We start from the raw sequence: 56,392 nt of genomic DNA on the forward strand, positions 1-56,392 counted from the left end.
ATCTGGTACACGCCGTCCTCCGGCATCTGGCAGACGGTGTGGATGGAGCCGGTCGCCGCCGACCACGTCGACTCGCTCAAGCTCACCCCCGACGTCGACGCGTCCACCGTCACCGTCGAGCCGCAGGGTATCCGCGACGGCGTACGGGTCACGGCCACCGCCTACGAGGGCCGGCGCAAGGTCGCCACGGTCACCGGCCGCACCGGCGGGCCCCTCACCCTGAAGATCGAGAACCCGCGGCTGTGGTCCCCGGACGACCCGTTCCTCTACGACCTGGAGGTCACCGTCGGCAAGGACCGCGTCGGCAGCTACTTCGGCATGCGCTCGGTCTCCGTCGAGAAGGTGGACGGCACCCCGCGCACCCTGCTCAACGGCGAACCGGTCTTCCTGATGGCCACCCTCGACCAGGGTTTCTGGCCCGACGGCCTGCACACCGCGCCCACCGACGAGGCCCTCGCGTACGACCTGAAGGCGCACAAGGAGATGGGCTTCAACTCGGTCCGCAAGCACATCAAGGTGGAGCCGGACCGCTGGTTCTACTGGGCGGACAGACTGGGCCTGCTGGTCTGGCAGGACATGCCGGCCATGACGGCGGGCGTCGACCCGTCCACCGCCGCCCGCGCCGAGTACGAACGCGAGATGAAGGAGATCATCGACGAGCACATCAGCAGCCCGTCAGTGATCATGTGGGTCACCTTCAACGAGGGCTGGGGCCAGTACGACGTCGGCCGGATCGCCGAGCAGGCCAAGGCCTGGGACCCAACCCGGCTGGTCAACAACCAGTCCGGCCTGAACCTCGGCGCCGACGGCGGCGCCGGCGACATCATGGACGAGCACGGCTATCCGAGCCCGGCCCTGCCGCCGTCCCCGGACGGTGAACGGGCCCTGGTCAGCGGCGAGTACGGCGGCCTCGGTCTCGCGGTGCCCGGACACGCCTGGTCCGTGCAGCAGTCGTACGTCGACGTCGACCCGGCCACGTACACCGACGACTACCTCGCCAAGCTCGCCGAGGTGCGCGCCCTGGCCTGCAAGGGCGGCAACGGCGCGGTGTACACGCAGATCACCGACGTCGAAGGGGAGCTGAACGGGCTGCTGACGTACGACCGCAAGGTCGTCAAGCCCGATGTGCCGCGGCTGAGGGCGGCGCACCAGCAGCTGATCGCGGACATCTCGCGGGCGACGCCGGTGGGCTGCGCCTGACCGGTGAGGGCCCGCCCGTCCCGTGGTGGGGCGGGCGGGCCCGTGCGCCGGGCGCGGGCCCGTCGTGGCCGGCCCGGCAGCAATCCCCCCGCCCCCGAGGGGGCGCCGTGCCCGGCACGGAGATGGTGACAACGTTGTCGTACGTTACGTATGGAGGCAAGTTCTCATGAAAGGGATCCATCGGCTGCGGGGTGTGGCGGCCGGCGCGGCGGCCGCACTGCTCGCCTGCGCGCTCGCCGCGCCGTCCGCGCAGGCGGCCACGGGCCACGACGGCCCGCTGACCGGCCTCGTCAACCCGTTCATCGGCACCGAGAACGAGGGCAACACCTACCCCGGTGCCGCCGTGCCCTTCGGCATGGTTCAGCTCTCCCCGGACACCGGCCACAACGTCGGCTACGACTACTCGAACGACCGGGTCCGGGGCTTCTCCCTGGTCCACCTCTCCGGCGTGGGCTGCGGCCTCGGCGGCGACCTGCCGGTGCTGCCCACCACCGGTGACGTCACCGAGACGGACTACGCGAAGTACGCCGCCGGTTTCAGCCACGACGACGAGGCAGCGAGCCCCGGCTACTACCGCGTCGGCCTGGACTCCGGCATCGAGGCCGAGCTGACCGCGACCGAGCGCACCGGCGTGCAGCGCTACACCTTCCCGGCCACCGACAAGGCCAACGTGCTGCTCAACGCGGGCCAGTCGCTGCACCGGACGGTCGCCACGGAGGTGGAGGTCCTGGACAGCCGTACCGTGCGCACCACCATCACCGGCAGCGGCTTCTGCCAGGACACCGAGCCGTACACCCTCCACACGGTCACCCGCTTCGACCGCCCCTTCACCGCCTACGGCACCTGGGAGGGCGCCACCGTCACCGCCGGGGCGAAAACCGGCCGCGACGGCGCCTACCTGCGCTTCGACACGACGAAGGACCGCACCGTCGAGGCGACCACCGCCCTGTCCTACGTCGACGCGCGCGGCGCCGCCCTCAACCTCCGCGCCGAGGGCGGCCGTTCCTTCGACGCCGTACGCGAAGCGGCCGACCGCACCTGGGAGGACCGGCTCGACGACGTGCGGGTCCAAGGCGGTGACGACACCCTGCGCCGCACCTTCTACTCGTCCCTGTACCGCTCCTTCCTCGCCCCGAACATCGGCAGCGACGTCGACGGCCGCTACACCGGCTGGGACCAGAACAAGCACCGGGCGAAGGGCTTCACGTACTACCAGAACTGGTCACTGTGGGACACCTACCGCACCCAGTCCCAGCTGCTGTCCCTGCTGGCGCCGCGCCAGGCGCGGGACATGGCGGTCTCCGTGCTCAAGATCGACGAGCAGAGCGGCTGGCTGCCCAAGTGGGGCTACGGCACGGTCGAGACCAACATCATGACCGGCGACCCGGTCACCCCGTTCCTCACCAACGCCTACCAGCAGGGCCTGCTCAAGGGGTACGAGGAGCAGGCGTACCGGGCGCTGAAGAAGAACGCCGACGGGGTGCCGCCCGCCGAGTCCCCGGCCGTGGGCCGGGAGGCCAACCGGGAGTACCTCGCCCACGGCTACGCGCCCTACGTCAAGGGCCGCCCGCACGCCAAGCCCGGTGACTCCGACTACGACCACGGCGCCTCCGCCACCCTGGAGTACGCCCTGTCCGACGCGATGCTGGCGCGGATGGCCGGCGACCTCGGCCACGAGGAGGACGCCGCCCGGTACGCCGCCCGCGCCCAGAACTACCGCACCGTCTTCGACCCCTCGACCGGCTTCTTCCGCGCCCGCGACGCGGCCGGCGCCTTCACCGGCCCGGCCGACCCGGCGCGGAGCGAGGGCTTCCACGAGGGGACCAGCTGGCAGTACCAGTGGCTGGTGCCGCAGGACCTGCCCGGCATGATCGACCTGATCGGCGGCACCGACGCCGCCAACGAGCGGCTGGACTCCTTCTTCGCCTACGAGCGGCTCCTCGCGGACCCGGCGGGCACCGCCCGCGAGGTCTGGGTCAACGGGCCCTACGACTACTACAACGCCGACAAGTACAACCCGCAGAACGAGCCCGACCTCATCGCCCCGTACACCTACCTGTCCACCGGGCAGCCCTGGAAGACCACCGACGTGGTCCACGCCGCGCTGACCCTCTTCACGGACACCCCGACCGGCATGACCGGGAACGACGACCTCGGCACGATGTCCGCCTGGAACGTGCTGTCCTCGATCGGGATCTTCCCGATCCAGCCCGGTCACGACACCTGGGGCCTGTCCACACCGGTCTTCGACCGGGTCGACCTGGCCCTGGACCGCCGCTACTACCCGCGCGGCGCCCTGACGATCACCGCGCCCGGCACCTCGGACACCGACCGCTACGTCCAGTCGGCCCGGACGGACGGGAAGGGCTACGACCGGACCTATCTGACCACCGACGCGCTGCGCTCGACGCGGTCGCTCGCGTTCACGGTCGGCCCGCAGCCGTCCGGGTGGGGAACGTCACCCCAGGCGGCGCCACCTGCGCTGACGTGACCTCAGACGCCCCATGAGTCCCGCCCCTTTCCGAGGGGCGGGACCCAATCCGTTGTTAACTGTGGGTAACTAGATCGTACTTGACCGTAATCGGTGAGGAGAGTTTGACTGTTTGTCTTCACCCTCATCGATGCGAGGCAAGCCATTGACTTCCGACCTGCTCGCTCCCCTCGATCTGGCGTTCTGGAACATCGAGTCCGCCGAGCACCCCATGCACCTGGGGGCGCTCGGCGTCTTCTCGGCCCACTCGCCCACCGCGGGGGCCCACGCGGCGGACCTGCTCGCCCTGCGCGCGGCGGGCGTGCCCGGGCTGCGGATGCGCATCCGGGACGTGTGGCAGCCGCCGCTCGCCCTGCGGCAGCCGTTCTCGTTCGGCGGCGCCGCCCGGGAGCCGGACCCGGACTTCGACCCCCTCGACCACGTCCGGCTGCACGCCCCGGCCGATGACTTCCACACCGTGGCGGGCCGCCTCATGCAGCGCCCGCTGGTCCGGGACCGGCCGCCGTGGGAGGCGCACGTCCTGCCGGGCGAGGACGGGGCCTGCTTCGCCGTGCTGTTCAAGTTCCACCACGCCCTGGCCGACGGACTCAGGGCGCTGGGGCTGGCCGCGGCCGTCCTCGACCCGATGGACCTGCCCGCGCCCCGGCCCCGGCCCGCGCCGTCGCGCCGCGGCCTGCTGCCGGACGTGCGCGGACTGCCCGATCTGGTGCGCGCGGCCCTCTCCGACGCCGGACGGGCCCTGGACATCGGCGCCTCCGTCGCCCTGTCCACCCTCGACGTGCGCTCGTCGCCGGCGCTCACCGCCGAGTCCTCCGGCACCCGCCGCACCGCCGGCGTCAGCCTGGACCTCGACGACGTGCACCGCGTCCGCAAGGCCGAGGGCGGCACCGTCAACGACGTGCTGATCGCGGTCGTCGCGGGCGCGCTGCGCCGCTGGCTGGACCAGCGCGGCGACGGCACCGAGGGCGTGGCGCCCCGCGCCCTGATCCCCGTCTCCCAGCGCCGCCCGCGCACCGCCCACCCCCAGGGCAACCGGCTCTCCGGCTACCTGATACGGCTCCCGGTCTGCGACCCCGACCCGCTCTCCCGCCTCGGCGCCGTCCGCGCCGCCATGGACCGCAACAAGGACGCCGGGCCCGCCCGCGGCGCCGGCGCGGTCGCGCTGCTCGCCGACCACGTCCCGGCCCTCGGCCACCGGCTCAGCGGCCCCCTGGTCGGCCAGGCCGCCCGGCTCTGGTTCGACATCCTGGTCACCAGCGTCCCCCTGCCCAGCCTCGGCCTGAAGCTCGGCGGGCACCCGCTCACCGAGATCTGCCCCTTCGCGCCGCTGGCCCGGGGGCACTCGCTGGCCGTCGCCGTCTCGACGTACCGGGGGCGGGTCCACTACGGGCTGGTCGCGGACGCCGAGGCCGTGCCGGACCTCGACCGCCTCGCCCACGCGGTGACCGAGGAGGCGACGGCCCTGCTGAGGGCCTGCGACTCCTGAGCCGGAGACGGTGGCGGCCCGGCCGGTTGCCCGCGCCCTTCGTGCGGGGGCGCCGGTGGCCCCGGCCGGTCGCCCGCTCTCTTCGTGCCGCGGGGCCGGCGTCCCGCCCCGTCGCCCGCGGTGCCGGGGCGGACGGTTTGGCGGCCGGGCCCGTCGCTCGCGTAAAATCCGGCGTTCGACAGCGGACGCGAGACGGAGCGCCGCGCGGGTGACCAGGGAAACGGCAGCGGCGATGACGGTGACACAGGACGGTTCGGCGGCCACGGACGAGGTGGGCGCGTCCGGGTACGGCCCCGGCATCGACCCCGAACGGCTCGCCGTCTGCCTCAGCGTGCTCAAGGAACTCGACGGCATCGAGGTCGACCACCCCGACGCGATCGCGGTCCGCCGGGCCACCTCGCACATCTACCGCACGGTCAAGCAGCGCCGCCGCCAGGAGCGCCGGGCCGCCAAGACCGCCCACGACAAGGCGGTCACCGAGGCCACCGCCACGGGCTCGGCGGAGCGCATCGACGACGAGACCGAGGGCATCCTGCCCTCCTCCCGCACGGAGGAGGGCACCATCGCGGGGATACTCCAGCGCCCCCGCTCCTGCTACGTCTGCAAGCAGCGCTACGTCGAGGTCGACTACTTCTACCACCAGCTCTGCCCGCCGTGCGCGGCCGAGAACCGGATGCGGCGCGACGCCCGCGCCGACCTCACCGGCAAGCGGGCGCTGCTCACCGGCGGCCGGGCCAAGATCGGCATGTACATCGCGCTCAGGCTGCTGCGCGACGGCGCGCACACCACCATCACCACCCGCTTCCCCAAGGACGCCGTCCGCCGCTTCAAGGCCATGGACGACTCCGCCGACTGGATCCACCGCCTGGAGGTCGTCGGCATCGACCTGCGCGACCCCGCCCAGGCGGTCGCCCTGGCCGACCGGGTGGCCGAGCAGGGCCCGCTCGACATCCTGATCAACAACGCCACGCAGACCGTACGCCGCCTGCCCTCCGCGTACGCCGCCCTGGTCGAGGGCGAGAGCGCGCCGCTGCCCGCCGGCGAGCTGCCCGCCCAGCACGTCATCGGCGCCTTCGGCTCGGGCTCGGTCGACGGACTGGCCGCGCTGCCCGCAGGCGTCAGCGGCCTCGACGCGCAGCAGGTCGCCGACCTCGCCCTGGTGGCCGGCAACGCCAGCGTGGTCCGGCACCGCGACGGCACCGCCATCGACGCCGGCGGCCTGGTCCCCGACGTCGTCGACAGCAACACCTGGGTGCAGAGCATCGAGCAGATCTCCCCGGTGGAGCTGCTGGAGACACAGCTGTGCAACTACACGGCGCCGTTCATCCTCATCAGCAAACTCCGGTCGGTGATGGCCGACGCCGCCCGCAAGGCGCCGTCCGGGCGGGCCTACGTCGTCAACGTCTCGGCGATGGAAGGCGTGTTCGCCCGCGGCTACAAGGGCGCGGGCCACCCGAACACCAACGCCGCCAAGGCCGCGATGAACATGGTGACGCGGACCAGCGCCCAGGAGATGTTCGAGAGCGACGGCATCCTGATGACCTCGGTGGACACCGGCTGGATCACCGACGAACGCCCCCACTACGACAAACTGCGCCTGGCCGAGGAGGGCTTCCACGCCCCGCTCGACCTGGTCGACGGCGCGGCCCGCGTGTACGACCCGATCGTGCGCGGCGAGGCGGGCGAGGACCTGTACGGCGTCTTCCTGAAGGACTACGCGCCCGGCAAGTGGTGAGGAGCCGGCCACCCGGCACGCGGTGAGCGGTCAGCCGCCCGCGCCGAGCCGCGAGGTGCGCGCCGCCACCAGCTCCAGCACCGTGCGCCAGTCCTCCAGGACCCCGGCGTCGAAGACGGCGGCGCGGCCCTCCTCCTGCGCCTCGCGCAGCCGGCGCAGATCGTCGTCGGCCACGGCGTCCGGGCCGGGGCGGCCCGCGACGAGACGGGCGACGCGCTCGCCGAGCAGTCCGCGGACCGCGTCGGCGGTGCGCCCGGCGCGGCCGGCCGGGTCACCGGGCCACAGCAGCCCGCCCACGCCGAGCACCAGACCGGCGATCTGCAACTCCTTGTCGGCGGGGCGCCCGCGGCGCAGCAGCGCGGCGGTCCGCAGCGCGTGGCCGTGCGCGTCGGCCGGAGCGCCGCCGGCAGCGGTGGTCTCCCGGCAGGCGTACAGCAGGTCCATCAGCTCCTCGACGCTGCGCAGCTCCACGCGTCCGTCCTCCCGCGATCTCCCGCGACACGGCTCCTTGCGCACCGCAGCAGACCATGACGACCTTGCGGCCCGGCCAACGCCGTCTGAACTGCCCCGAGCCCCTGGACCGCGTAGACCGAACGGGTGACTCACATCAGTGGACGAAACGTGACGGAACGGAGTGCGGCGGACCCAACTGTGCGCGGGGTGAAGCATGATGATTACCAGGAGTTTACGGCCCCATAGAGCGGACCCCCGCTCATTTGGTTAATGTGGAGCGGACGGACCGCAGTACGGGCCCCACCCACACCCATCGTCCGTCCGAGTGACCGGCGCCACCGCGTCCGAACTGCTCTAGACCGACACCCGAGCGGGCGTCAGGCACCGGACAGCAGACTGACCGGCGAGGCCCGAGGGTGACCCGACACATAAGGAGTGCGCGGTGACACCGGAGAAGACGAAGACCGACGAAGGCCCCGAGGAACGCATCCGGTCCGCGGGCCGCCGGCCAGGAGAGCTGGGAAGCCTGGACGTGTGGGCCCGGTCCGCCCCGATCCGCCTGGCGGGCTACGAGGACGACCTCGCCGAGCCGCACATCCTGCCCAGCGTGGACTGAACCCGGATGATCACGATCGGCGTGGGCGTGCGAGACTCGCGTCCATGCCGATCAGGGAAGCAACCACGGACGACTGGCCGCGCGTCTGGCCGTTCTGGCACCGCATCGTCGCCGCCGGCGAGACCTACACCTGGGACCCGGCCACCTCCGAACAGGAGGCGCGGCGTCTGTGGATGGACCCCGCCAAGCGCGTGTACGTGGCCGAGGACGGGACCGGCGCCGTCGTCGCCTCCGCCTACCTCACCCCCAACTACGGCGGCCCGGCCGCCCGCATCGCCAACGCGGGCTTCATGGTCGACCCCGACCACGCGGGCCGGGGCACGGGCCGGGCCCTCGCCGAGCACGTGCTGGCCGAGGCGAAGGCCCACGGCTACCGGGGCATGGTGTTCAACGCGGTCGTGGAGACCAACCCGGCGGTGAAGCTGTGGACTTCCCTCGGCTTCACCGTCCTGGGCACCGTGCCGGAGGCCTTCGAACACCCCCGGCACGGCCTGGTGGGCCTGCACGTCATGTACCGCGCACTCTAGGCGGGCGTCTTCTGCGCCGTGGCCGCGGCTGCCGCCGCCTGCCGGGCGGCCCGGGTGCGCGGCCCGAAGACCGCGAGCACGATCGCGCCCAGCAGCCAGGAACCGGCGATGAAGTAGAACACGCTCTGGTAGCCCTGGCTGTTGTAGAGCGCCGCGACGACCAGGGGGCCGGCGGCGTTGGACAGCCGGCCCAGCCCGTAGGAGACGCCCGTGCCCAGCGAGCGGCTGCGGGTGTCGAACAGCTCGGGCGAGTAGGCGTAGCCGAGGGCGGTGTAGCCGCGCTCGAAGAGGTTCACCAGGAAACCGAAGACGATGATGAGCACCGGGTTGAAGGTGAGCCCGTAGAACAGGCCGCAGACCGCGATCACCGTGCCGAAGGCGACCAGGCACCACTTGCGCTCGAACCGGTCGGTGACCAGCGCCGCCAGATACGAGCCGAGCGGGGCGCCGACCGTGGTGAGGGCGACGTAGAAGACCGAGTCCTCGACGCTGAAGCCCTCCTTGGCCAGCAGGGTCGGGGCCCAGCTGGAGTAGCCGAAGAAGCCGATGGTCTGGGTGACCCACACGACCGTGAGCAGCAGGGTCGGCAGCAGGTACTTCCGCTGCAGCAGCAGCTTGAGCGGGGCCTTGGTGACCGGGGCCTCCTGCACCGGCGGGGCCGGCTCGGGCAGCGGGCCCTTCTCGGCGGAGACCATGGCCTCGATCTCGCCCAGCACCCGCTCCGCCTCCTCGTGCCTGCCCCGGCTCTCCAGCCAGCGCGGCGACTCCTTGAGGTGGCGGGTGAACAGGACCAGCAGCATGCCCAGCGAGCCCCACAGGAACACCAGGCGCCAGGACCAGTCGCTGAGCGGGACGACGAAACTGGCGAGCAGGCTGGTGACGGGGGTGCCGCAGATGCCGATGACGATGGCGTACGCCTGGTACCGGCCGCGGACGGCCGCCGGGTACATCTCGCTGACGTAGATGACCGCCACCACGGTCATCGCGGACAGGCCCGCCGAGGTCAGGACGCGGAAGGCACCGAGGGAGAGCAGGTCCCAGGAGAAGACCGAGAGGAAGGAGAAGAAGCCGAAGAAGACCGTCGTCTGCATCAGGGCGCGTTTGCGGCCGAAGCGGTCGGCGAGGTTGGAGGCGACGATCGAGCCTATGAACATGCCGACGAACGACAGGGAGGTCACGTAGGCGACCTGGTCGACCGTGACGCCCCACAGCTTGATCAGCTTGGGCGCGGTGACGGAGAAGCTGTTGATGTCGGCGAACTCGAAGAAGTACGCGAACGACACCGCCAGCAGGGTCATCTTGTGGAACCGGGAGACCGGCAGTCTGTCCAGCCGGTTGAGAGCGTTGACGCGATGCATGCGATGTGCCCTTGCGGTAAGAGGGAAGGGGTGCTCAGACGGCCTCTCCGGGCCAGTACAGACCCATGGGGTTGGCGACCAGGAGCTTGTGCTGCTGCTCGGCGGTGGGGGCGATGTGCGGGATGTGGTCGACCAGCAGCCCGTCGTCGGGCATGTGGTCCTTGAGGTTGGGGTGCGGCCAGTCGGTGCCCCACAGGACGCGGTCCGGGAACTCCTCGACCGTGCGCCGGCCGAACGGCACGACGTCGGTGTAGGCGTGGCGCTCGCCGTTCAGGGCGGCCGGGCCGGTGACGGTCAGGCGCTCCGGGCAGCTCACCTTGACCCAGACGTCGTTGCGGTCCACGAAGCGCAGGAAGCGGGAGAACTCCGGACCGTCCACCGGCCGGGTCACGTCCGGGCGGCCCATGTGGTCGATGACCAGCGGCGTGGGCAGGGAGGAGAAGAAGTCCTCCAGGTCGGGCAGGTCGGCGGCCTCGAAGTAGAGCACGATGTGCCAGCCCAGCGGGGCGATCTTCGCCGCGATGGCGCGCAGGTCCTCCTCGGGCGAGGTGTCGACCAGGCGGCGCACGAAGTTGAAGCGCACACCCCGCACCCCGGCCTCGTCCAGCTCCCGCAGCTCGGCGTCGGTGACGTCCGGGCGGACGGTGGCGATGCCGCGGGCCCGGCCGCCGGCGGCGCGCACGGCGTCCACCATGGCCGAGTTGTCCGCGCCGTGGCAGGTGGCCTGCACGATGACGTTGCGGGACAGGCCCAGGTGGTCGCGGAGCGCGAACAGGTCCTCCTTGCCGCCGTCGCAGGGCGTGTACTTCCGCTCCGGCGCGAAGGGGAACTCGGCCTGCGGCCCGAAGACGTGGCAGTGCGCGTCGACGGCCCCCTCCGGGAGCCGGAACGCCGGTTCGGACGGGTCGGCGTACCAGTCGAGCCAGCCGGGGGTCTTGGGAGCGAGATCGGGCATTTCGGTCGTTCCTTTCACGAGCGGTCCCGGCGCCTGGGCCGGTGCGGGTGCTCGGTGCGCGGCTTCCGGGCCGGTGCGCGGGTCCCGGAGGGCGTTCGGGCGGGCGGGGCCGGTTCGCGGGGGGGGGGGGGCGGGGAGTCGCGGGGGCGGGGGGGGGGGCCGGTGGCCCCGCCCCCGGCGGCGCGCGGCGGGGGGGGGGGGGGGGGCCCGCCGGCGCGGGGGGGGGGGCGGGGCGGGGGGCGCGGGCGCGCGGGCCCGGGGTGGGGCGCGGGGGGGGGGGGGTGGTGGGCGGGGGGGGGGGGGCCCCCCCCCGCCGCCCGGGGGTCAGCGGCCCTGGCTCTTCAGCAGGGCGTCCAGTCGAGGGTAGACGGTGCGCGCGTTGTGCTCCTGGATCGCCGAGCGGTGTTCCGCGGGCAGCTTCGCCGCCTCGACGTAGCGCCGCGTGTCGTCGAAGTGGAAGCCGGTGCACGGGTCGATGTCGCGGACCGCGCCGATCATCTCGGAGGCGAAGAGGATGTTCTTCGGCGGTACGACCTCCAGGAGCAGGTCGATGCCCGGCTGGTGGTACACGCAGGTGTCGAAGAAGACGTTGCCCAGGACGTGCTCCTCCAGCTCCGGCTTGCCCAGCGCCATCGCCAGGCCGCGGAACCGGCCCCAGTGGTAGGGCACCGCGCCGCCGCCGTGCGGGATGATCAGCTTCAGGGTGGGGAAGTCCTTGAACAGGTCGCCCTGGACGAGCTGCATGAACGCCGTGGTGTCGGCGTTGAGGTAGTGCGCCCCGGTGGTGTGGAAGGCGGGGTTCACGCTGGTGCTGACGTGCACCATGGCCGGGATGTCGTACTCGGCCATCTTCTCGTAGACCGGGTACCACGAGCGGTCGGTGAGCGGGGGAGCGGTCCAGTGCCCGCCGGAGGGGTCGGGGTTCAGGTTGAGCGCGACCGCGCCGTACTCCTCGACGCAGCGGGTCAGCTCGGGCACGCAGGTGGCGGGGTCGACGCCCGGGGACTGCGGGAGCATGGCCGCCATGGCGAACCGCTCCGGGTAGAGGCGGCTGACCCGGAAGCACAGCTCGTTGCAGATCGACGCCCACTCGGCCGAGGTCTTGAAGTCGCCGACGTGGTGTGCCATGAAGGACGCCCGGGGGGAGAAGACCGTCAGGTCGATGCCGCGCTCGTCCATGAGGCGGAGCTGGTTCGACTCGATGCTCTCGCGCAGCTCGTCGTCACCGATCTCCAGGTCGGCGCGCGAGGGCGCGGACGCGGGGTCGTCGAGTCCGGCGATCTGCCGGTCGCGCCAGGCCGCCAGCGCCCCGGGAGCGGTGGTGTAGTGGCCGTGGCAATCGATGATCATGGCTGTTCCTGACTGCTGTGAGAAGTCGCCCCGGCGTCTGTGGGGGGCGCGGACCAGGTTCAACGTAACGGCCGACGAAATTGTTGACAATATGTTCCGGCAAAGTTTCCGTCCAGGGGCCGCGGGCCGGACGCCGGGACACGCGGGCCGCGCGGTTCGGACCGGGCGCGGTGGGGGAGCTCAACCCCCGTCCGCCCGTCGCCGTGACCCGCTTCCCGGCAACCGCCCGCTCCCGAACCACGGAGACCCGCATGCATGATGACCGCAGCCTGGTCGAAGCCCGCCTCCAGCGCGTCCTCGGCGAACGCGTCCGCCCCGCCCTGTACCCCGAATCCGTACCGCTGGACGTGACCGTCTGGCACGCCCCCGGCGAGCCCGTCCCGGTCGCCGAGGGGCTGGCCGCCGAGGGGGAACCCGTCGCGCCGGGCGCCCGCTGGGGCGCCCCCTGGGGGACGAGCTGGTTCCGCGTCACCGGCACCGTCCCCCAGCACTGGGCCGGGAGGACCGTCGAGGCCCTGCTCGACCTCGGCTTCGACGAGAACATGCCCGGCTTCCAGTGCGAGGGGCTCGTGTACCGGCCCGACGGCACCCCGGTCAAGGGTCTCAACCCCCGAAACCAGTGGGTCCGGATCGGTGCCCCCGCCGAGGGCGGCGAGCGGGTCCGCCTGCACGTCGAGGCCGCCTCCAACCCCGTGATCCTCGGCCCCCGCGGCTTCCTGCCGACCCCGCTGGGCGAGAAGGAGACCGCCGGTACCGAACCGCTGTACACCCTGGCCCGCATGGACCTCGCCGTCCTCGACGAGACGGTCTGGAACCTCGTGCTCGACCTGGAGGTGCTGGGCGAGCTGATGGCCGAGCTGCCCGCCGACTCCCAGCGCCGCTACGAGATCCTGCACGCGGTCGGCCGGTCCCTGGACCTCCTCGACCTCCAGGACGTGAACGGCACCGCCGCCCGCGCCCGCGAGCCGCTCGCCGGCGCCCTCGCCGCCCCCGCCGTCCCCTCCGCCCACCGGATCAGCGCGGTCGGCCACGCCCACATCGACTCCGCGTGGCTGTGGCCGCTGCGCGAGACCGTCCGCAAGGTCGCCCGCACCACCGCCGGCATGACCGCGCTGCTGGAGGACGAGCCGGACTTCGTCTTCGCCATGTCGCAGGCCCAGCAGTGGGCGTGGGTGCGCGACCACCGGCCCGAGGTGTGGGCGCGGGTGAAGAAGGCGGTGGCGGACGGCCGGTTCGTGCCGGCCGGCGGCATGTGGGTGGAGTCGGACACCAACATGCCCGGCTCGGAGGCGATGGCCCGGCAGTTCGTGCACGGCAAGCGGTTCTTCCTGGACGAGTTCGGCATCGAGAACGACGAGGTGTGGCTGCCGGACACCTTCGGCTTCGCCGCCGGACTGCCGCAGATCATCAAGGCGGCCGGCTCGAAGTACCTGCTGACGCAGAAGATCTCCTGGTCCCAGACCAACCGGTTCCCGCACCACACCTTCCGCTGGGAGGGCATCGACGGCACCCGGATCTTCACCCACTTCCCGCCCGTCGACACCTACAACTGCGCCCTGACGGGTGCCGAACTCGCCCACGCCGCGCGCAACTTCAAGGACAAGGGCATCGCCCGCCACTCCCTCGCGCCGACCGGTTTCGGCGACGGGGGCGGCGGCACCACCCGCGAGATGGTCGCCCGCGCCGCCCGCCTGCGCGACCTGGAAGGCTCCGCCGCGGTCACCTGGGACACCCCGCGCGCCTTCTTCGAGAAGGCCGCCGCCGAGTACCCCGAACCACCCGTGTGGGTGGGCGAGCTGTACCTCGAACTGCACCGCGCCACCCTCACCAGCCAGGCGAAGACCAAGCAGGGCAACCGCCGCGGCGAACACCTGCTGCGCGAGGCCGAGCTGTGGGCGGCGACGGCTGCCGTACGCACCGGCCTCCCCTACCCGTACGAGGACCTGGACCGCCTGTGGAAGACGGTCCTGCTGCACCAGTTCCACGACATCCTGCCCGGCTCCTCCATCGCCTGGGTGCACCGCGAGGCCCGCGCCACCTACGACCGCGTCGCCGGTGAGCTGAACGGCATCATCGACGCCGCCCAGCGCGCCCTGGCCGGCGAGGGCGGCACCCCCCTCGTCTTCAACTCCGCCCCGCACGCCCGCCACGGCGTCCCGGCCGGCGGCGCGGGCACCCCCGTCACCGAGGGGAGCACCCGCCTCACCCCGCGCCCCGGCGGCGGTCACGTCCTGGACAACGGGCTGCTCCGGGCCGAGATCGACGACCGGGGCCTGCTCGTCTCCGTGTACGACGTAGAGGCCGACCGCGAGACCGTCGCCCCCGGCGCGGCGGGCAACCTCCTCCAGCTCCACCCCGACCTCCCGAACAAGTGGGACGCCTGGGACGTGGACGCCTTCTACCGCAACACGGTCACCGACCTGACCGGCGCCGACTCGGTGACGGCCGGCGAGGACGGTACCTCGGTGCGGGTGGCGCGGTCCTTCGGGTCGTCGACGGTCACCCAGGTGCTGGCGCTCCCGCCGGGGCAGCGGCGGCTGGAGGTGGACACGGAGGTCGACTGGCACGAGACGGAGAAGTTCCTGAAGCTGGCCTTCCCGCTCGACCTGCACGCGGAACGGTACGCCTCCGAGACCCAGTTCGGGCACGTCCACCGCCCCACCCACACCAACACATCCTGGGAGGCGGCCAGGTTCGAGGCGTGCAACCACCGCTTCGTCCACCTGGAGGAACCCGGGTGGGGCGTCGCACTGGTCAACGACTCCACCTACGGCCACGACGTCACCCGCGCCGTCCGCGCCGACGGCGACGCGGCCGACGGGGGCACGACCACCACGGTCCGGGTCTCGCTGCTGCGCGCCCCGCGCTTTCCCGACCCCGAGACCGACCAGGGCACCCACCGCTTCCGGCACGCCCTGGTGCCGGGCGCGGCCGTCGGCGACGCGGTGCGCGAGGGCTGGTGGATCAACCTGCCCGAGCGGCACCTCACCGGCGCCGGTGAGGTGCCGCCGCTGGTGACGGTCGACCGGGACGCGGTGGTGATCACCGCCGTCAAGCTCGCCGACGACGGCAGCGGGGACGTGGTGGTCCGCTTCCACGAGGCGCACGGCGGCCGGGCCCGGGCCACGCTGACGGCCTCCTTCGCGGTCGCCGGCGCCACGGTGACCGACCTGCTGGAGCGGCCGCTCGCCGGGCGGCCCGCGCCGGACAGGGACGGCGACCGGATCACCGTACGGCTGCGCCCGTTCCAGCTCGTGACGCTGCGGCTGCGACGGGCGTAGCGGCCGCGGCGGGCGCAGCGCGCGTGCCACTGGCCCGGCTCGTTCGGTGAGCCGGGCCAGTGATCGGATGACTTTGCCGTCCGATCAGGGAGATAGCGGGCGTTTCAGCGGCACGAGGGGTGTTCGTCGGATCAATACGTCTGATAAATATGCGGCACCTGGTCGCTCACCCCGAGGAGCCGTGTGCCCGCCACCGACGCCCGCATCACCGCCGTCGACACCTACGACATCCGGTTCCCCACCTCCCGCGAGCTCGACGGATCCGACGCGATGAACCCGGACCCCGACTACTCGGCCGCCTACGTCGTCCTGCGGACCGACGGGGCGGACGAGGAGCAGGGGCACGGTTTCGCGTTCACCATCGGGCGGGGCAACGACGTCCAGGTGGCCGCGATCCACGCCCTGCGCCACCACGTGGTGGGCCGGTCCGTCGCCGGGCTGTGCGCCGACCCCGGCGCGCTCTACCGCGACCTGACCTCGGACAGCCAGCTGCGCTGGCTGGGACCGGAGAAGGGTGTGATGCACATGGCGACCGGCGCGGTCGTCAACGCCGTCTGGGACCTGGCCTCCAGACGGGCCGGCAAACCCCTGTGGCAACTGCTCGCCGACGCCGACCCCGAGTGGCTGACCGGCCAGATCGACTTCCGCTATCTCACCGACGCGCTCACCCCCGACGAGGCCCTGGACCTCCTGCGCCGGGGCCGCAAGGGCGCCGCCGAGCGCACCGGACACCTGCTGGCCACCGGCTACCCCGCCTACACCACCTCCCCGGGCTGGCTCGGCTACGACGACGCCAAGCTCACCCGGCTCGCGGCCCGGGCCGTCTCCGACGGCTTCCGGCAGATCAAGCTCAAGGTCGGCGCCGACCTCGACGACGACATCCGGCGCTGCCGGGTCGCCCGCGCGGCCGTCGGACCGCGGGTGCGCCTGGCCCTCGACGCCAACCAGCGCTGGGACGTCCCCGAGGCCGTCCGCTGGACCAGGGCGCTCGCCGAGTTCGACCCCTACTGGATCGAGGAACCCACCAGCCCCGACGACGTGCTGGGCCACGCCGCCGTCCGCCGGTCCGTCGCCCCGGTGAAGGTGGCCACCGGCGAGCACGCGCAGAACAGGGTGGTGTTCAAACAGCTCCTCCAGGCCGGCGCCGTCGACATCGTGCAGATCGACGCCGCCCGGGTGGCCGGCGTCAACGAGAACCTCGCGATCCTGCTGCTCGCCGCGAAGTACGGCGTCCCGGTCTGCCCGCACGCCGGCGGCGTGGGCCTGTGCGAACTCGTCCAGCACCTGGCGATGTTCGACTACGTGGCGCTGTCCGGCACCACCGAGGACCGGGTCGTCGAGTACGTCGACCACCTGCACGACCACTTCCTCGACCCGGTGGTGATCCGCGAGGGCCACTACGCGGCACCCACCGCGCCGGGCTTCTCGGCCGCCCTGCGGCCCGAGTCGATCGCCCGGTACACCTACCCCGGCGGCGCCTTCTGGGCCGCCGACGCCGAGCGGACCGGAGGGCGGACGGCATGAACGACTTCCAGGGGCTACGGGCCCTGGTGACGGGCGGGGCCTCCGGCATCGGCCGGGCCACCGCCGAGCTCCTCGCCCGGCGCGGCGCCACCGTCGCCGTCCTCGACATCGACATATCGACGGTGGACGAGCCGTTCCTCGCCCACCGGGCCGACGTCACCGACGACGCCTCCGTACGCGCCGCGGTCACCGCCGCCGCCGGCGCGCTCGGCGGCCTGGACGTCCTCGTCAACAACGCGGGCGTCGGCGCGCAGGGCACCGTCGCGGACAACGACGACGCCGAGTGGCACCGCGTCCTGGACGTCAACGTGATCGGCATGGTCCGGGTCGCCCGCGCCGCGCTGCCGTACCTGCGCCGGTCGGCGCACGCGGCGATCGTCAACACGTCGTCCATCGCGGCCACCGCGGGCCTGCCGCAGCGGGTGCTGTACAGCGCCACCAAGGGCGCGGTCCTCTCCCTCACCCTCGCCATGGCCGCCGACCACGTCCGCGAGGGCATCCGCGTCAACTGCGTCAACCCCGGCACGGCCGACACCCCGTGGATCGGCCGCCTGCTGGAGAAGGCTCCCGACCCGGCCGCCGAGCGGGCCGCGCTGGAGGCCCGCCAGCCCCTCGGCCGCCTGGTCGGCGCGGACGAGGTGGCCGGTGCCATCGCCTACCTGGCGAGCCCGCTGTCCGGCGCCACCACCGGCACCGCCCTCGCCGTGGACGGCGGCATGCAGGGCCTGCGGCCGCGCCCGGCGGGCTCGTGAACACCCTGGGCGCCAGCGGCGTCGCCGTCAGCCCCCTCGCCCTCGGCTGCGCCGCCCTCGGCAACCTCTACACCGAGGTCGGCGAGGAGCAGGCTCGGGAGACCGTCCGGGCCGCCTGGCAGCGGGGCGTCCGCCACTTCGACACCGCCCCGCACTACGGCCTGGGCCTGTCCGAACGGCGCCTGGGCGCGGCCCTGCGCGAGTTCCCCCGCCCCGCGTACACCGTCTCCACCAAGGTGGGCCGCAGACTGGAGGCGATCAAGGCGGACGGTGACGACCTGGCCCACGGTTTCGCCGTGCCCGCCACCCACCGCAGGGTGTGGGACTTCACCGCCGACGGCGTACGCCGCAGCCTGGAGGCCAGCCTGGAACGGCTCGGCCTGGACCGGGTGGACGTCGTCTACCTGCACGACCCCGACGACCACGCCGAGCAGGCGTTCCGGGAGGGGTACCCGGCCCTGGAGCGGATGCGTGCCGAGGGGACGGTCGGGGCGATCGGCGCGGGCATGAACCACACCGCGCCGCTGACCCGGTTCGTCCGCGACACCGACGTCGACGTGGTGCTGTGCGCCGGCCGCTACACGCTGCTCGACCAGAGCGCGCTGGACGACCTCCTCCCGGCCGCCGCGGCACGCGGCACCTCCGTCGTCGTCGGCGGGGTCTTCAACTCCGGCCTGCTGGCCGACCCGAGGCCCGGGGCGTCGTACGACTACGCCCGGGCACCGGCCGACGTGCTGGAGCGCGCGCTGCGCCTGAAGTCGCTCGCCGAACGGCACGGCACCACCCTGCGGGCCGCGGCCCTCGCCTTCGGCGCCGCCCACCCGGCCGTCGCGAGCGTCCTGGCGGGCGCCCGCTCGGCCGCCGAGGTCCACGACTGCGCCGACCGGTTCGCCGAGCCCGTACCCGCCGCGTTCTGGCGGGAGCTGAAGCGGACCGGACTCATCGCCGAGGCCGTCCCCGTGCCGGGCTAGGGCCGCCGGGCCGTCCCCGTCAGCCGGGTCGGCGGCAGGTACTCGCGCACGTACGTCCGCTCCCAGCAGGCACCCGTGGCCCGCAGCTCCCGCCAGGTCGTGTACCGGTAGCGGAAGAGGCGGGCGCGGACGTGGCGCGGCGGCGCGTCCGGCGGGAAGGGGGAGCGGCGCAGCAGTCGCAGGGTGTCCCGGTCGTTCTCCAGCAGCCGCTCCACCAGCGCGGCGAACCACGTCCCGGCGTACGCGGGCGACAGCGCGGCGAACCACATCATCCAGTCCAGGCGCAGGTGGTAGGGGGCGAACTGGCGCGGCCAGCGCCGCGGGTCGCCGGGCTTGCCCCTGAACTCGTACTCCCGCCAGTCCCCGTCCTCGCGCGGCACCTCGTCGGCGGTGCCCTCGATCACCACCTCGTAGCGCACCCGGCTGACGCTGCCGAACGCGCCGTAGGTGTTGACCAGGTGCAACGGGTCGAAGGAGCGGTTCATCACCTGGCGCCGCGAGAGCATGTTGGCGACCGGCCGGTAGCTGAGCGCCAGCAGCAGCGCGGCCACCGCCAGGACCACCGCCTCGTACCACAGCGGTGTCGCGGGCAGGGACGGGGGAGCGGACGGGAAGCGGACCGCCGACAGGGCGAGCACGATCGTGATCCAGTTCAGCCAGGAGAAGTTGCCCGAGAGCACCAGCCACAGCTGGGTGACGATCATCAGCGCGGCGGCGACCGTGGCCACCGGCTGCGGGGTGAACAGCAGGAAGGGGAGGACGAGCTGGGTGACGTGGTTGGCGGCCACCTCGACGCGGTGCAGCGGGCGGGGGAGGTGGTGGAAGAACCAGCTCAGCGGGCCCGGCATCGGCTGGGTCTCGTGGTGGTGGTCCAGACAGGTCAGCTTGCGCCAGCACTCGTCGCCGCGCATCTTGATCAGCCCCGCCCCGAACTCGACCCGGAACAGCAGCCAGCGCAGCAGGAACAGCACGACGACCGGCGGGGCCACTTCGTCGTTGCCGAGGAACACCGCGACGAAACCGGTCTCCAGCAGCAGCGACTCCCAGCCGAAGCCGTACCAGGTCTGCCCGACGTTCACGATCGACAGGTACAGCGCCCAGGGCACCAGCCACAGCAGCATCGCCGCCCACAGCGGCACCAGCCCGTCCGCCCCCGCCAGCAGCGCCACCGCCACCGCGCACCCCGTCCAGGCGCAGCCGGCGAAGAGCCGGTCCGAGTACCGCCACTGGAACAGGCTCGGCGCCCGCTTGAACGGCACCCGCTCGACGAACCGGGGCACCGGCAGCATGCCGCGCTCGCCGATCAGCGCCCGGAACTGGAGGGCGGCCGTCAGGAACGCCACCAGGTACACGGCGGCCAGTGCCTTCTGGAAGACCAGTCGGCTGACCCAGTAGTCGGGTGCGGTGAACCATTCCACGGCTGTGCGCTCCTTCTCCGATCCGCGCGGGGGCACGGTCACCCTTCCCCGGGTCCCCGTCCCTCGGGTCCCCGTTCCTCGGGTCCCTGTCCCCCGGGTCCCCGCCCCCAGGCCCCCGCCCCCCCCAGGTCTCCGCCCTCCGGGTCACCCTCCCCGGGCGGACCGAACGAGTCGAGGAATCGGGCACATGCTGGCAAGGTGGGCTCATGGCTGAACGGGGAGCGAGCGAGCTGTCCCTCCCAGAGGACTGGCCCGCCCACCCGGACCCGATCCTGGCGCTCAACCGGATGGGCAGCTTCGACTGGGACCTGGTCAGCGGCACGTTCCACATGGACGCCCAGGCCCACGAGGTCTTCGACCTGCGCCCGGAGGAGTACGACGGACGCCCGGAGTCCCTGTCCGTGCGCGTCCCCCGCCCGGAGAGCACCCGCCTGGACGCCCTGGTCGCCCAGGCCATCAAGGACGGCAGCGAGAACTACGGCACCTATTTCCGGCTGCGCCTGCGCGACGGCCGGCTGCGCTGGACCCACACCCAGGGCTACATCCGGCGCGACGAGACCGGCCGGCCCTGCCGGGTCATCGGCATCGTGCGGGACGCCACCCAGGAGCTGAGCGAGATCGAGTCGCACCGCGAACGGGCGGTGCGGGACGAGGCACGCCGCCGCCAGACCGACGTCGTGGAGACCGCCACCGCCGCCCTCGCCCACGCCCGCACCGTGGACGACGTCATCGAGGTCCTCAGGGACACCGACGGCCTCACCCGGCTGGGCGCCACCAGCCTGGTCATGGGCCTGGTGGAGGCGGGCCGCATCCGGCTGGTCGCCGACGGCCCCGACAACAGCTTCGCCCCCGGCACCCGTGTCACCCGGATCGACGAGCCCTACCCGATGAGCGAGGTGGTGCGGACCCTGGGGCCGCGGTTCATCGAGTCACCGGAGGAGTTCGCCGAGCGCTACCCCGTGCTGTGGCCGCACCTCGCCCACCTGGGCATCACCTCGGCCGCCTATCTGCCGCTGATCGCGCAGGCCCGGCCGGTCGGCGCCATCGGCCTGCTCTACAACGACCGGTACGGCTTCTCGCCCGAGGAACGCAATGTCCTGATCGCCCTGGGCAGCAGCATCGCCCAGAGCCTGCAGCGGGCCATGCTCTACGAGCAGGAGATGGACCTCGCCGCCGGACTCCAGCAGGCCATGCTGCCGCGCACCATCCCCTCCGTCCCCGGCTGCGACGTCGCCGTCCGCTACCGCGCCGCCACCATCGGCGGGACGCCCGGCCGCGACATCGGCGGCGACTGGTACGACCTGATCCCGCTGCCCGGGGGCCGGGTCGGCGCCGTCATCGGCGACGTCCAGGGCCACGACACGCACGCCGCCGCCGTCATGGGCCAGCTGCGGATCGTGCTGCGCGCCTACGCCGCCGAGGGGCACACCCCCGCCACGGTGATGGCCCGGGCCTCCGTCTTCCTCCACGAACTGGACACCGACCGCTTCGCCACCTGCCTGTACGCCGAGGCCGACCTGACCACCGGCGTCGTCCAGGTGGTGCGCGCCGGGCACATCGACCCGCTGGTGCGGGACCCGGACGGCACCTGCCGCCGGGTCCCCGTCGCCGGCGGGCTGCCGCTCGGCCTGTCCGCCGAGTTCGGACGGCTCGACTGTCCCGTCTCCACCCTGGAACTCGACCCCGGCGCCACCCTGGTGCTGTGCACCGACGGCCTGGTCGAGCGGCCCGGCACCGACCTCGGCCACGGTGTGCGGGCGCTCGCCGCGACGGTCGCCTCGGGGCCGTCCGACGTCCGGGAGCTGGCCGACCTGCTCATCCGGGAGGCCGAGGAGCGCGGCGGCGAGGACGACGTGGCCCTGCTCCTGCTGCGCCGCCGCGGCCTTCAGGCCCCGCGCTCCCACGGCCGGCTCCAGCAGCAGGTCGCCCCCGGCGACCCCGAGGCGCTCACCGAGGCCCGCCATCTGGTCCGGGCGGCGGTCCGGGCCTGGGGCGCGGACGAACACGGCGACGAGATCGAACTGGTCGCCGACGAGCTGATCACCAACGCGCTGACGCACACCGAGGGCGCCGCGGTCCTCACCCTGCGCTTGCTCACCGGCGCCGGCCGGCGGCTGCGGATCGAGGTCGAGGACTCCTCCAGCGCCCTGCCGCGCCGCCGGGACGCGGACGGGGCCGGCCTCTGCGGACGGGGACTGCTGCTGGTGGAGGCGCTGGCCGAGGGGTGGGGCGTGGAGGCGCGGGGCGGCGGCAAGTGCGTGTGGGCGGAGTTCCCGGTGCGGCGCCGGGAGCGGTGAGCCCGCCGCTCACGCGGCGACGCCGGTCCGCGGCGGCACCCCGGGTCCATGTCCGGACCGCCCGGGGCCGAGGCGCTCGGACGGTTCCTGACCGGGCACGTCACCGGCCGCGGGACCGTCCGCGCCAACCTCGCGCGGTGTCCTGGCCGCACGGCTCCCGGCCGCCGGCCACACGCGCGTCCGGGCGCCGGCAGGCGTCCGGAGCGGCCCCGGGGTCATCCGGCGGGCAGGGTGACCAGCCGCTCCCCGCCGGACGTCCGCACCTCGTACCGGACGATCTCGTCCGGATGCAGCGCGGCGCCACCGCGCACGGTGGTGGCCCGGGCGCCGTGCCCGGGTGCGCTCCAGCCCGCCACGGTCGTCTCGGACCCGTCCCGGCCGACGGCGACGAGCCGGCAGGAGCGGGGGCCCGCCCCGTCCTTGACCTCGACCTCGACGCCGCTGCCCCAGGGCCGGTCCTCGGCGGTCACCCGGGCCCACACCCCCGACCGCTGGTCGGTGGCGGCCACCCGCACCGCTGCCTCGCCGCGCACCGCGAGCACCGCGGCGCCGGACGCGGCCACCGCGCACACCAGCGCGGCGGCCGTGGCGTACCACAGCCTGCGGCGGGCGGCCCGGTGGCGCGCGGCCACCTCGGACAGCAGCCGCTCCAGGAGCCGGGGGCCGGGCCCGGCGAAGGGGTGGACGGCGCGCGGGGTGGCCCTGCGGTACAGCAGCAACTGCCGGGTCACCGGCCGCAGCCCGGTCACCGTCGCGGTGCAGCGGGGGCACCCCATGAGGTGGTCCTCGAAGCGGAACGCGTCCCGCTCGTCGAGGACACCGAGCGCGTAGGCGCCCGCGTCGCGATGCCTCTCCAGGGACCTCATGCCGCATTCCTCGTGCCGTCGGGTGGGGGTGGCTTCCTGCTCCCTCCCGTACGCGGCCCACCGCCGAATCGCTCAAGCCGGCCGGCGCCGTGCTGACGGCCGGCCGGCCGAGCGGGTCCGCCAGACCCCGCGACAGGCGCCGGGGCCTAGAACAGGTGGATGGCGAGGTGGCCGAGGGGCAGCCCCAGCTGCCACGCCGGTGTCCACACCTTCGGCCCCTCGTCCTCGCCGGTGGCGGGGGCGCCGCCCGGCACCGCGTTCAGGTCCGGCGCGAGCAGTTCGGTGTCCTGGAGCCAGCGCCAGGCCGCCCGCGCCAGGACCAGGTCGCCGTCCGGACCGCCGCCGGCCGCGGTCTCGGCCAGCCGCTCGCGCACCCACTCCCGCCACGGCTGGTCGTACGCGGTCAGCGAGAGCCAGGTCTCCAGGCGGGAGACGACCTCGGCGCCGCACAGCTCGCCGTCGGTGTCGGACAGGAAGACGGTCAGCGCCAGCGCGTAGCGCCCGGCGCGGAACTCGAAGGACGCGGGCGGCATCAGATCGCCGCCGCGCAGCAGCTGGTCGGCGACGTACTCGGCGTACAACCACGCCATGGGGACGGTCAGTCCGTCCCCGTCGCCGTCGCCGCCGTCCGTGCTCTCGTGACCTCTGTGCAGCATCCCTTCCTGCCCTTCCTCCGGTGCGTGTGCGTCGCCCCACCCGGACCCCGCCGAGGGTCCCGTCCGGAACACGGATGAGGACAGCCGATTACCCGACCGGGGTCCACGGCAAGGCGCTTTACGAAGGCTTGACCCAGCGTCCGGTTTCAGCGCAGGTCGGTGGCGTATCCCGGCAGCACCCGGCGCAGGGCGCGCAGTGCGTAGAACGCCCGGGACTTCACGGTACCCGCCGGTATGCCCAGGGCCGTCGCCGCTTCCGCCACACTCGCCCCCTGGAAATACACCAGCACCAGGACTTCACGGTGTTCCGGAGTGAGGGTCTTCACAGCCTCGCGCACATCGAGGGCGGCGGCGGCCCGCTCGGCGTGGTCCGCGCAGACGGGCGTGTTCTCCAGGGCCGCGTCGCCGACCTCGGGCGGCCGGGCCTGCCGGGCCCGCCGCGCGTCGATCGCGAGGCGCCGGGCGACGGTGAGCAGCCAGGGCCGTACGGAGGCGAAGTCGTGGGCGCGCAGCGCCTCGGGGTGCTGCCAGGCACGGACGAGGGTCTCCTGGAGGAGGTCCTCGGCGCGCTGCCGGTCGCCGTCGCACAGCCGCAGCAGCAGCCCGAACAGCGGCCGGCCGTGCTCGCGCTGGAGCGCGGCGAGCTCGTGCTCGGCGGTCGTCGTCCCGTGGGTGAGGGTGGTTCCGGCCGTCATGGCCGTATGGCACCGCAGGGGGTGGCCGGGGGGACAGTCCGGGCGCACGGGTGTGCGGCGGACGGTCGATCGCGTCGACGAACGGTTCGACGAACGGTCGGTGGCCCTCGTACCCGTACGCCGGACGGGCTAATGGGCGTGTCGGAGTCGCCCGAGAAGAGCCGGAACTTCTTATCTGTTCGTGCGTAAATCTGATTTTTATTCGCACGTGACCACACCGGGGTGAGCGGATGATCACACGCAGCCGACAGGTCGCCCTGGCCCTGACGGCCGTCCTCGCGGCGGGCGCGGCCTGCCAGGCCCGCGACCACCAGCCACCGCCGGGCCGGCCGGCCCCGTCCCCCTCCGGGACCTCCGCGGCCTCCGGGGCTTCCGAGGCATCTGGGTCCTCCGGGTCCTCCGGGTCCTCCGGGGCCTCCGAGGCATCTGGGCCCTCCGCGGCCTCGCCGGCCGGGAGCGCCGGAGCCTTCGCCGGCCGTGTACGGGACGTGGTGCCGGGGCGCGGCGCGGCGGAGGACGGGCTGGTGACGGGCGAGTAACCCGACGGACCCCTGACGCGGGGACCGCGGAGAGCGAACGCCGGGCGGTGTCCCGGCGGCAGCGTCACGGAACCACCGTCACCGGCCAGTGGCCCGCCTTCACCAGCCGGATCGCGACGGAGCCGACGATGCGGTGGCCGGCCTGCTCCGAGGCGCCCACCACCACGGCGTCCGCCTTCAGGTCGTCGGCCGCCTTCCGCAGGCCGGTGAAGGGATCGCCGCGGAAGGTGTGGAACTCCCAGCGGACCTCGAAGATCCCCTTCACCCGCTCGGTCGCCTCCCGGATCTGGGCTACCAGGTCCTCCGCGATCTCGTCGGTCGTCTCCGCGACCGGCGCCCCGAGCACCGCCCCCGCCGCCAGCGTCGGCTGCACGTACACCACGGCGAGCAGCGCGTGCTGCCGCCGGGCCAGCCCGCCGGCGTAGGCCGCCGCACGCAGCGAGGAGTCCGATCCGTCCACGCCGACCACGATGACCTTGGGACCGTCCGTGCCCCGCTCGAACTGATGGGAATGCTGCTGCTCCGGTTCCGTCACGCGGCGAGGTTATCGGAAGGGGGTGCTGGTCCGGGCGGGTGGATTCGTGCCGCCGCCCCGGTGCCGCGCTGGTGCGCCGGTCCGTGGCCGGGCGACTGATGAGTCATGAAGACGGATCAGTTGCTCACCCGGCGCGGGGCGTTGCTCGCCGGCGTCGCCGCTGTGGGGGCGGCCGGAACCGCCGGCGTGCTCGGGGCCCTGACCGGGAAGGAACCGGTCCCGCCCCGCCCGGCCGTCCCCGGCCCACCGGCCCGCCGCGCGCTCAAGCCCTCCGCCTACCGCCTGCGGCCCCTGACCGGGCACGGCCCGCCGCACGCCGTCCACGCCCCCGTCCCGGTCCGGCGCGAGCCGCTCCTGCACATCGCCGGACGCGGCCGCGTGATGGTGCTGACCTTCGACGACGGCCCCGACCCCCGCTACACCCCCGACATCCTGGACACCCTGGCCCAGTACGAGGTCCGCGCGATGTTCTTCGTGTGCGGCGAGATGGCCGCGGACAACAAGGACCTGCTGGCCCGGATGGCCGACGACGGGCACGTCGTCGGCAACCACACCTGGTCCCACCCGCTGCTCACCCGGCTCGGCCGCGGGGAGATCCGCTCCGAGATGGAGCGCACCGCCGAGGTCATCGACGGGGCCTGCGGCGAGCCGCCCCGCTGGTTCCGGGCGCCGTACGGGGCGTGGAACCGCGCCGCCTTCCAGCTCGGCGCCGAACTCGGCATGGAACCGCTCGCCTGGACCGTCGACACCCTGGACTGGACCACCCCCGGCACCCGCACCATCGTCGACCGGGTCGAGGACGGCGCCGCCCCCGGCGTCGTGGTGCTCTCGCACGACGCCGGGGGCGACCGTTCGCAGAGCGTGCGCGCCCTGCGCTCCTACCTTCCGAGCCTGCTGGACTCCGGCTACCACCTCACCGTCCCCCGGCGGCAGTACGTCTGAGACCAGCGCGCCCGCCCGGCCGGTACGCGGCTCAGCGGATTCCGGTCAGGCGGGCGAAGGCGACCACGTTCCCGGCGTATCCGTTCTGCTTGGAGAATCCACCGCCGCAGGTGATGACGCGCAGTTCGGGACCTCCCTTGGAGGCGTACACCCGGTCGCCGGGGAAGTCGTCCTTCTCGAAGACCTCGATGCCGTAGATCTCGAACTCGGCGGTCTTCCCGTCCGCGCGGCCGATCTCGACCCGGTTCCCCTTTTCCAGGGCGCCGAGTCCGTAGAAGACGGCAGGGCCCTGCTTGTTGTCGACATGACCGACCACGACCGCCGTGCCCTTCTCCCCGGGCGAGACCGCGCCCGTGAACCAGCCGGCCAGGTTCGGGTCCTCCGGCGGCGGCGCGCCGACCCAGCCGTCCGCGTCCAGTCCCACCGGCATCATCGGCGCGTCCACCTGGATGGCGGGGATCCGCACCCGGTCGGGCACCGAGTACGGCAGCGGCGCCAGGCCCTTGGGAGCGGTGCCGACCTCCGCGCGGCGGGTCTCGGCGGCCGCGGCCGACGCGGGCTGCGGCGGACCCGCGTCGAATTCCCCCGAACCGTTGCGAATGAGCGCGAGGCCGGTCAGCAGGACAAGAGCTATGACGCCCCACGGAGCGCGCTTCCCGCGCCGCTCCTCCTCTTCGGCCAGCTCGGACGCAGACATTCGACATCCCCTCTCGGCACAGCCGTCGCCGTGTCGGTCGCGCATACGGGAAACGCTAAGTGCCGTCCGGCGCGACGGCGACGGGGGCGGGTGCGAACGGGTGGCCCGGCATTCGTCCGGTGCGCCATCCGAGGCGCCGGGCGCGGGAATGTTCTGACAGTCCGTGACCTGCGGTGATATCCACTGCCGCGGTTCCGCCGCGGCACGGCCGCTCACCAGGACGGACCAGCGCCGAAATGCGGCTGCCGCCACACCAACTGAGGGTTTTTCCGGGAGGCGCTTTCTCGCCGATCGACCGGGGACGGGTCCCGGGGCGTCTTCCGCGGAGGATCACATGCGTAACTCCCGTGTCCTGGCGGCCGCAGGCGCCGCCGTCGTCGTCTCCGGGGTTCTCGGGCTCGCCGCTCCCACGGCCGTCGCGTGGGACACGCCGAGCAACATCGTGGCCCTGCCCAGCGTCATCGCCCGCGGCGGCCAGATGACGGTCACGGTCGACGGCTGCCCGCGCGGCGGCACGATGACCTCGCGCGCCTTCCCGACCACCCACCTGACGCCGGTCAAGGGCGCCAACGAGACCTCCAAGGGGGTCGCCACGATCAACGCCAACGCCCGTCCCGGCTCGTACGACATCACCGTCAACTGCTCGGGCCGCAGGCTGACCCGGCCGGCCGCCTTCACCGTCATCGGCGGGGTCCGCGGCGGCATCGGCGGCAGCAACTCCAGCGGCGCCACGCCGGCCGACATGGCGATCGGCGGCGGGCTCGTCGCCGCGGCGGTGGCGGGCGGCGGGCTGTTCTGGATGCGCCGCCGGGCCGAACGGCGTGCCTGACCGGTGTGCCCGGCGCCCGGCCGGGCCCCGCCTTCGGAGGGCGGGCTCTCGGGCGCCGTACGGAGCCGTAGGGGACCGTGCGCGGGGCGACGCCCCGCGCACGGGCGCGAGGACGGCCCGGTCAGCCGCCGTCCTCGCCGGCGCGGCGGCGGGAGAGGCGGTACGCCGTGCCCACCGCGCCGGTGACGAGCACGGCGCCGAGCCCGATGTTCCTCAGGTCGAAGCCCGCCACGGTGCCGCCCTCGCCGGCGTGCACGCCCTTGTCGGGGTGCGCGTGATGCCCGTGCCCGGGGTGTTCCGGCGGCGGCGGTGGGGTGACGGTGGGAGGGGGTGGCGACGTGGGCGTGGGGCTCGGCCCGCCGGCGATGGTCAGGCCGGTCGTCCCGGTCGCCCCGTCGCAGCGGAACACCACCTGGTGGACCGAGCCCGGTCCGGCGTCCCGGTCGACCACCGCGGTGGCCGATGTGTGCCGCGGCGGAATGGTCACCGGGTCGAACACCGGGGCGGAGACCGTCGCGGGGCCCTTGCAGCGGCCGTCGGCGCGGTCGACGATCAGGGTCACCTCGCCGCCCGCCGCGACGGTGGAGGGCTGGACACGGAAACCGAACGGGGTGACGGTGCCCGCGCCGGCCGCGCCGGCGACCGGGACGCAGGACGTGAGGGCGCAGGCGCCCAGCAGCGCGGCCGCAGCGACGGATATCGCGCGCATGAAGGATCCTCCGGATCCCGAGGAGCAGTTGCGGACCTGTTCCGCTCGCGACGGACATGCACCTCGATGCCCGAAACGCTAGGAAGGCGCGCGGGCGGGCGCGATCGCAGTCGCGCGAATGGGGCAAAGGCGTGGGCCGCCCGGGGGAAGCAGGGCACGCCCCCGCGCCCGGGCGGCCGCCCTCAGCCCGTGACGCCCGGGAAGAGCCCCAGGTACGGCCCGGTCGAGGCGCCGAAGCCCCGGCCGTAGGGGTCGTCGAAGTCCCAGATGAGGAAGAGGAGGAAGGCGATCAGCGCCGAGAACAGCCCGGCCAGCACCAGTTCGCGCGCGGTGCGCCGGATCTGCAGGGCGAAGACCATGCCGATGGTGACGACACCCCCGGTGATGAGCCCGAACCACACCACGCCCGGCATGGTCGACCCGGTCGACTCCGCCCGCGAGGTACGGGCCTGGTCGGCGGCGCTCACCTGGTCCAGGAGCGGCTGGTAGGCCTGCGCCTCGAAGTCGGACCGGGGCTCGTAGTCCGTCACGTCCGCGCGGATCCGGTCGAGGAGCGCGCCGCCGCGCTCGGTGACCTCCCCGGTGTCGGCCATGGCCGGCCACTCGACGCTGACGACGTGTCCGACATAGGCATTGACATCGTCCCGGATCCGGTCGCGGACCTCGGGCGGGTAGACCCGGACCCGCTCCGAGACCTCGTGCAGCGCCACCGCCTCCGCCTGGACGTGGTCCTGGGCGGCGCTGCGTGCCTCCCAGACGCCCGCGATGGCCAGACCCAGGACGATGGCGTACACCACGCCGATCCACATGGTCATGTACTCGATGACGTCCGGGGTCTCGGTGATGTCCTCGTCGTCCGCGGCCCTGCGGTGCCGTACGAGGGTGATGACGACCACGACCGCGCAGGCGGCCAGCATCGCGAGGATGAGAACAAGCCATTCGGGCAAGAGAAGCCTCCAGGGATCAGCGCGGGCGCAGGGCGACGACGGCGGCCAGCGCGGGGATCAGGATGAGCAGGACGAAGACGAGCGGGGAGACGGCACCGTGCGTGGAGCGCGGCCGTCGCGGGGCGGAGTGGTAGCTCGGGTAGTGCACCGGGGTAAGGGACGGCGTGGGCGTGGGTGCGGCAGAGGCCGGCGGAGGCGACGGGGACGGGGGCGGTGGCGCGGGCGCCGGGGTGGCGCTGGGCGCCGGGACCGGTGACCGGGCGGGCGGCGGGGGCGTGTGTGGCGGCGCGGGCGGTTCGGGCTCGGGCGTGGGACGGGCCGGCGGAGACGGTGCCCGAGGAGGAGGGGCGGGCGGCTTGGGGGGCGGTGGTTTCGGGGACGGCGGCTTGGGAGGCGGTGGTTTCGGGGACGGCGGCTTGGGCGGGGCGGGCGGCGGGGGCGTGGGGCTCGGCGCGGGCGGCGGGCAGGGCGGGAACGTGGGCCAGGCGCCGCCGCTCCCGGCGACGGCCCGGTTGTCCCCCCGGCCGTTCGACACGTACGCGCACGCGTCCGCCGCCGCGGGCCCCACCGGGGCGCCGACGAGCGCGAACGCCAGCGTCACCAGGGCCAACGTCCGTCCGGCAGGGGCGGATCGGATCGGTTCGGGTCCATGCACGTGGCGAATCATCGAGTGTGCGGCGACGGGGCGCGCCGGGGTGTCACCGAATTACCCCGAAGGGGTGGAGGGCGGCCGATCAGGTGTCCGTCGGCTCGTACGCGCGTATGGCCGGGTGTCCCGGAGTGACGGGCCGTCGAAGAAACTCGTGCCCGCGTTGAACACCGGCGGGCGGTCCGTCCGTACCCCCTGCCGTGCGGAGGAGCGGCAGTTCTCCGCACCATCCATGACAAGGAGGGGGAGTTGACGATGAGGACCTCGTGGCGGAACGCCTCACTCGTGGCGAGCGCCGCGGTGGTGCTGGCACTGACGACGGCGTGCGGTCAGGACGGCGGCACCACCGGCGCCGGCCAGAACGTGGGCGCCTCGGCCCAGCCCGGCGAGATCGGCGACGTCGGCGCCGGCCAGGGGCTGGAAGCGGACGCGGGCGCCGGGGACGCGCGGTCGGCGAGCCCGGCCGCCGCCGGCAAGCTGTCCGTCACCACCGACGAAGAACTCGGCGAGCTGGTGACCGACGGCGCCGGCCGCACCCTGTACCGCTTCGACGCGGACACCGCCGAGCCGCCCAGGACCACCTGCGAGGCGGACTGCGCCACCGCCTGGCCGCCGGTGGCGGCCGACGACGCGATCGCCGGCGAGGGCATCGACGAGTCCCTGCTCGGCGAGGTCACCCGTGCCGACGGGAGCAAACAGCTCACCATCGGCGGCTGGCCGGCGTACCGCTACGCCAAGGACACGGCCGCCGGGGACGTCAAGGGGCAGGGCGTGAACGGCAAGTGGTTCGCGCTCGCCGCCGACGGCACGAAGGCGGCCCGGCCCGGCCTGTCCACCCGTGAGGACCCGGAACTGGGCGAGATCGTCGTCGACAAGGACGGGATGACCGTCTACCGCTTCCTGAAGGACGAGGCCTGGCCCGATCCGGTGTCCGCCTGCACCGGCGACTGCCTGAAGAAGTGGCCGGTCGTCGCACCCGTCGAGACCGACGACACCGAGGGCGTGGAGAAGAAGGGCCTGATGAGCTTCACCCGGCCCGACGGGGCGGCCCAGCAGACCCTCGACTGCTGGCCCCTGTACACCTTCGCCGGCGACGAGGAGCCCGGCGACGTCAACGGCCAGGGCGTCGGCGGCACCTGGTACGCCGTCGCCCCCGACGGAAAGGCGGTCGGCGCGCCGCGGAAGTAGCCCTTCCCGGGACCGGGCCGCCCCCTCCGCACCGGACGGAGGGGGCGGCCCGTCGTGCGCTCCGCCGCCGTGCCGCCCGCGTGCGGCACATGCCGCAGGCAGACCGGGAACGGATGGTCAATTTCCGTTTGGGCTCGCTCCTTTGGCGGACGATCAGTAGCCTCTGCTCGAACACCGGATCGCCTTCAGCCTTGGAGAGCCAGATGGAGCGTCCCGCCTGGGCCCCGCGGAGCATCGACATCACGGTGCCCAGTGTGTCCCGGATCTACGACTTCTACCTGGGCGGTTCGCACAATTTCGAGGTCGACCGGGAAGCGGCCCGCAGAGCCATGGAGTTCATCCCGGGACTGCCCAAGGTCATGCAGGCCAACCGGGCGTTCATGCGCCGTGCCGTGGACTTCGCCGCGGGTGAGGGCATCACCCAGTTCCTGGACATCGGCTCCGGCATCCCCACCTTCGGCAACGTCCACGAGGTGGCCCGGCGGGCCTGCCCCGGCGCCCGCGTCGTCTACGTCGACCACGACCCGGTGGCGGTCGCGCACAGCCAGGCGGTCCTGGCGGGCGACGCGGACGCGGACGTCGTCGCCGCCGACCTGCTCAAACCGGACGAGATCCTCACCAGCGAGCAGGTGGAGCGGCTGATCGACCTGAATCGTCCGGTGGCCCTGCTCCTCGTTGCCATACTGCACTTCGTGGCGGACGAGGAGGACCCGTACGCGGCGGTGGCCGAGTTGAGCTCCGCGCTCGCGCCCGGCAGCATGCTGATCCTCACGCACGCCGCGTACGAGGGCATACCGCTGCCGCCCGAGCGGGCCGGGGGCGCGGTGGACGTGTACAAGGACATCCGCAACCCGCTGATCATGCGCACGCGCGAGGAGATCGCGCGGTTCTTCGAGGGGTACGACATGGTGGAACCCGGACTGGTGCCGATGGCGCGCTGGCGCCCCGAGGGCGCACCGGAGGACGAGGACCCCTATGCGTTCTCCGGTTTCGCGGGCGTGGGGCGTACCGCGTGACCGCGCAGCCGGACGGGCCGGAGGACAGACTGCGCAGGTTCGCGACGATCTGGAGCCGGGCGGTGTTCCCGGTCACCACGACGTCGTCGACCCGCCTGGAGTTCGAGGCCGAACTGCTGCCGCTGGCCCGGCGGCTGAGCGGGGTGCTGCGCGCGAGGGCGTTCGACGCGGAGGAGGCCAAGGCGGTCGGCGCCGCGCTCGTGGACGTCCACTGCACCGACCCCGAGGCGCTCAGCCGCACGCTGGACTGCGTCGACGCGTATCTGGTGCTGTACTGCGGGGAGGGCGGCGACCAGGAGGCCCTGCGGGCCCGTTCCTCGCGGATGCAGCACGCGATGGCGGCCGGGTTCGCGCGGGCGCTGCGCGCCCGCACCCTGGCCGAGCAGGAGGCCATCGCCCAGGCCGCCCTGAAGGCGCAGGGCGTGGTGGCCGCCGCGCTGCACGCCAGCGAGGCCCGCTTCCGCGCGGTCTTCGAGGGCGCCGCCATAGGCATCGGCATCGCCGACCTCGACGGCAACATCCTCCAGGTCAACGAGGCGCTGACCCGCATGTTCGGCCTGACCGACCAGAAGCTGCGCCAGGGCAGGGTCCGGGACTGGACCCACCCCGACGACGCCCCGCAGACCTGGCGGCTCTACGACGAACTGGTGCGCGGCGAGCGCGAGCACTACCACCTGGAGAAGGCGTTCTACCGGCCCGACGGCACCGTCCTGTGGACCAACCTGACCGTCTCCCTGCTGCGCGACGCCGACGGCGTCCCCCAGTACCAGCTCGCGCTGATGGAGGACACCACCGAGCGCCGGCTGCTCAACCTGCGGCTGCGCTACGAGGCCACCCACGACGCGCTCACCGGTCTGCCCAACCGCAGCTTCTTCTTCGAACGCCTGGAGAAGGCGCTGAACGCCGGCGAGGGCCAGCGCTTCGGCCTGTGCTACCTCGACCTCGACGGCTTCAAGACCGTCAACGACAGCCTCGGGCACGCGGCCGGCGACCGGCTCCTGGTCGAGGTCGCCGACCGGCTCCAGGCCTGCGCCACCGCGCCCGGCGAGATGGTCGCCCGGCTCGGCGGTGACGAGTTCGTGGCCCTGACCTGCGGCCCGGACACCGCCCACGAGGTGGACGAACTGGCCGGCCGCATCATGAACGCGCTGCTCGCGCCGATCAGCATCGACGGACGGGAGCTGACCGTGCGCGGCTCCATCGGCGTCGTCGAGGGGCCGGCGGGGGAGCGCAGCGCGGCCGAGGTGCTGCGCAGCGCCGACATCACCATGTACCGGGCCAAGTCGGCGGGCGGCAACCGCTACGAACTGGCCGACCCGGAGGCCGACGCCCGCGTGATCACCCGGCACGGGCTGACCACCGCGCTGCCGGCGGCGCTGGAGCGCGGCGAGTTCTTCATCGAGTACCAGCCGCTGGTCCACCTCGGTGACGGCAGCGTGCGCGGCGCGGAGGCCCTGGTGCGCTGGCTGCACCCGCAGCACGGCGTCCTCGGTCCGGACCGGTTCATCCCGCTGGCCGAGCACACCGGCCTGATCGTGCCGCTGGGCCGCTGGGTCCTGGAGCAGGCGGTGCGCCAGGCCCGCGCCTGGCGGGAGCTGTACGGCGACGGCGGCGCGGACCCGCTGCGCATCAACGTCAACCTCTCGCCCTGCCAGCTCACCCACCCCGGGCTGGTCCAGGACACCGTCGACATCCTGGAGCGGGCCGGGATCGCGCCGGACGCGCTCTGCCTGGAGGTGACGGAGTCGGCGCTGATCGGCGCCGACGACGACCTGCTCAAGCCCTTGCGGCGCCTCGCCGAGATGGGCGTCGACATCGCCCTGGACGACTTCGGCACCGGCTACTCCAACCTGGCCAACCTGCGCCGGCTGCCGGTGAGCGTCCTGAAACTGGACCGCTCCTTCACCCAGAGCATGCAGCGGTTCCCCGCCGACCCGGTCGACCTCAGGATCGTCGAGGGCATCGTCTCCCTCGCCCACGGCCTCGACCTCGCCGTCACCGTGGAGGGCGTGGAGACCGGTGCCCAGGCCGAACAGCTGCGCCTGCTGGGCTGCGACACGGCCCAGGGCTGGTACTACGCCCGTCCGGGCCCGCCGGAACGGCTGCACCAGCTGGCGCTGGTGGACGCCACGGGGTGAGCGTCCGGCGCCGGGCGGGGTGACGCCGCCGAGGGGCGCGGGAACACCCCTCGGCCGGCACCGGACGCTCACCGCTCCAGCAGCATCCGCTGAAGCTCCCGGGCCGCCCGGGGCGGGGCCACGTCGCTGCGGTGCGCCAGCGCGATGGTCCGGTGCAGCCCCGGCCGCGCCAGCGGCGTCACCCGCAGCCCCCGCCCCGACCGCGCCGCCACCATCCGGGGCACGACCGCGATCCCGAGCCCCGCCCGCACGAAGCCGAGCACGGCGTCCATCTCGCCGCCCTCGACGGCGAAGACCGGTTCGAACCCGGCGGAGCGGCACGCCGCCACCGTCAGTTCCCGCAGGTCGTAGCCGTGCCGGAACATCACCAGGCGCTCGCCCGCCAGGTCCCCGATCTCCACCGCCCGCCGTCCCCCGCCGGGCCTGGGCTCCTCCGGCGAGGAGACCACCACCAGGTCCTCGCGCAGCAGCTCCACCGTGGTCAGCGCCGGAGAGGGCGCGGGCAGCGGCAGCACGACGAGCGCGAGGTCGAGCGCGCCGCGCGCCAGTTCCCGTACCAGGTCGTGGCTGCCGCCCTCCTCGATCAGCAGCCGGATGCCGGGGTAGCGGTCGTGGAAGGCGCGCAGCACGTCCGGCAGCAGGCCGGTGCACAGGCTCGGCGTCGCCCCCAGCCGGACCCGGCCGCCGCGCAACTGCGCCAGCTCCTGCACCTCGTGCCGGGCGGTGTCCGCGTCGGCCAGGATGCGCCGGGCCAGCGGCAGCAGCGCCTCCCCGGCGTCGGTCAGCGTGATGTTGCCCCGCGCCCGCTGGAACAGGTCGGCGCCCAGCTCCCGCTCCAACGCCTTGACCTGCTGCGACAGTGACGGCTGGGAGACGTGGACCAGCTCGGCGGCCCGGGTGAAGTGCCGGGTCTCGGCGACCGCCACGAAGTACTGGAGCTGGTGGAACTGCATCCGCTCATCATAGGCAACGCCTATCGGAACGAGCCGGATCATGTCTTGGACCGATGGGGCCCTTCGGTCCTAGCGTCTGGTGACATGGCTCTGGCAACGCGGACGGACCGACGGCCGTCCCTGGCACGCACCGTGTGGGACTCGACCGTCGGCAAGAAGACCGTGATGGCGGTCAGCGGGCTCGTCATGCTGCTGTACCTGGTCGTCCACATGATCGGCAACCTGAAGATCTTCTTCGGTACGGAGGAGTTCAACCACTACGCCCACTGGCTGCGCACGGTCGGTGAGCCGTTCATGCACTACGAGTGGACGCTGTGGGTGGTCCGCGTCGTGCTGGTCGTCGCCGTCGTCGCCCACGCCACCTCCGCGTACCAGCTCAGCCGCCGCGACATCAAGGCACGGCCCACCAGGTACGTGCACCGGCGCAAGCGGGCGAGCTACGCCACCCGCACCATGCGCTGGGGCGGGATCATCCTCGGTCTGTTCATCGTCTGGCACATCCTGGACCTGACCACCGGCACCGTGCACTCCGGCGGCTTCGAGTCGGGCAAGCCCTACCAGAACGTCGTGGACACCTTCTCCACCTGGTACGGCAACACGATCTACATCGTCGCCATGCTCGCCCTCGGCCTGCACATCCAGCACGGCTTCTGGAGCGCCGCCCAGACCCTCGGCGCCGGCAGCCGCACCCGCGACCGCGCCCTGAAGACCGTCGCAAGCGTCCTCGCGCTGCTGCTCACGGCCGGTTTCATCGCCGTCCCCGTGGGCGTCATGACCGGAGTGGTGAGCTGAACATGACTTCTTACGCCGACTACACGACCGGCGAGCCGGTCGTCGACACCAAGGCCCCCAAGGGGCCGATCAACGAGCGCTGGGACAAGCGCCGCTTCGAGGCCAAGCTGGTCAACCCCGCCAACCGCCGCAAGCACACGGTGATCGTGGTGGGCACCGGCCTCGCGGGCGGCTCGGCCGGCGCGACCCTCGCCGAGCAGGGCTACCACGTCGTCCAGTTCTGCTACCAGGACTCCCCGCGCCGCGCCCACTCCATCGCCGCGCAGGGCGGCATCAACGCGGCGAAGAACTACCGCAACGACGGCGACTCCGTGCACCGCCTGTTCTACGACACCGTCAAGGGCGGTGACTTCCGCGCCCGGGAGTCCAACGTCCACCGCCTCGCGCAGATCTCCGTCGAGATCATCGACCAGTGCGTGGCGCAGGGCGTGCCCTTCGCCCGCGAGTACGGCGGCCTGCTCGACACCCGCTCCTTCGGCGGCGTCCAGGTCTCCCGCACGTTCTACGCCCGCGGCCAGACGGGCCAGCAGCTGCTCCTCGGCGCCTACCAGGCGCTCAGCCGCCAGGTCGCGGCGGGGAACATCGAGCTGCACCCCCGTACCGAGATGCTCGACGTGATCGTCGTCGACGGCCGGGCCCGGGGCATCGTCGCCCGGGACCTGATCACCGGCAGGATCGACACCTACTACGCGGACGCGGTGGTGCTGGCCTCCGGCGGCTACGGCAACGTCTTCTACCTGTCGACCAACGCCATGAACTCCAACGCCACCGCCGTCTGGCGGGCGCACCGGCGCGGCGCGTACTTCGCCAACCCCTGCTTCACGCAGATCCACCCCACCTGCATCCCGCGCACCGGCGACCACCAGTCCAAGCTGACGCTGATGAGCGAGTCGCTGCGCAACGACGGCCGGATCTGGGTGCCGAAGGCCAAGGGCGACGACCGCCCCGCGAACAAGATCCCCGAGGAGGAGCGCGACTACTACCTGGAGCGCATCTACCCGTCCTTCGGCAACCTCGTCCCCCGCGACATCGCCTCCCGCGCCGCGAAGAACGTCTGCGACGAGGGGCGGGGCGTGGGCCCCGGCGGCCAGGGCGTGTACCTGGACTTCGCGGACGCGATCAGGCGGATGGGGCGCAAGGCGGTCGAGGCCAAGTACGGCAACCTCTTCGACATGTACCAGCGGATCACCGACGAGGACCCCTACGAGGTCCCGATGCGGATCTACCCCGCCGTGCACTACACGATGGGCGGCCTGTGGGTCGACTACGACCTGCAGACCACGGTCCCCGGTCTGTTCGCGATCGGCGAGGCCAACTTCTCCGACCACGGCGCCAACCGGCTCGGCGCCTCCGCGCTGATGCAGGGCCTGGCGGACGGCTACTTCGTGCTGCCGGCCACCATCAACGACTACCTGGCCCGCAACCCGCACCAGGACGAGGTCGGCGACGACCACCCGGTGGTCCAGGAGGTGCTGGCCGAGACCCAGGACCGGCTCAACCTGCTGCTGTCCGTCGACGGCGACCGCACCCCCGACTCCTTCCACCGCGAGCTGGGCGAGCTGATGTGGGAGTTCTGCGGCATGGCGCGCACCGACTCCGGACTGCGCAAGGCCCTGGAGCGCATCCCGCAGATCCGCGAGGAGTTCTGGCGCCGCGTCAAGGTGCCCGGCACCGGCGAGGAGTTCAACCAGTCGCTGGAGAAGGCCAACCGCATCGTCGACTACCTGGAGCTGGCCGAGCTGATGTGCCTCGACGCGCTGCACCGCGCCGAGTCCTGCGGCGGCCACTTCCGCGAGGAGTCCCAGACCCCGGACGGCGAGGCCGCCCGTAGGGACGAGGAGTTCTCCTACGCCGCCGCCTGGGAGTTCTCCGGCACCGGCGAGGCTCCCGTCCTGCACAAGGAAGACCTGGTCTTCGAGTACGTCCACCCCACCCAGCGGAGCTACGCATGAGGCTCACCCTGCGCGTCTGGCGCCAGAAGAACGCCGACGCCGAAGGCGCCATGTCCACGTACGAGGTGGACGGGATCTCGCGGGACATGTCGTTCCTGGAGATGCTCGACACCCTTAACGAGGAACTCATCCTCAAGGGCGAGGACCCGGTCGCCTTCGACCACGACTGCCGCGAGGGAATCTGCGGCGCCTGCTCGCTCGTCATCAACGGCGACGCGCACGGACCCGAGCGCACCACCACCTGCCAGCTGCACATGCGCTCCTTCCAGGACGGCGACACGATCGACATCGAGCCGTGGCGGGCGTCGGCCTTCCCGGTGGTGAAGGACCTGGTCGTGGACCGGTCCGCGTTCGACCGGATCATCCAGGCCGGCGGTTACATCACCGCGCCGACCGGTGCCGCGCCGGAGGCCCACGCCACGCCGGTGCCCAAGCCGGACGCCGACTTCGCGTTCGAGCACGCGGAGTGCATCGGGTGCGGGGCGTGCGTGGCGGCCTGCCCCAACGGGGCGGCGATGCTGTTCACCTCCGCCAAGGTCAACCACCTCAACGTACTGCCGCAGGGAGCGCCCGAGCGGGAGTCCCGGGTGCTGGACATGGTGGGGCAGATGGACGCGGAGGGGTTCGGGGGGTGCACGTTGGCGGGCGAGTGCGCGACCGCCTGCCCGAAGGGCATTCCGCTGATGTCCATCACCAGCATGAACAAGGAGTGGCTGCGGGCGACCCGGAAGGCCGGGAAGCGGTAGGCGCCGTCACGGGGTACGGGGTGAGGGACAAGGGCCCGGCGCGGTCGCTCGCGCCCGCGCGGCGGGACCGCGGACCCGGCAGGCCCCGCGCCCCTGACGGGGAGCTTCGGTGAACGTCCGCCGGAAAGGCGCGGACGGGCGGGGCCGGGAGAGGTGCTCCTGCCGGCCCCGTCCCGCGTGTCGCGCCCCTGGCATTCAGCAAGCGCACATCCGCTCTCCCGGCGTTGGTCATGCGCAGGACAGCCGCGGTCGGAAGAACTGTGGCGAGCCCGGCCCGATGACCAGGAGAGCAGCCATGAGCGGTGCACTGACCGTCGACCGTCCCCCGCAGCCCGCGGCACCCGTCCGTTATACCGTCTCCCTCGCCCGCGACGAGGACGAGGTCCGGGCCGCGCAGCGGCTGCGGCACGAGGTCTTCGCCGGGGAGATGGGCGCGCTGCTGTCCGGCCCGCAGCCGGGCCTCGACATCGACCCCTTCGACGCGTACTGCGACCACCTGCTGGTCCGCGAGGAGGCCGGCGGGCAGGTCGTCGGCACCTACCGGCTGCTGCCGCCCGAGCGGGCCGCGGTCGCCGGACGGCTGTACGCGGAGAGCGAGTTCGAGCTGACCGCGCTGGACCCCATCCGCCCGGACCTGGTCGAGGTCGGCCGCTCCTGCGTCCACCCCGACCACCGCGACGGCGCCGTCATCGGGCTCATCTGGGCCGGCATCGCCCGCTACATGACCGACCGCGGCCACGAGTGGCTGGCCGGCTGCTGCTCCGTCCCGCTCGCCGACGGCGGCGCCCTCGCGTCGGCCACCTGGGACCGGGTGCGAGAGCGCGACCTCGCCCCCGAGGAGTACCGGGTACGGCCGCTGCTGCCGTGGGTCCCGCACCCGGCGGCGTCGGCCGGACGCACCGAGGTGCCGCCCCTGCTGCGCGGCTACCTCCGGCTCGGCGCCTGGGTCTGCGGGGAACCCGCGCACGATCCCGACTTCGGCGTCGCCGACCTGTACGTGCTGCTGCCCATGAGCCGGATCAACCCGCGCTACCTGCGGCACTTCCTCTCGCTCGTGCCCGCCGCCCGGTGAGCGTCTGGCTGCCCGGCGCGCCCTGCACCCCCGGGCGCTGCGTGGAACGGGCGCGGACCGCGGCGGCCGTGCCGCGTGCCGTGCTGCGGCTGACGGCCGTCGCGCTCCTGCTGCTGGCCGGGATCGCGCTGACGCCGGTGGGACACCGCGTGCCCGCCGCCCTGGTGCGCCGGTGGTGCCGGTGGATCGTGCGGGCCTGCGGTGTCCGGGTCCGGATCACCGGCGGCGCACCGCCCGCCGGAGGACTGCTGCTCGTCGCCCACCACGTGTCCTGGCTGGACGTCCCGCTGCTGGCCGCCGTCCGCCCGGCGCGGATGGTGGCCAAGAGCGAGGTCCGCGGCTGGCCGGTGGCCGGGCGGCTGGCCGCCCGCGGGGGAGTGCTGTTCATCGAACGGGACCGGCTGCGGGCGCTGCCCGGGACCGTCGCCCGCATCGCGGCCGAACTGCGCGGTGGCGCCGCGGTCGCGGTCTTCCCCGAGGGCAGCACCTGGTGCGGACGCGCCCGGGGGCCGTTCCGCCGGGCCGTGTTCCAGGCCGCGCTCGACGCGGGCGTACCGGTCCAGCCGGTGCGCATCCGCTATCTGGCAGACGGGCGGACGGTGACCACGACACCCGCCTTCGTCGGCGAGGACACCCTGCTCGCCTCGCTGTGGCGGGTGGCGTCGGCGCGCGGCCTGGTGGCCGAGGTGCTGGTACAGCCGGTCGTCACCGCCGGCGCCCGGACCGCCGAAGGGACGGACGGGACCGCCCGGGCCGGTCACCACGGGAAAGCACCTTCGAAAAGTACGTGCACTTTGTGATGAGAGCGCCGTTTTCCGCCTCTTGATGCGGAAAACCGGATAGACGTCACTCCAGAAGGAGGGTGAGACCGAGATGATCACCCGCGAAGAGATCACGACGCTGTTGGACCACCCCGTCTACGACGGTGACGGCAACAAGATCGGTGACGCCAAGCACGTCTTCTTCGACGACATGACCGGGCGCCCCGAGTGGGTCAGCGTCAGGACCGGCATGTTCGGCTCCAACGAGTCGTTCGTCCCCATCCACGACGCGACCCTGGTCGAGGACCACCTCGAGGTTCCCTACCCCAAGGACCAGGTCAAGGGCGCGCCCAACGTCGACATCGACGCGGGCGGGCACCTGTCGGCGAGCGAGGAGCACCGTCTCTACGACTACTACGGCGTCAACTGGGACAGCGTGCTGTCCCAGGCCGAGACGTCCGGCGGCGGTGACCCGGGCACGGGCGTGGGCACGGCGGCGGGCACGGCGGACATGGCGGGCACCGCCGGCCGGGGGCGTCCGGACCGCGCGGGCGCGCTCGACGACGACGCCATGACGCTCTCCGAGGAGCGGCTGCACATCGGGGTCGAGCGGCGCGAGGCCGGCCGGGCGCGACTGCGCAAGTACGTGGTCACCGAGGAGGTGCAGCAGACCGTGCCGGTACGGCACGAGGAGGTGCGCCTGGAGCGGGAGCCGATCACGGAGGCCAACCTCGACGCCACGCTCTCCGGCCCGGAGATCGGCGAGGCCGAGCACGAGGTCACCCTGTACGAGGAGCACCCCGTGGTGGAGACCGAGACGGTACCGGTGGAACGCGTGCGGCTGACCACCGAGGAACACGTCGAGGACGAGACCGTCCGGGGCCGGGTCCGCAAGGAGCGGATCGAGACCGAGGGGACGGTCGACGACATCAGGCGTCCGGGCCGCGAGTGACCCGCACCGCCCGGCGGCGTGACGCCTCCGGCCGGGGGAGCGCCGCGCCGCCGGCGGCCGTTTGCCGTCCGGTGATCCGCGCGAGCCGCCGGTAGGAGTCGTACAGGGCCGCGCGGTCGTAGGTGCTGGTGGTGACCAGCACCTCCTGGGCGCCCGTCTCCTCCAGCAGGGTCTCCAGCTCCCGCGCGACCTGCTCCTCGGTGCCGGCGATGTGGCCCGCGAGGCCGGCCTCGTGGAGGTCGCGCTCCTTCGCGGTCATCGTCCGGGTCTCGACCCGCTCGGCGGGCGGCAGCGGCGGGAAGGTGCCGTGGGTGCGGGCGTACGCCATGGACCACGCCTCGGGGACCAGCAGCCGCCGGGCCGCCTCGGGGGTGGCGGCGACGGCGATCGTGCCGGAGACGACGACGTAGGGATCGCGGGCCCACGGGGAGGGGTGGAAGGCGTCGCGGTAGCGGTCGATGCCGCGCCGCATCCGGTCGCGGTCGCGCAGGTCGCCGATGACCATCGGCAGGCCCGCGCGGGCGGCGACGGCCGCGCCCTCGCCCGTCGCCAGCACGAACGGCGGCACGGTCAGGCCCTCGGCGGGCCGGGCGTGCGCGCCGGTGGGCGAGGTGCCCTCGAACCAGCCCAGCAGTTCGGCCAGTTGCTCCTCGAAGCGGCCGGCGTCGTCCTTGTCGTGGCCCAGCGCCCGGCGCACCCCGTCGGTGAAGCCCACCGAGCGGCCCAGACCCATGTCGATCCGGCCGGGGAACAGCGACTCCAGTACGCCGAACTGCTCGGCGACGACGAAGGGCCGGTGGTTGGGGAGCATCACGCCGCCGGTCCCGACCCGGATCGTCCGGGTGGCCCCGGCCACGGCGGCGGCCAGTACGGTCGGCGCCGAACCGGCCACCCCGGGCACCCCGTGGTGCTCCGACACCCAGAAGCGGTGGTAGCCCAGCCGTTCGGCCTCCCGGGCCAGCCGCACGGTGTCGCGCAGCGCCTCGCCGGGCGGGTGCCCCCGGCGGACGCGGGAGCGGTCGAGGACGGAGAAGGGGGTCCGGGCGGTCAGCGAGCTCACACGGGGTTCAACGTCCCGCGGGCGGGGGCATTCCCGGGTGGTCAGCCCCCGGGACGCAGCAGGCCGCGCTCGTAGGCCCGCCGCAGGTGCTGCGGGACGAGGTGGCGGACGCCGTCGACGGTGACCGGTACGAGGGCCGGGACGGCCGCCTTCCACCGGGCGCGGCGGTGGCGGGTGTTGCTGCGGGACGTCTTCCGCTTGGGGACGGCCATGGGCGTGCTCCTCGGTGGTCGGGGCCCGGCAAGGTCACCGAGGACGCTACATGAAAATGGATCCCATTTACAAAGTGTTGGGGACGGGTCTCACTCGTCCAGGCGGAAGCCCACCTTGAGGCCGACCTGCCAGTGGGCCACCTGGCCGTTCTCGATCTGGCCGCGGATCTGGGTCACCTCGAACCAGTCCAGGTGGCGCAGGGTCTGGGAGGCGCGGGAGACGCCGTTGCGGACGGCCTGGCCGACGCCGTCGGGCGAGGTCCCGACGATCTCCGTGACGCGATAGGTGTGGTTCGTCATCACTCCACGGTGCCCCACACCGCGCCGGCGCGCGACATGTCGGGCGACGCCTCCCGGGCCCTTGACCCCGGCATTGGTGCGGACCAAAATCCAGGCACCCGTACGAGCCACGGGCTCGTCCCCCCCATGACGGGTGTCTCCTCGCCGCGTTCCGGACAGAACAGGACCCCCTCGTGAGACGTCCTCGCCTGCTCGCCCTCCTGACCGCCGCCCTCCTGACCGGCGGCTGCGGTCTGGTCGTGGCGGAGAACACCGGTGACCGGGAGGCCGCCGTCGCCGTGGTCGAGGCGCTGACCGGCAAGAAGTGGAACACCGAACTGGCCCGGACCATGGACTGCGTACCGAACAAGAAGTCCCTGGCCGGCGCCGTCGCGGGCGAGGAGGGCGTCGCCGCCATGGCCGCCGGCGCCGCGCGCGGGCGGGCCGCCTCGACCACGCCCGGCTGGGGCGCGGTCGAGGCGGACAACCCGATCAAGGAGTACATGACGAACGTGCTCCCCGGAGCCGGCCCGGCCACCGTGGCCCGCCGGGCCGCCGACCGGATCACCCAACTCCTGGACGCGGGCGCCCGGTGACGCCCGGCGCCGTCAGCGCACCGTGCTCAGCGACAGCGCGAAGCGGCCCTCGGCATCCGTCCACCAGCGGACCGGCTCCAGCCCCGCCGCCGTCAGTTCGGCGCGTACGCCCGCCTCGCGGAACTTCGCCGACACCTCGGTCCGCAGCTCCTCCCCGGCCGCGAACCCCACGGCCAGACCGAGCGCCTGGACCTTCACCGTCTGCGCGGTGCGCGAGCGCAGCCGCATCTCGATCCACTCGTGTTCCGCGTCCCACCGCGCCACGTGGTCGAAGGCGGCGAGGTCGAAGTCGGCGTCCAGCTCGCGGTTGATCACGGACAGCACGTTCTTGTCGAACGCGGCCGTCACCCCGGCCGCGTCGTCGTACGCCCGCACCAGCACCGCCTCGTCCTTGACCAGGTCGGTGCCGAGCAGCAGCGTGTCGCCGGGGGCGAGCGCGGAGCGGACCGAGGCGAGGAACGCGGACCGTTCGGCGGGCAGCAGGTTGCCGATGGTGCCGCCGAGGAACGCCAGCAGCCGGGGCCCCGGCGTGTCCGGCAGCTCCAGGGCGGTGGTGAAGTCGGCGATCAGGGCGTGGACGCCGAGGCCCGGCCGTTCGGCGGCGATCGCCCGGCCGGCCCGCTCCAGGGCGCTCTCGCTGACGTCGACCGGGACGTAGGCGCGCAGCCCGGTCAGCGCGTCCAGCAGGTACCGGGTCTTCGCGGAGGAGCCGGAGCCCAGCTCGACCAGGGTGCGGGCGCCGCAGGCCGCCGCGATCTCGCCGGCCCGGGCGGTGAGGATCTCGCGTTCGGCGCGCGTCGGGTAGTACTCGGGCAGCGCGGTGATCTCCTCGAACAGCTCGCTGCCGCGCGCGTCGTAGAACCACTTCGGCGGCAGCGTGCGGGGGCTGCCGGTCAGGCCGGCCAAGACGTCGGCGCGCAGGGCGGCGTCCGTGGCGTCCTCGGGCAGGACGCGGGTGACGCGGAACGTGCTCACGTACGGGACTCCTCCAAGGTCACGGGCGCGGATTCCTCGAGCGAGGCGAGCCGCACCTCCGTGCGGCTCGCCGCCAGCAGGGTGCGGTCGGGCACCTCCCGCCAGTGCGGGTCGTCGTCGTAGGGCTCGGAGGCCACGACGGTGCCGCCGCCGGGCCGGGACAGGTACCACAGGGTGTCGCCCCAGGCGGTGGCGGCGATCGCGGTCCCGTCGGTGAGGAGGAGGTTGAGGCGGGAGGCGGGGGCCGCCGCGGCGACCTCCAGGACCGTGCCGGCCAGCGCCCGCGGCGCCGGGTCACCGGCCCGCAGCCGGTCGAGGACCAGCGCCCACACGAACGCCGAGTCGTTGCGGGCCTCCAGCGACAGCAGCTCCCCGGCCGGCAGCGACGGCACCAGAGCGGCCAGTGAGCCGGGCCAGCCGGGCACCGCCCCGTTGTGGCTGAACAGCCAGGTGTCCGCGGCGAACGGCGCCGCCGCGGCCTCCGCGTCCGCCCCGGACAGGGTGGCGTCGCGCACCGCGCCGAGCACCGCCGTGCCGCGCACCACCCGGGCCAGGTCGGCGAAGGACCGGTCCGCCCAGATCGGCCCGGCCCGCCGGTAGCGGGCCGGCACCGGGTCGTCCTCGGCGTACCAGCCGACGCCGAACCCGTCGGCGTTGACCGTCCCGTACCGCTGCCGGCGCGGCGCCCAGGACTGGCGGTACAGGGCGTGCGGGGGCGTCACGAGGAGCCCGCCGAGCGGCAGCGCGGGCCCCACGTAGGCGAGGTGGCGGCACATCAGAGGCCCTCCGCGGACCGGGCCGTGCGGAACCCGGCGAAGATCTGCCGCCGGACCGGGTAGTCCCAGTTGCGGAACGTGCCCCGGCAGGCCACCGCGTCCACCGCGAACGAGCCGCCGCGCAGCACCTTGTGCGCGGGACCGAAGAACACCTCCGAGTACTCCTTGTACGGGAAGGCCCGGAACCCGGGGTACGGCAGGAAGTCGCTCGCCGTCCACTCCCACACGTCGCCGATCAACTGCCGTACGCCGAGCGGCGACTCGCCGGCGGGATAACCGCCGGCGGGCGCCGGGCGAAGGTGCCGCTGGCCGAGGTTGGCGTGCTCGGGGCCGGGGTCGGCGTCGCCCCACGGGTAGCGCGTGGACCGTCCGGTCGCCGGGTCGTGCCGGGCGGCCTTCTCCCACTCGGCCTCGGTGGGCAGCCGCCGGCCGGCCCAGCGGGCGTAGGCGTCGGCCTCGTACCAGCACACGTGCACCACCGGTTCGTCGGGCGGCACCACCTCCGTCACCCCGAACCGGCGGCGCAGCCACTGCCCGCCGTCCCGGCGCCAGAACAGCGGGGCGGTGATCGTGCCGCGGCGGATGTGGTCCCAGCCCTCGGCGGTCCACCAGCGAGGGTCGGTGTAGCCGCCGTCGTCGATGAACGCCTGGTACGCCGCGTTGGTGACCGGTGTGGTGTCGATGTGGAACGGCGCCACCTCGCGCCGGTGCGCGGGCCGTTCGTTGTCCAGCGCCCACGGCTCGGTGGAGGTGCCCATCGTGAACGGGCCGCCGGGGACGAGGACTTCGGCGGGCCCGGTGAACAGCGGCACCGGGTCCGGATCGGGGGCGGTGAGCGCCCGCGGGCCCCTGCGCAGCTGATGGGTGATCAGCATGGTCTCGTCGTGCTGCTGCTCGTGCTGCGCGACCATCCCGAAGGCGAAGCCCGCCTCGGTCAGCCGCGTTCCGCGCAGGGCCGCGCCCGCCAGCACGTCCAGGGCCCGGCCGCGCACCTCGGCCGCGTACCGGCGGGCCTCCTCGGGCGACAGCAGCGGCAGCCCGGAGCGCTCGGCGCGCGGGTGCTCGAAGGCGTCGTAGAGGCTGTCGATCTCGGGCCGTATCGCCTCCTGCCCGGCGACCGCCCGCAGCAGCCACAGCTCCTCCTGGCCGGCGATGTGGGCCAGGTCCCACACCAGCGGCGACATCAGCGGCGAGTGCTGCGCGGTCAGGTCGGGGCCCTCCACGCAGTCGGTGAGCAGCGCGGTGCGTTCGCGGGCGGTGACGAGCGTGGTCCGGGCCCGCTCGCGCAGAACCTCGGCGTCGTGGGCGGGGTCGGTCATCAGGAGCGGTCCTTCCGGTGCTCGTCCAGCAGGTCGTCGGCGGGGCACCGGCCCCGCGCGACATAGCGGTCCAGGTACGCCGTGACGGCGTCCGTCACCCGGGTGCCGGCGCCGAGCCGGGGCAGCGCGCGCAGCGCCGCCGCGAAGCACACGGCGGCGGCCTCGCGCAGCTCCGGGTCACCGAGCCCCGCCCGGGCCGCGTCCCGCCACAGCGGGTTGTGCGGGGCGGGCCGGCCGCCGGCGCGCTCGGCGAGCGGCTTCACCGCCCGGTAGGCGGTCTCGGTGGCCTCCGGGTCGTCGAACAGCGCCGCCGTGACGGCGAGCGGCACGATCCAGCCGTCGTCCCCGGGCTGCGCGTCGATCATGCGCAGCTCCAGGTGACCGCGTGGTCTGACCGGGGGGAACAGCGTGGTGAGGTGGTAGCCGAGGTCCTCCGCGGTGGGCGGCCTGGGCGACCGGGAGCGGATCCACTTTCGGAAGGTGAGCCCGTCGGGGACCTGCCACGGTCCCGTGTCCTCGCGTACGCACATCACCGGGGCGTCCAGCGCGTGCCGGGCCCAGGCACCGGCCGGGTCGGTGTCCAGACGGGGGCCGCCCGCCCGGCCCGGACCGATCCGCGCCCAGTACAGCTGCCGGGTGGAGAGCCGGCCGGTGGGGCGCCCGGCGACCAGCGGCGAGTTGGCGAACGCGGCCACCAGGACCGGACCCAGCCGGTGGGCCAGCCACCAGCGCCGCACCTGTCCGAGCGGACCGGGCTCCTCGAAGCCCGCGTCCACGCACACCTGCACGGAGGCCGAGGCCCGCATCATGCGGCGGCCGGCCGCCCCGGCGCGGTCCAGACACGCCTCCATGGCGTCGTAGCGGGGCTGACGCAGGAAGCGGCGGGGGAGGTGCCACGGGTCGTGGCCGAAGCCGGCCAGGACCAGACCGGTGCCGCGCAGTACCGCGCGGACGGCGTCCAGGTCGGCGGAGACGGTGTCGACGACGTCCGTCAGGGAGGCGGCGGGCGGCGAGCTGAGCTCCAGCTGACCGCCGGGCTCCACGGTGAGCGCCGACTTCAGGGGGACGGACCGCAGCGCGGCGTACGCCGCGTCGAGCCGTCCGGGGGTGACGGGGAGCCGCGGGTCGCGCAGCTCGTGGACGAGCCATTCCACTTCGACCCCGAGACGGCGGGGCGGGCCGGTCTTGAAGGCGATGCCGCGGACCAGCGCCTCGGCCTCGGCTTCGCCGACGGCCTCGGCTCCGCCGACGGCGGGGCGTGGCCCGTGACAGCCGCTGAACGATTCTGACATGTCGGGATCCTCCTGAAATTCCACCATGTCGACGGGGGCCGGCCGGACGGCCGGGCCGCCGCACTCGTCCCACCCAAGACCTTTCCGCGCCGCGGCACAAGGGTGCGAAAACTCCGTTGCACCGCACGACCAGCATCGCTCACGATGCGTTCATGGGCACGACAGGAGAGACCGCGCGGCGCGCGCTCACGGCGTCCACGGGGGTGGCGCCGTGAGCGCGCGCCTGCGGGAGATCGCCCGGCGGACGGAGCAGATCGTCGCGGCGGGGGCCTACCGCGCGTCCGACGGGCGCGAGGTGACGATCGCGGCGGCCGTGGCGGCGGCCCGGTCGGGCACCCGCACGTACGGGCCGGAGCCCGTCCCCGTGCCGGACACCCCGCCCGTGCGCATGCGCGTGGAGGTCACCGGCGAGAGCAGCCTGGCGGCCGCGCGCCGCCTCGGCGGCGACGTGGCGGTCCTCAACTTCGCCTCGGCGCGCAACCCGGGCGGGGGGTACCTCAACGGCGCCCAGGCCCAGGAGGAGGCCCTGTGCCGGGCCTCCGCGCTCCACACCTGCCTGCTGCGGGCCCGTGACTTCCACGACCACCACCGGGCGCACCGCGACCCGTTCTACACCGACCGCGTCGTGTACTCGCCCGCCGTCCCCGTCTTCCGGGACGACCGCGGCCGGCTGCTGGACACGCCGTACACCGCCGCTTTCCTGACCGCCGCCGCGCCCAACGCGGGCGTGGTGCTGCGCACGGCGCCGGAGCGCGCCGCCGAGCTGCCGCGCGCCCTGGCCGCGCGCGCGGAGCGGGTACTGGAGACGGCCGCGGCCCACGGGCACCGCCGCCTGGTCCTCGGCGCGTGGGGGTGCGGGGTCTTCCGCAACGAACCGGCCCAGGTCGCGGGCGCGTTCCAGGCGCTGCTCGGATGCGGCGGCCGGTTCGCGTCCGCGTTCACGCACGTGGTCTTCGGCGTCCTGGACCGCACCGGGGGCGGCACGGTCCGCGCCGCCTTCGAGCGGACCTTCGGCGGGGCTCAGCTCCAGCCGTAGCGCTCCCGCAGCCGGTGCCGTACGAGGTTGAACCGCATCCGGTCCAGCGCGCACGCCTCCCGCCGCATCCCCGACTCGTGCAGCCGCAGCACCCGGTCGGTGTCCACCCAGGAGTCCCGGCCCGAACGGTCCCACGGGCCGCTGCCGATGGGCACCCAGTCCCGGTCGGCGCCGTGCCGCTTGCTGGACAGCCGCACGGCGAGCACGGTGCCGGCCGCCTCGCGGGCGACCACCAGCACGGGGCGGTCCTTGCCCCGGCCGTCGTTCTCCTCGTAGGGCACCCAGGTCCAGACGATCTCGCCCGGGTCGGGGTCGCCGTCGTGGGCGGGGGAGTACTCGGTGCGCACCGGGCCCACCGCGCGGACGTCGGCCTCGGCGGTGGCGTGCGGGCCGTGGCGGCCGGGGGTGTTCCCCCCGGCCCCAGGACTCTGATCGGTGAAGGCGGTCACGGCCGTACGGTACGGGACGCGGGCGTGCCGCCGGCGGCTGGGGCGTCGGCATGCCGGCGACGGCCGCCGGGAGCCCCCGAGGGTACGCCGGTGGTGCCCGGCGCCCGCGGCCGAAGGCGTCGCCGAGTGGCAGCGTGCCGCCCGAACGGCCAGCATGCAGCCAGGAGCACCGGGACAGGCCCGCATGACCGCCCGCAACGCGATCGACCGGCCGGCGCGGCGCCTGCCCGGCTCCCGGACGCGGCCCCCGCCCGGGAGCCGCGGTCCGGCGAGCCCGCGGCCAGCCTGGCGCGGCGGGCGCCGGCCCCGGTGCCCGACGGCCACCGGACCTGGCCGGGCGGGCCGGTCCGGGCCGGCCGCGACCGGATGGCAGGCTGATCCCCGTACCCGTCACCGTCTGGAGGAGGAAGCCGACCTCATGACCGACCAGCTCACCGTGAGCGTCCTGGGCACCGGCATCATGGGCGCCGCGATGGCCCGCAACCTCGCCCGCGCCGGACACACCGTCCGCGTCTGGAACCGCACCCGGGCCAAGGCCGAGCCGCTCGCCGCCGACGGCGCGCACGTCGCCGGCGCGCCCGAGGAGGCGGTGCGGGGCGCGGACGTCGTCCTGACCATGCTCCACGACGGGCCCGCCGTCCTCGACGTCATGCGGGAGGCGGCGCCCGGCCTGCGCCCCGGCACCGCCTGGGCGCAGTCGACCACCGCGGGCGTCGACGCCCTCGACGACCTGGCCGGCTTCGCCCGCGAGCACGGCCTGGTCTTCTTCGACGCCCCGGTGCTGGGCACCCGGCAGCCCGCCGAGGCGGGCCAGTTGCTGGTCCTGGCCGCCGGGCCGGCCGACGCGCGGGACGCGGTGACGCCCGTCTTCGACGCGGTGGGCAACCGCACCGTGTGGACCGGCGAGGACGGCGCCGCCGGCAGCGCCACCCGGCTCAAGCTGGTCGCCAACAGCTGGGTCATCGCCGCCACCAACGCGGCCGGCGAGGTCCTGGCGCTGGCCGGGGCGCTGGGCGTCGACCCCGACCACTTCTTCGACGCCATCGCCGGCGGCGGGCTCGACATGGGCTATCTGAGGGCCAAGGCCGCACTGATCCGCGAGGGCAGGCTGACCCCCGCGCAGTTCGCCGTGCGCACGGCTGCCAAGGACGCCCGGCTGATCGTCGAGGCGGGCGAACGGGGCGGCGTCCGCCTGGACGTGGCCGCCGCGGGCGCCGCGCGTCTGGCCCGTGCCGCGGCGCAGGGGCACGGCGACGAGGACATGGCCGCCGCGTACTACGCCAGCTTCACCGAGCAGCCGTCCGACTGACCGGGAACGGGGCTGCCGCCCCGGCGAACGGGAACGATCAAGAGCCGGAACGACCGGGAACCGGAACGACCGAGAACGGAACAGCCAAGAGCCGGAACGGCTGAGAACCGGAACGACGAGAACCAGAACGACCAAGGAGTCCGCATGTCCAAGCCGCCGCTGCCCGCCGACGCCGTCGAGATGCTGCGCCGCGCCAACCCCTGCGTCATGGCGACCCTCCGCTCCGACGGCACCCCCGTCTCCACCCCGACCTGGTACGTCTGGGAGGACGACGGCCGGGTCCTGATCAGCCTCGACGAGGGGCGCGTACGCCTGGGACACCTGCGCCGTGACCCGCGGGTCACCCTCACCGTCCTCGACGGGGAGGACTGGTACACCCACGTCACCCTCATCGGCCGGGTCGCCGAGTTCCGCGACGACGAGGGCCTGGCCGACATCGACCGCATCTCCACCCACTACACCGGCGGCCCCTACCCCGACCGGGTCCGCTCCCGGGTCAGCGCCCTCATCGAGGTCGAGCGCTGGCACGGCTGGGGCGCCCACAAGGACAGCGACCAGGCGTCCTCCTGAGCCGCCGCCCCGGCCCGGGCGGCCCCGGTCACCACGCCGGAAAACGCTCGACACCGCGGCGCGGAGCCGCCTACCATCCTGGCCGCGGTGTCGCGTGCCGGTCACCGGCCGGGTGAGGCATGGAGGCGCCGCGGAGATGCCCGTGGAGGCACTGACCCATGTCGGTCGAGTTCAACCACACCATCGTTCTCACCCGCGACCGGGAGAAGTCCGCCCGTTTCCTCGCCCACGTCCTGAACCTGGAGGTCGGCGAACCGGCCGAACCGTTCCTGCCCGTGGCCACCGCCAACGGCGTCACCCTGGACTTCGCCACCGTCGACACCGAGATCCCCGTGCAGCACTACGCGTTCCTCGTCTCCGAGGAGGAGTTCGACGCCGCCCTGGCCCGGCTGGTCGCCGACCGGGTGCCGATCCAGGCCGACCCGCACGGCCGGCACCCGCGCCGGATCAACCGCAACGACGGCGGGCGCGGCGTGTACTTCACCGACCCGGCGGGCCACGCGCTGGAGATCTTCACCCGCCCCTACGGCAGCGACCCCGCCTCGCCCCTGAACGGGGTCACGGAGGAGGTGCCCGGGGCGGTGTGACGGGCGGGCCGGACCCGCACAGCGGAGGCGGTGCCCGCGGGGCCTACCGGGTCAGCAGCTCCCGCAGCGCCCCCGACACTTCCGCCGGCGCCTCCTCCGCCATGAAGTGCCCGCAGCCCACGGTGACGTGCCGCAGATCCGAGGCCCAGGCCCGCCACAGCGCGGCGGCGTCGTAGCCGAGGGCCGCGCCCCAGTCCTGCTGGAGCACGGTCACCGGCATCCGCAGCCGGTTGCCGCGTTCCCGGTCGGCCCGGTCGTGGTCGACGTCGATGCCGGCCGAGGCCCGGTAGTCGGCCACGATGGACGGCACCGCCTCCCGGGACGCCTTGAGGTACGCGGCGCGCACGTCGGCCGGGAGGGCGTCCGGGTCGCGGGTCCAGACGTCGAGGAAGTGGCCGAAGAACGCGTCCGGGGCGCCCGCGATCAGCGCTTCCGGCAGCCCGGGCGGCTGGGCCATCAGGTACAGGTGGAAGGCGACGGCGGCCGAGGTGCCGCGCAGCACGTCCCACATGTCCAGGGTCGGCAGCACGTCCAGCGCGGCCAGGTGCGTCACCGAGTCAGGGTGGTCCAGCCCGGCCCGGACGGCCACCAGCGCGCCCCGGTCGTGCCCGGCCAGCGCGAACCGCTCGTGCCCCAGCGCCCGGGCCAGGGCGACGACGTCGGCGGCCGTCGTCCGCTTGGCGTACGCGGTGCCGTCCGGGTCGGCCGGCTTGTCGCTGTCGCCGTAGCCGCGCAGGTCCGGGCAGATGACCGTGTGCCCGTGCGCCAGGTCGGCGGCGACGTGCCGCCACATCAGGTGGGTCTGCGGGAAGCCGTGCAGCAGGACGACGGGGCTGCCCGAGCCGCCGACGGCGACGTTCAGCGCCACGCCGTCGGCGACGGGGACACGGTCGTAGGAGAAGCCGGGGAGGGTCGGTGCCATGAGGGGTGCGTTCCTTTCGACGGGTCTTCGCGCCCCTGACCCTGCCGGGCGTGAATCAGCAACCGATCAGCGCGCGTACCGTGGTGACCCGGTCGCAAAAGAACGGAACAGGTCGGACAGCGCATGGAGACGGTCACCTTCGGGGTGCTCGGGCCCGTCACGGCCGAGCGCGACGGCCGGGCACTCCCCCTGCGGGGACCCCGGCACCGCGCCGTGCTGGCCCGGCTGGTGCTGGCCCGGCGGCGGGTCGTCCCGGTGGCCCGGCTGGTCGGGGACCTGTGGGACGTACCGCCCGCGCGGGCCGTGGGAGCGGTGCGCACCTTCGTCGGTGATCTGCGCCGCGTCCTGGAACCGGACCGGCCGCGCCGCGCCCCGGCCCGGCTGCTGGTCACCGAGGGCCCGGGGTACGCGCTGCGCGCGGCGCCGGACGCGGTGGACGCCTGGCGCTTCGAGGAGGCCGTCACGGCGGCCGGCCGGCTGCCCGCCGCGCGGGTGCCGGAGCGGCTCGCGGCGGCCCTGGGGCAGTGGCGGGGGCCGGCGTACGCGGAGTTCGCCGGGGAGGGGTGGGCGCGGGGCGAGCGCTCCCGGCTGACCGAACTGCGCCTCGGCGCCGTCGAACGCCGGGCGGAACTCCTGGTGGAGCTGGGCCGCGCCGCCGAGGCCGTCCCCGACCTCGACGCCCACCTGGAGGGCCACCCGTGGCGCGAGGAGGCGTGGCGGCTGCTCGCCCTCGCCCTGTACCGCGCCGGACGGCAGGCGGACGCCCTCGCGGTACTGCGCCGGGCCCGCGCCCGGCTCGCCGGGGAGCTGGGCATCGAGCCGGGGCCTCGGCTGCGCCGCCTGGAGGCCGGCGTCCTCGCCCAGGACCCGGCCCTGGACCCGCCCGCCGAACCGGCCGAGGCGGCGGCCCGGCTGTGGACCCGGGCGACGCGGGCCTACGACCGCGCGGTCGCCGCCGGCTCCGGGACCCGCCTGGAATCCACCGTCGGCCTGCTGCGCGCCCTGGCCGTCACCGGCGGCGGCGGTCTGGAGGCCGCCCGGCTCCACCGCATGGCGGCCGTCGCCGCGGCCGAGGAGAGGGGCGACGCGGAACTGACCGCCCGGGTCATCGGCGCCTACGACGTCCCCGCCAACTGGACCCGCAGCGACGACCCCGAGGCGGCCCGCCGGATCGTCGAGGCCGCCGAACGCACCCTCGCCGCGCTCCCCGACACCCCGTCGGCCGCTCCCGCCCGCTGCCGGCTGCTCGCCACCGTCGCCCTGGAGAGCCGCGGCGTACGGTCCCCGCGCGGCCCCCGGGCGGCGCGCGCGGCCGAGGAGATCGCCCGGAACCTGGACGACCCCGCGCTGCTGGCGTTCGCCCTCAACGGCACCTACATGCAGTCCTGCACCACCGCCGGGGCGGCCCCGCGCCGCGACGCCATCGGCGCCGAACTCGTCGCCCTCGCCGCCCGCCACGCCCTGGTCACCTACGAGGTCCTCGGCCACCTGGTCCGCCTCCAGGCGCGCTCCGCGCTGGCCGACTTCACGGGCGCCGACGAGCACGCCGCCGCCGCGGACCGGCTGGCCGCCCGGCACGAGAGACCGCTGGTGGCCGTCTTCACCGACTGGTACCGCGCCCTGCGCCAGGCCGCCGCCGAAGCCCCGTACGACCGCGCCGAGGCCGGATACCGGGCCGCCGCCGCGCGCCTGGACGGCGCCGGGATGCCGGGCCTGGAACGCGGCCTGCTGCCGCTCGCCCTGCTCGGCCTGCGCCTGTCCCGGGGCCTGCCGCCCCGGGTCGACCGGCGGGCGGACTGGGGGCCCTACCGCCCCTGGGCGGAGCCGTTCGCCCTGCTGGCCGAGGGCGAACGGACGGCCGCCCACGACGCCCTGCGCGGCCTGCCCGAACCACCGCCCGACCTGCTCTACGAGGCACTGTGCTGCGCCGAGGCCGCGCTCGCCCTCGCGCTCGGCGACCGGGCGACGCTGCGGCGGACGTACGACAGGCTGCTGCCCGCCTCCGGTGAACTGGCGGGCGCGGGCAGCGGGGTGCTCACGTTCGGCCCGGTCGACGACTGGCTGACCGCCCTCGGCCGGGCGCTCTGACCGGGCGGGTGCCGGCGACCCGGCCGGGGACGGGCACCGGCCCGGCGCCCGGGCGGCGCCGGCCGTGCTCCACCGCGTCCGGGACGCGGTGCCGCCCGCCACGGCGACCGCTTCGATCACCACCGGCCCCGGGCCGGCCCGGCTCGGTCTCGCACACCACCGGCCGGCCGCCGTCGGGCTCCAGCGCCGTCGCGGCGGGCTGCCCGGCGCCGTCGAGCCGGCTTGCGGCGACGCCGGCGTGAACGCGTGGAGCGGCCCCCGCACGTCCGGCTCGCCCGCCCTCTCCAGCGGCGCCGGTCCGGACAGCCAGGGGCCGGAGGGGACGGCCGGCGCGGAACCGGCGTCACACCTTCAGGGGCCGCGGCTCGGCCGCGCCGGACAGCGCCTCGGCCGGCCCCCGCCGGCCGCCGACCGCGTCCAGCAGCGAGCCGCAGCGCACACAGGTCTCCCGGGCCGCCGCCGCCAGCTCCCGCATCCGTGCTCCGAACTCCTGCTCGCGCAGCGGGTACTCGTCCCACAGCCGGTCGACCTCCGCCAGCAGCAGTCCGGCCTGCTCCCGCGCCACCCCCACCAGCGCGGGAGCCCCGAGCCGCCGTGCGAAGTCGAACACCTTGCCGGAGTAGGGCAGCGGCAGCACCGGTACGCCGGTCAGCGCCGCGAAGACCACGAAGTGCAGCCGCATGCCGACGGCCAGGTCCAGATGGCGCATCAGGCCGAGGACCTGCCCCGGGCTGTAGGAGCCGTGCAGGACGCGGCCCTTGTCCGGCGCGGTCATGTGGGACAGCACGGCGTGCGCGTGCCGTACGTCGTGCCGTTCCATCGGCAGGAAGACCACGTGCGCGTCCAGGCGCCGCACCAGGAAGTCCGCGACGGT

Annotated in this window: 51 protein-coding genes and 2 pseudogenes (2 of these 53 only partly in view); 29 read left to right on the forward strand and 24 right to left on the reverse strand. The window is 74.0% G+C overall.

Features of this window, described 5'->3' with window-relative positions:
* From ACY1JF_RS11520 to ACY1JF_RS11535, 4 genes are all read left to right on the forward strand, one after another.
* A protein-coding gene (locus tag ACY1JF_RS11520; protein ID WP_462704938.1) for a PA14 domain-containing protein crosses the window boundary here: on the forward strand, positions 1-1,200 show its final stretch. It extends 1,416 nt beyond the left edge of the window; the window shows 1,200 of its 2,616 coding nt (coding positions 1,417-2,616); its start codon lies beyond the left edge, outside the window; the stop codon is at positions 1,198-1,200.
* A gap of 166 nt (positions 1,201-1,366) precedes the next feature.
* Positions 1,367-3,691: a GH92 family glycosyl hydrolase gene (locus ACY1JF_RS11525; RefSeq protein WP_462704939.1), complete on the forward strand. Its 2,325-nt coding sequence runs from the start codon at positions 1,367-1,369 to the stop codon at positions 3,689-3,691.
* Between the two features lie 145 nt (positions 3,692-3,836).
* Positions 3,837-5,177 carry a wax ester/triacylglycerol synthase family O-acyltransferase gene (locus ACY1JF_RS11530; RefSeq protein ID WP_462704940.1) on the forward strand — a complete coding sequence of 447 codons (1,341 nt, stop codon included), beginning with the start codon at positions 3,837-3,839 and terminating at the stop codon, positions 5,175-5,177.
* 232 nt (positions 5,178-5,409) lie between these two features.
* Positions 5,410-6,912, forward strand: a complete 1,503-nt coding sequence (locus ACY1JF_RS11535; protein WP_462704941.1) for an SDR family NAD(P)-dependent oxidoreductase — start codon at positions 5,410-5,412, stop codon at positions 6,910-6,912.
* Positions 6,913-6,942: 30 nt separating this feature from the next.
* On the opposite strand, the gene ACY1JF_RS11540 is transcribed toward ACY1JF_RS11535, so the two are convergent.
* On the reverse strand, positions 6,943-7,383 hold the full coding sequence (locus tag ACY1JF_RS11540; protein WP_462704942.1) for a hypothetical protein: 441 nt from the start codon (positions 7,381-7,383) through the stop codon (positions 6,943-6,945).
* A 424-nt stretch (positions 7,384-7,807) separates the two neighbouring features.
* Here ACY1JF_RS11540 and ACY1JF_RS11545 point away from each other — a divergent pair, with 424 nt between their 5' ends.
* On the forward strand, positions 7,808-7,981 hold the full coding sequence (locus ACY1JF_RS11545; RefSeq protein WP_462704943.1) for a hypothetical protein: 174 nt from the start codon (positions 7,808-7,810) through the stop codon (positions 7,979-7,981).
* A gap of 44 nt (positions 7,982-8,025) precedes the next feature.
* Positions 8,026-8,508 (forward strand): N-acetyltransferase family protein, encoded by a 483-nt coding sequence (locus ACY1JF_RS11550; protein ID WP_462704944.1) that lies wholly within the window; start codon positions 8,026-8,028, stop codon positions 8,506-8,508.
* Here ACY1JF_RS11550 and ACY1JF_RS11555 read toward each other — a convergent pair.
* The 3 genes from ACY1JF_RS11555 to ACY1JF_RS11565 all read right to left on the reverse strand — a co-directional run bounded on the left by ACY1JF_RS11555 (position 8,505) and on the right by ACY1JF_RS11565 (position 12,171).
* Positions 8,505-9,866 carry an MFS transporter gene (locus tag ACY1JF_RS11555; protein ID WP_462704945.1) on the reverse strand — a complete coding sequence of 454 codons (1,362 nt, stop codon included), beginning with the start codon at positions 9,864-9,866 and terminating at the stop codon, positions 8,505-8,507. The genes ACY1JF_RS11550 and ACY1JF_RS11555 overlap by 4 nt on opposite strands.
* A 34-nt stretch (positions 9,867-9,900) precedes the next feature.
* Positions 9,901-10,821, reverse strand: a complete 921-nt coding sequence (locus ACY1JF_RS11560; protein ID WP_462704946.1) for an amidohydrolase family protein — start codon at positions 10,819-10,821, stop codon at positions 9,901-9,903.
* Between the two features lie 324 nt (positions 10,822-11,145).
* Positions 11,146-12,171, reverse strand: a complete 1,026-nt coding sequence (locus tag ACY1JF_RS11565) for an amidohydrolase family protein (RefSeq protein WP_462704947.1) — start codon at positions 12,169-12,171, stop codon at positions 11,146-11,148.
* A 251-nt stretch (positions 12,172-12,422) separates the two neighbouring features.
* On the opposite strand from ACY1JF_RS11565, the gene ACY1JF_RS11570 reads away from it, so the two are divergent.
* The 4 genes from ACY1JF_RS11570 to ACY1JF_RS11585 all read left to right on the forward strand — a co-directional run bounded on the left by ACY1JF_RS11570 (position 12,423) and on the right by ACY1JF_RS11585 (position 18,699).
* Positions 12,423-15,452 (forward strand): alpha-mannosidase, encoded by a 3,030-nt coding sequence (locus ACY1JF_RS11570; RefSeq protein ID WP_462704948.1) that lies wholly within the window; start codon positions 12,423-12,425, stop codon positions 15,450-15,452.
* Positions 15,453-15,635: 183 nt separating this feature from the next.
* On the forward strand, positions 15,636-16,976 hold the full coding sequence (locus ACY1JF_RS11575; protein ID WP_462704949.1) for an L-fuconate dehydratase: 1,341 nt from the start codon (positions 15,636-15,638) through the stop codon (positions 16,974-16,976).
* A complete protein-coding gene (locus ACY1JF_RS11580) occupies positions 16,973-17,728 on the forward strand; it encodes an SDR family NAD(P)-dependent oxidoreductase (RefSeq protein WP_462704950.1) in 756 nt (251 codons plus the stop codon). The genes ACY1JF_RS11575 and ACY1JF_RS11580 overlap by 4 nt, the downstream gene beginning before the upstream one ends.
* Positions 17,725-18,699, forward strand: coding sequence for an aldo/keto reductase (locus ACY1JF_RS11585; protein WP_462704951.1), 975 nt, complete (start codon positions 17,725-17,727; stop codon positions 18,697-18,699). Before ACY1JF_RS11580 ends, ACY1JF_RS11585 begins: the two co-directional genes overlap by 4 nt.
* Here the strand turns inward: ACY1JF_RS11585 and ACY1JF_RS11590 are convergent.
* Positions 18,696-20,117, reverse strand: coding sequence for a lipase maturation factor family protein (locus ACY1JF_RS11590; protein ID WP_462704952.1), 1,422 nt, complete (start codon positions 20,115-20,117; stop codon positions 18,696-18,698). The two genes, ACY1JF_RS11585 and ACY1JF_RS11590, sit on opposite strands and share 4 nt — an antisense overlap.
* Before the next feature lie 206 nt (positions 20,118-20,323).
* On the opposite strand from ACY1JF_RS11590, the gene ACY1JF_RS11595 reads away from it, so the two are divergent.
* Positions 20,324-22,414, forward strand: coding sequence for a SpoIIE family protein phosphatase (locus ACY1JF_RS11595; RefSeq protein ID WP_462704953.1), 2,091 nt, complete (start codon positions 20,324-20,326; stop codon positions 22,412-22,414).
* 215 nt (positions 22,415-22,629) lie between these two features.
* Here the strand turns inward: ACY1JF_RS11595 and ACY1JF_RS11600 are convergent, their stop codons facing one another.
* The 3 genes from ACY1JF_RS11600 to ACY1JF_RS11610 form a co-directional block, all read right to left on the reverse strand.
* The gene (locus ACY1JF_RS11600; protein WP_462704954.1) at positions 22,630-23,280 is read right to left on the reverse strand and encodes a zf-HC2 domain-containing protein; all 651 of its coding nucleotides are present in this window, start codon (positions 23,278-23,280) and stop codon (positions 22,630-22,632) included.
* A gap of 146 nt (positions 23,281-23,426) precedes the next feature.
* A complete protein-coding gene (locus tag ACY1JF_RS11605; RefSeq protein ID WP_462704955.1) occupies positions 23,427-23,936 on the reverse strand; it encodes a hypothetical protein in 510 nt (169 codons plus the stop codon).
* 146 nt (positions 23,937-24,082) lie between these two features.
* A complete protein-coding gene (locus ACY1JF_RS11610) occupies positions 24,083-24,631 on the reverse strand; it encodes a sigma-70 family RNA polymerase sigma factor (RefSeq protein WP_462704956.1) in 549 nt (182 codons plus the stop codon).
* 230 nt (positions 24,632-24,861) lie between these two features.
* Here ACY1JF_RS11610 and ACY1JF_RS11615 point away from each other — a divergent pair.
* A pseudogene (locus ACY1JF_RS11615) lies at positions 24,862-24,999 on the forward strand (CapA family protein); the annotation flags it as partial.
* A gap of 235 nt (positions 25,000-25,234) precedes the next feature.
* On the opposite strand, the gene ACY1JF_RS11620 reads toward ACY1JF_RS11615, so the two are convergent.
* Positions 25,235-25,705 (reverse strand): universal stress protein, encoded by a 471-nt coding sequence (locus ACY1JF_RS11620; RefSeq protein ID WP_462704957.1) that lies wholly within the window; start codon positions 25,703-25,705, stop codon positions 25,235-25,237.
* 105 nt (positions 25,706-25,810) lie between these two features.
* Here ACY1JF_RS11620 and ACY1JF_RS11625 point away from each other — a divergent pair, with 105 nt between their 5' ends.
* Positions 25,811-26,647 carry a polysaccharide deacetylase family protein gene (locus tag ACY1JF_RS11625; protein ID WP_462704958.1) on the forward strand — a complete coding sequence of 279 codons (837 nt, stop codon included), beginning with the start codon at positions 25,811-25,813 and terminating at the stop codon, positions 26,645-26,647.
* Between the two features lie 31 nt (positions 26,648-26,678).
* Here ACY1JF_RS11625 and ACY1JF_RS11630 read toward each other — a convergent pair whose 3' ends face one another.
* Positions 26,679-27,344: a class F sortase gene (locus ACY1JF_RS11630; RefSeq protein WP_462704959.1), complete on the reverse strand. Its 666-nt coding sequence runs from the start codon at positions 27,342-27,344 to the stop codon at positions 26,679-26,681.
* A gap of 334 nt (positions 27,345-27,678) precedes the next feature.
* Here ACY1JF_RS11630 and ACY1JF_RS11635 point away from each other — a divergent pair, with 334 nt between their 5' ends.
* Complete coding sequence (locus tag ACY1JF_RS11635) at positions 27,679-28,173, forward strand: hypothetical protein (protein WP_462704960.1); 495 nt, start codon at positions 27,679-27,681, stop codon at positions 28,171-28,173.
* 121 nt (positions 28,174-28,294) lie between these two features.
* Here the strand turns inward: ACY1JF_RS11635 and ACY1JF_RS11640 are convergent, their stop codons facing one another.
* The 3 genes from ACY1JF_RS11640 to ACY1JF_RS11650 all read right to left on the reverse strand — a co-directional run bounded on the left by ACY1JF_RS11640 (position 28,295) and on the right by ACY1JF_RS11650 (position 29,977).
* Complete coding sequence (locus ACY1JF_RS11640; protein ID WP_462704961.1) at positions 28,295-28,882, reverse strand: hypothetical protein; 588 nt, start codon at positions 28,880-28,882, stop codon at positions 28,295-28,297.
* Between the two features lie 182 nt (positions 28,883-29,064).
* Positions 29,065-29,829: a bestrophin-like domain gene (locus tag ACY1JF_RS11645; protein WP_462704962.1), complete on the reverse strand. Its 765-nt coding sequence runs from the start codon at positions 29,827-29,829 to the stop codon at positions 29,065-29,067.
* Between the two features lie 16 nt (positions 29,830-29,845).
* Positions 29,846-29,977: a hypothetical protein gene (locus ACY1JF_RS11650; protein WP_462704963.1), complete on the reverse strand. Its 132-nt coding sequence runs from the start codon at positions 29,975-29,977 to the stop codon at positions 29,846-29,848.
* Between the two features lie 756 nt (positions 29,978-30,733).
* Between ACY1JF_RS11650 and ACY1JF_RS11655 the strand changes: the two genes are divergently transcribed.
* From ACY1JF_RS11655 to ACY1JF_RS11665, 3 genes are all read left to right on the forward strand, one after another.
* Positions 30,734-31,666 carry an SCO0930 family lipoprotein gene (locus ACY1JF_RS11655; RefSeq protein ID WP_462705095.1) on the forward strand — a complete coding sequence of 311 codons (933 nt, stop codon included), beginning with the start codon at positions 30,734-30,736 and terminating at the stop codon, positions 31,664-31,666.
* 203 nt (positions 31,667-31,869) lie between these two features.
* On the forward strand, positions 31,870-32,682 hold the full coding sequence (locus ACY1JF_RS11660) for an SAM-dependent methyltransferase (protein ID WP_462704964.1): 813 nt from the start codon (positions 31,870-31,872) through the stop codon (positions 32,680-32,682).
* Positions 32,679-34,820, forward strand: a complete 2,142-nt coding sequence (locus ACY1JF_RS11665) for a putative bifunctional diguanylate cyclase/phosphodiesterase (protein ID WP_462704965.1) — start codon at positions 32,679-32,681, stop codon at positions 34,818-34,820. The genes ACY1JF_RS11660 and ACY1JF_RS11665 overlap by 4 nt, the downstream gene beginning before the upstream one ends.
* A 68-nt stretch (positions 34,821-34,888) precedes the next feature.
* Here the strand turns inward: ACY1JF_RS11665 and ACY1JF_RS11670 are convergent, their stop codons facing one another.
* Positions 34,889-35,773, reverse strand: a complete 885-nt coding sequence (locus ACY1JF_RS11670; protein ID WP_462704966.1) for a LysR family transcriptional regulator — start codon at positions 35,771-35,773, stop codon at positions 34,889-34,891.
* Between the two features lie 120 nt (positions 35,774-35,893).
* Between ACY1JF_RS11670 and ACY1JF_RS11675 the strand changes: the two genes are divergently transcribed.
* From ACY1JF_RS11675 to ACY1JF_RS11700, 6 genes are all read left to right on the forward strand, one after another.
* On the forward strand, positions 35,894-36,565 hold the full coding sequence (locus ACY1JF_RS11675) for a succinate dehydrogenase (RefSeq protein WP_462705096.1): 672 nt from the start codon (positions 35,894-35,896) through the stop codon (positions 36,563-36,565).
* A 2-nt stretch (positions 36,566-36,567) separates the two neighbouring features.
* Entirely contained in the window at positions 36,568-38,517 is a 1,950-nt protein-coding gene (locus ACY1JF_RS11680; RefSeq protein ID WP_462704967.1) for a fumarate reductase/succinate dehydrogenase flavoprotein subunit, read from the forward strand.
* Positions 38,514-39,263 (forward strand): succinate dehydrogenase/fumarate reductase iron-sulfur subunit, encoded by a 750-nt coding sequence (locus ACY1JF_RS11685; RefSeq protein WP_215166038.1) that lies wholly within the window; start codon positions 38,514-38,516, stop codon positions 39,261-39,263. The genes ACY1JF_RS11680 and ACY1JF_RS11685 overlap by 4 nt, the downstream gene beginning before the upstream one ends.
* A 295-nt stretch (positions 39,264-39,558) precedes the next feature.
* Positions 39,559-40,335, forward strand: coding sequence for a GNAT family N-acetyltransferase (locus tag ACY1JF_RS11690; protein WP_462704968.1), 777 nt, complete (start codon positions 39,559-39,561; stop codon positions 40,333-40,335).
* Entirely contained in the window at positions 40,332-41,135 is an 804-nt protein-coding gene (locus ACY1JF_RS11695) for a lysophospholipid acyltransferase family protein (protein ID WP_462704969.1), read from the forward strand. Before ACY1JF_RS11690 ends, ACY1JF_RS11695 begins: the two co-directional genes overlap by 4 nt.
* Positions 41,136-41,208: 73 nt before the next feature.
* A complete protein-coding gene (locus tag ACY1JF_RS11700; RefSeq protein ID WP_462704970.1) occupies positions 41,209-42,048 on the forward strand; it encodes a DUF2382 domain-containing protein in 840 nt (279 codons plus the stop codon).
* Here the strand turns inward: ACY1JF_RS11700 and ACY1JF_RS11705 are convergent.
* The 3 genes from ACY1JF_RS11705 to ACY1JF_RS11715 form a co-directional block, all read right to left on the reverse strand.
* On the reverse strand, positions 42,026-43,108 hold the full coding sequence (locus tag ACY1JF_RS11705) for an LLM class flavin-dependent oxidoreductase (RefSeq protein WP_462704971.1): 1,083 nt from the start codon (positions 43,106-43,108) through the stop codon (positions 42,026-42,028). The two genes, ACY1JF_RS11700 and ACY1JF_RS11705, sit on opposite strands and share 23 nt — an antisense overlap.
* Positions 43,109-43,149: 41 nt before the next feature.
* Entirely contained in the window at positions 43,150-43,320 is a 171-nt protein-coding gene (rpmF, locus tag ACY1JF_RS11710) for a 50S ribosomal protein L32 (protein WP_462704972.1), read from the reverse strand.
* 90 nt (positions 43,321-43,410) lie between these two features.
* A complete protein-coding gene (locus ACY1JF_RS11715; protein WP_462704973.1) occupies positions 43,411-43,620 on the reverse strand; it encodes a dodecin in 210 nt (69 codons plus the stop codon).
* A 209-nt stretch (positions 43,621-43,829) separates the two neighbouring features.
* On the opposite strand from ACY1JF_RS11715, the pseudogene ACY1JF_RS11720 reads away from it, so the two are divergent.
* Positions 43,830-44,195, forward strand: a pseudogene (locus tag ACY1JF_RS11720) (extracellular solute-binding protein); the annotation flags it as partial.
* Between the two features lie 12 nt (positions 44,196-44,207).
* On the opposite strand, the gene egtD reads toward ACY1JF_RS11720, so the two are convergent.
* The 4 genes from egtD to egtA are packed head-to-tail and all read right to left on the reverse strand — an operon-like array spanning position 44,208 to position 48,557.
* Entirely contained in the window at positions 44,208-45,170 is a 963-nt protein-coding gene (gene egtD / locus ACY1JF_RS11725) for an L-histidine N(alpha)-methyltransferase (RefSeq protein WP_462704974.1), read from the reverse strand.
* Positions 45,167-45,946: an ergothioneine biosynthesis protein EgtC gene (gene egtC / locus ACY1JF_RS11730; RefSeq protein WP_462704975.1), complete on the reverse strand. Its 780-nt coding sequence runs from the start codon at positions 45,944-45,946 to the stop codon at positions 45,167-45,169. The genes egtD and egtC overlap by 4 nt, the downstream gene beginning before the upstream one ends.
* Entirely contained in the window at positions 45,946-47,265 is a 1,320-nt protein-coding gene (gene egtB, locus ACY1JF_RS11735; RefSeq protein ID WP_462704976.1) for an ergothioneine biosynthesis protein EgtB, read from the reverse strand. Before egtB ends, egtC begins: the two co-directional genes overlap by 1 nt.
* A complete protein-coding gene (egtA, locus tag ACY1JF_RS11740) occupies positions 47,265-48,557 on the reverse strand; it encodes an ergothioneine biosynthesis glutamate--cysteine ligase EgtA (protein WP_462704977.1) in 1,293 nt (430 codons plus the stop codon). The genes egtB and egtA overlap by 1 nt, the downstream gene beginning before the upstream one ends.
* 211 nt (positions 48,558-48,768) lie before the next feature.
* On the opposite strand from egtA, the gene ACY1JF_RS11745 reads away from it, so the two are divergent.
* Positions 48,769-49,593, forward strand: a complete 825-nt coding sequence (locus ACY1JF_RS11745; protein WP_462704978.1) for a TIGR02452 family protein — start codon at positions 48,769-48,771, stop codon at positions 49,591-49,593.
* On the opposite strand, the gene ACY1JF_RS11750 is transcribed toward ACY1JF_RS11745, so the two are convergent.
* Positions 49,578-50,042, reverse strand: coding sequence for a type II toxin-antitoxin system PemK/MazF family toxin (locus ACY1JF_RS11750; RefSeq protein ID WP_462704979.1), 465 nt, complete (start codon positions 50,040-50,042; stop codon positions 49,578-49,580). The two genes, ACY1JF_RS11745 and ACY1JF_RS11750, sit on opposite strands and share 16 nt — an antisense overlap.
* Before the next feature lie 418 nt (positions 50,043-50,460).
* On the opposite strand from ACY1JF_RS11750, the gene ACY1JF_RS11755 reads away from it, so the two are divergent.
* From ACY1JF_RS11755 to ACY1JF_RS11765, 3 genes are all read left to right on the forward strand, one after another.
* Entirely contained in the window at positions 50,461-51,351 is an 891-nt protein-coding gene (locus ACY1JF_RS11755; RefSeq protein WP_462704980.1) for an NAD(P)-dependent oxidoreductase, read from the forward strand.
* 144 nt (positions 51,352-51,495) lie between these two features.
* Complete coding sequence (locus ACY1JF_RS11760) at positions 51,496-51,921, forward strand: PPOX class F420-dependent oxidoreductase (RefSeq protein WP_462704981.1); 426 nt, start codon at positions 51,496-51,498, stop codon at positions 51,919-51,921.
* A 158-nt stretch (positions 51,922-52,079) separates the two neighbouring features.
* Positions 52,080-52,508, forward strand: a complete 429-nt coding sequence (locus ACY1JF_RS11765) for a VOC family protein (RefSeq protein WP_462704982.1) — start codon at positions 52,080-52,082, stop codon at positions 52,506-52,508.
* 43 nt (positions 52,509-52,551) lie between these two features.
* On the opposite strand, the gene ACY1JF_RS11770 is transcribed toward ACY1JF_RS11765, so the two are convergent.
* The gene (locus ACY1JF_RS11770) at positions 52,552-53,430 is read right to left on the reverse strand and encodes an alpha/beta fold hydrolase (protein ID WP_462704983.1); all 879 of its coding nucleotides are present in this window, start codon (positions 53,428-53,430) and stop codon (positions 52,552-52,554) included.
* Between the two features lie 123 nt (positions 53,431-53,553).
* Between ACY1JF_RS11770 and ACY1JF_RS11775 the strand changes: the two genes are divergently transcribed.
* Positions 53,554-55,518: a BTAD domain-containing putative transcriptional regulator gene (locus ACY1JF_RS11775; RefSeq protein WP_462704984.1), complete on the forward strand. Its 1,965-nt coding sequence runs from the start codon at positions 53,554-53,556 to the stop codon at positions 55,516-55,518.
* Positions 55,519-55,861: 343 nt separating this feature from the next.
* Here ACY1JF_RS11775 and ACY1JF_RS11780 read toward each other — a convergent pair whose 3' ends face one another.
* A protein-coding gene (locus ACY1JF_RS11780; protein WP_462704985.1) for a polysaccharide pyruvyl transferase family protein crosses the window boundary here: on the reverse strand, positions 55,862-56,392 show its 3' portion. 678 nt of this gene lie beyond the right edge of the window; 531 of the gene's 1,209 nt are visible here — the last part of the coding sequence; the start codon falls outside the window, past its right edge; the stop codon is at positions 55,862-55,864.

It is taken from the genome of Streptomyces sp. SYSU D01066-1 (genome assembly GCF_054956795.1).

Coding starts and splice junctions, on each gene's coding strand:
- ACY1JF_RS11525 (WP_462704939.1), top strand. CDS start 1,367: ATGAAAGGGATCCATCGGCTGCGGGGTGTGGCGGCCGGCGCGGCGGCC.
- ACY1JF_RS11535 (WP_462704941.1), top strand. CDS start 5,410: ATGACGGTGACACAGGACGGTTCGGCGGCCACGGACGAGGTGGGCGCG.
- ACY1JF_RS11550 (WP_462704944.1), top strand. CDS start 8,026: ATGCCGATCAGGGAAGCAACCACGGACGACTGGCCGCGCGTCTGGCCG.
- ACY1JF_RS11555 (WP_462704945.1), bottom strand. CDS start 9,866: ATGCATCGCGTCAACGCTCTCAACCGGCTGGACAGACTGCCGGTCTCC.
- ACY1JF_RS11560 (WP_462704946.1), bottom strand. CDS start 10,821: ATGCCCGATCTCGCTCCCAAGACCCCCGGCTGGCTCGACTGGTACGCC.
- ACY1JF_RS11565 (WP_462704947.1), bottom strand. CDS start 12,171: ATGATCATCGATTGCCACGGCCACTACACCACCGCTCCCGGGGCGCTG.
- ACY1JF_RS11570 (WP_462704948.1), top strand. CDS start 12,423: ATGCATGATGACCGCAGCCTGGTCGAAGCCCGCCTCCAGCGCGTCCTC.
- ACY1JF_RS11580 (WP_462704950.1), top strand. CDS start 16,973: ATGAACGACTTCCAGGGGCTACGGGCCCTGGTGACGGGCGGGGCCTCC.
- ACY1JF_RS11595 (WP_462704953.1), top strand. CDS start 20,324: ATGGCTGAACGGGGAGCGAGCGAGCTGTCCCTCCCAGAGGACTGGCCC.
- ACY1JF_RS11600 (WP_462704954.1), bottom strand. CDS start 23,280: ATGAGGTCCCTGGAGAGGCATCGCGACGCGGGCGCCTACGCGCTCGGT.
- ACY1JF_RS11605 (WP_462704955.1), bottom strand. CDS start 23,936: ATGCTGCACAGAGGTCACGAGAGCACGGACGGCGGCGACGGCGACGGG.
- ACY1JF_RS11610 (WP_462704956.1), bottom strand. CDS start 24,631: ATGACGGCCGGAACCACCCTCACCCACGGGACGACGACCGCCGAGCAC.
- ACY1JF_RS11625 (WP_462704958.1), top strand. CDS start 25,811: ATGAAGACGGATCAGTTGCTCACCCGGCGCGGGGCGTTGCTCGCCGGC.
- ACY1JF_RS11630 (WP_462704959.1), bottom strand. CDS start 27,344: ATGTCTGCGTCCGAGCTGGCCGAAGAGGAGGAGCGGCGCGGGAAGCGC.
- ACY1JF_RS11635 (WP_462704960.1), top strand. CDS start 27,679: ATGCGTAACTCCCGTGTCCTGGCGGCCGCAGGCGCCGCCGTCGTCGTC.
- ACY1JF_RS11640 (WP_462704961.1), bottom strand. CDS start 28,882: ATGCGCGCGATATCCGTCGCTGCGGCCGCGCTGCTGGGCGCCTGCGCC.
- ACY1JF_RS11655 (WP_462705095.1), top strand. CDS start 30,734: ATGAGGACCTCGTGGCGGAACGCCTCACTCGTGGCGAGCGCCGCGGTG.
- ACY1JF_RS11660 (WP_462704964.1), top strand. CDS start 31,870: ATGGAGCGTCCCGCCTGGGCCCCGCGGAGCATCGACATCACGGTGCCC.
- ACY1JF_RS11670 (WP_462704966.1), bottom strand. CDS start 35,773: ATGCAGTTCCACCAGCTCCAGTACTTCGTGGCGGTCGCCGAGACCCGG.
- ACY1JF_RS11680 (WP_462704967.1), top strand. CDS start 36,568: ATGACTTCTTACGCCGACTACACGACCGGCGAGCCGGTCGTCGACACC.
- ACY1JF_RS11685 (WP_215166038.1), top strand. CDS start 38,514: ATGAGGCTCACCCTGCGCGTCTGGCGCCAGAAGAACGCCGACGCCGAA.
- ACY1JF_RS11690 (WP_462704968.1), top strand. CDS start 39,559: ATGAGCGGTGCACTGACCGTCGACCGTCCCCCGCAGCCCGCGGCACCC.
- ACY1JF_RS11700 (WP_462704970.1), top strand. CDS start 41,209: ATGATCACCCGCGAAGAGATCACGACGCTGTTGGACCACCCCGTCTAC.
- rpmF (WP_462704972.1), bottom strand. CDS start 43,320: ATGGCCGTCCCCAAGCGGAAGACGTCCCGCAGCAACACCCGCCACCGC.
- ACY1JF_RS11715 (WP_462704973.1), bottom strand. CDS start 43,620: ATGACGAACCACACCTATCGCGTCACGGAGATCGTCGGGACCTCGCCC.
- egtC (WP_462704975.1), bottom strand. CDS start 45,946: ATGTGCCGCCACCTCGCCTACGTGGGGCCCGCGCTGCCGCTCGGCGGG.
- egtB (WP_462704976.1), bottom strand. CDS start 47,265: ATGACCGACCCCGCCCACGACGCCGAGGTTCTGCGCGAGCGGGCCCGG.
- egtA (WP_462704977.1), bottom strand. CDS start 48,557: ATGTCAGAATCGTTCAGCGGCTGTCACGGGCCACGCCCCGCCGTCGGC.
- ACY1JF_RS11755 (WP_462704980.1), top strand. CDS start 50,461: ATGACCGACCAGCTCACCGTGAGCGTCCTGGGCACCGGCATCATGGGC.
- ACY1JF_RS11760 (WP_462704981.1), top strand. CDS start 51,496: ATGTCCAAGCCGCCGCTGCCCGCCGACGCCGTCGAGATGCTGCGCCGC.
- ACY1JF_RS11765 (WP_462704982.1), top strand. CDS start 52,080: ATGTCGGTCGAGTTCAACCACACCATCGTTCTCACCCGCGACCGGGAG.
- ACY1JF_RS11770 (WP_462704983.1), bottom strand. CDS start 53,430: ATGGCACCGACCCTCCCCGGCTTCTCCTACGACCGTGTCCCCGTCGCC.
- ACY1JF_RS11775 (WP_462704984.1), top strand. CDS start 53,554: ATGGAGACGGTCACCTTCGGGGTGCTCGGGCCCGTCACGGCCGAGCGC.